At 64.9% G+C, this 55,505-nt stretch carries 59 protein-coding genes (2 of these 59 running past the window's edge); 37 read left to right on the top strand and 22 right to left on the bottom strand.

Annotated features, from left to right (window positions below):
* Positions 1–147, top strand: the 3' end of a protein-coding gene (locus tag ACI766_RS24245; RefSeq protein WP_003112868.1) for a YfaP family protein. It extends 645 nt beyond the left edge of the window; 147 of the gene's 792 nt are visible here — the last part of the coding sequence; its start codon lies beyond the left edge, outside the window; it ends in the stop codon at positions 145–147.
* Positions 148–271: 124 nt separating this feature from the next.
* On the opposite strand, the gene ACI766_RS24240 is transcribed toward ACI766_RS24245, so the two are convergent.
* The 5 genes from ACI766_RS24240 to gatC form a co-directional block, all read right to left on the bottom strand.
* Positions 272–658 carry a carboxymuconolactone decarboxylase family protein gene (locus ACI766_RS24240; RefSeq protein ID WP_003094405.1) on the bottom strand — a complete coding sequence of 129 codons (387 nt, stop codon included), beginning with the start codon at positions 656–658 and terminating at the stop codon, positions 272–274.
* A gap of 31 nt (positions 659–689) precedes the next feature.
* A complete protein-coding gene (locus tag ACI766_RS24235) occupies positions 690–1,067 on the bottom strand; it encodes a septal ring lytic transglycosylase RlpA family protein (protein WP_003116225.1) in 378 nt (125 codons plus the stop codon).
* 59 nt (positions 1,068–1,126) lie between these two features.
* On the bottom strand, positions 1,127–2,572 hold the full coding sequence (gene gatB, locus ACI766_RS24230; protein ID WP_016253876.1) for an Asp-tRNA(Asn)/Glu-tRNA(Gln) amidotransferase subunit GatB: 1,446 nt from the start codon (positions 2,570–2,572) through the stop codon (positions 1,127–1,129).
* 106 nt (positions 2,573–2,678) lie between these two features.
* Positions 2,679–4,133, bottom strand: coding sequence for an Asp-tRNA(Asn)/Glu-tRNA(Gln) amidotransferase subunit GatA (gene gatA / locus ACI766_RS24225; protein WP_003112871.1), 1,455 nt, complete (start codon positions 4,131–4,133; stop codon positions 2,679–2,681).
* 12 nt (positions 4,134–4,145) lie between these two features.
* Entirely contained in the window at positions 4,146–4,436 is a 291-nt protein-coding gene (gene gatC / locus ACI766_RS24220; protein WP_003106543.1) for an Asp-tRNA(Asn)/Glu-tRNA(Gln) amidotransferase subunit GatC, read from the bottom strand.
* A 239-nt stretch (positions 4,437–4,675) separates the two neighbouring features.
* Here gatC and mreB point away from each other — a divergent pair, with 239 nt between their 5' ends.
* The 8 genes from mreB (at position 4,676) to tldD (ending at position 15,651) form a co-directional block, all read left to right on the top strand.
* Positions 4,676–5,713 (top strand): rod shape-determining protein MreB, encoded by a 1,038-nt coding sequence (mreB, locus tag ACI766_RS24215; protein WP_003094393.1) that lies wholly within the window; start codon positions 4,676–4,678, stop codon positions 5,711–5,713.
* A 79-nt stretch (positions 5,714–5,792) separates the two neighbouring features.
* Complete coding sequence (gene mreC / locus ACI766_RS24210; RefSeq protein WP_003123307.1) at positions 5,793–6,785, top strand: rod shape-determining protein MreC; 993 nt, start codon at positions 5,793–5,795, stop codon at positions 6,783–6,785.
* Entirely contained in the window at positions 6,785–7,279 is a 495-nt protein-coding gene (mreD, locus tag ACI766_RS24205) for a rod shape-determining protein MreD (protein WP_003094389.1), read from the top strand. Before mreC ends, mreD begins: the two co-directional genes overlap by 1 nt.
* An 88-nt stretch (positions 7,280–7,367) precedes the next feature.
* Positions 7,368–7,973, top strand: a complete 606-nt coding sequence (locus tag ACI766_RS24200; RefSeq protein ID WP_003162780.1) for a Maf family protein — start codon at positions 7,368–7,370, stop codon at positions 7,971–7,973.
* Positions 7,974–8,006: 33 nt separating this feature from the next.
* Positions 8,007–9,464, top strand: coding sequence for a ribonuclease G (gene rng / locus ACI766_RS24195; protein WP_003094386.1), 1,458 nt, complete (start codon positions 8,007–8,009; stop codon positions 9,462–9,464).
* Between the two features lie 14 nt (positions 9,465–9,478).
* A complete protein-coding gene (locus ACI766_RS24190) occupies positions 9,479–13,309 on the top strand; it encodes a YhdP family protein (protein ID WP_023086634.1) in 3,831 nt (1,276 codons plus the stop codon).
* Positions 13,310–13,357: 48 nt separating this feature from the next.
* Positions 13,358–14,206, top strand: coding sequence for a carbon-nitrogen hydrolase family protein (locus ACI766_RS24185; protein WP_003112739.1), 849 nt, complete (start codon positions 13,358–13,360; stop codon positions 14,204–14,206).
* Between the two features lie 2 nt (positions 14,207–14,208).
* Positions 14,209–15,651 (top strand): metalloprotease TldD, encoded by a 1,443-nt coding sequence (gene tldD, locus ACI766_RS24180; RefSeq protein WP_003098866.1) that lies wholly within the window; start codon positions 14,209–14,211, stop codon positions 15,649–15,651.
* Between the two features lie 30 nt (positions 15,652–15,681).
* Here tldD and yjgA read toward each other — a convergent pair whose 3' ends face one another.
* Complete coding sequence (yjgA, locus tag ACI766_RS24175; RefSeq protein WP_003094378.1) at positions 15,682–16,206, bottom strand: ribosome biogenesis factor YjgA; 525 nt, start codon at positions 16,204–16,206, stop codon at positions 15,682–15,684.
* A gap of 98 nt (positions 16,207–16,304) precedes the next feature.
* Here yjgA and pmbA point away from each other — a divergent pair, with 98 nt between their 5' ends.
* The 6 genes from pmbA (at position 16,305) to ACI766_RS24145 (ending at position 21,618) form a co-directional block, all read left to right on the top strand.
* Positions 16,305–17,654: a metalloprotease PmbA gene (pmbA, locus tag ACI766_RS24170; protein ID WP_003110024.1), complete on the top strand. Its 1,350-nt coding sequence runs from the start codon at positions 16,305–16,307 to the stop codon at positions 17,652–17,654.
* A gap of 147 nt (positions 17,655–17,801) precedes the next feature.
* Positions 17,802–18,197: a hypothetical protein gene (locus ACI766_RS24165; RefSeq protein ID WP_003162782.1), complete on the top strand. Its 396-nt coding sequence runs from the start codon at positions 17,802–17,804 to the stop codon at positions 18,195–18,197.
* The gene (fumC, locus tag ACI766_RS24160; RefSeq protein ID WP_003098863.1) at positions 18,190–19,566 is read left to right on the top strand and encodes a class II fumarate hydratase FumC; all 1,377 of its coding nucleotides are present in this window, start codon (positions 18,190–18,192) and stop codon (positions 19,564–19,566) included. Before ACI766_RS24165 ends, fumC begins: the two co-directional genes overlap by 8 nt.
* Before the next feature lie 27 nt (positions 19,567–19,593).
* Entirely contained in the window at positions 19,594–20,043 is a 450-nt protein-coding gene (locus ACI766_RS24155) for a hypothetical protein (RefSeq protein ID WP_003094369.1), read from the top strand.
* A 12-nt stretch (positions 20,044–20,055) separates the two neighbouring features.
* Positions 20,056–20,667, top strand: a complete 612-nt coding sequence (locus ACI766_RS24150) for a superoxide dismutase (protein ID WP_003098862.1) — start codon at positions 20,056–20,058, stop codon at positions 20,665–20,667.
* A gap of 18 nt (positions 20,668–20,685) precedes the next feature.
* Positions 20,686–21,618, top strand: a complete 933-nt coding sequence (locus ACI766_RS24145; protein WP_079278398.1) for a ZIP family metal transporter — start codon at positions 20,686–20,688, stop codon at positions 21,616–21,618.
* A gap of 96 nt (positions 21,619–21,714) precedes the next feature.
* Here the strand turns inward: ACI766_RS24145 and ACI766_RS24140 are convergent, their stop codons facing one another.
* The 10 genes from ACI766_RS24140 to kdsD all read right to left on the bottom strand — a co-directional run bounded on the left by ACI766_RS24140 (position 21,715) and on the right by kdsD (position 28,801).
* On the bottom strand, positions 21,715–21,987 hold the full coding sequence (locus ACI766_RS24140) for an HPr family phosphocarrier protein (RefSeq protein WP_003094362.1): 273 nt from the start codon (positions 21,985–21,987) through the stop codon (positions 21,715–21,717).
* A gap of 29 nt (positions 21,988–22,016) precedes the next feature.
* Positions 22,017–22,877 (bottom strand): RNase adapter RapZ, encoded by an 861-nt coding sequence (gene rapZ, locus ACI766_RS24135; protein WP_003094361.1) that lies wholly within the window; start codon positions 22,875–22,877, stop codon positions 22,017–22,019.
* 1 nt (position 22,878) lies between these two features.
* Entirely contained in the window at positions 22,879–23,343 is a 465-nt protein-coding gene (ptsN, locus tag ACI766_RS24130) for a PTS IIA-like nitrogen regulatory protein PtsN (RefSeq protein WP_003098853.1), read from the bottom strand.
* A gap of 13 nt (positions 23,344–23,356) precedes the next feature.
* Positions 23,357–23,665, bottom strand: a complete 309-nt coding sequence (gene hpf, locus ACI766_RS24125; protein WP_003094359.1) for a ribosome hibernation-promoting factor, HPF/YfiA family — start codon at positions 23,663–23,665, stop codon at positions 23,357–23,359.
* 77 nt (positions 23,666–23,742) lie between these two features.
* Positions 23,743–25,236: an RNA polymerase factor sigma-54 gene (locus tag ACI766_RS24120; protein WP_003094357.1), complete on the bottom strand. Its 1,494-nt coding sequence runs from the start codon at positions 25,234–25,236 to the stop codon at positions 23,743–23,745.
* 225 nt (positions 25,237–25,461) lie between these two features.
* Positions 25,462–26,187 (bottom strand): LPS export ABC transporter ATP-binding protein, encoded by a 726-nt coding sequence (gene lptB, locus ACI766_RS24115; RefSeq protein ID WP_003094355.1) that lies wholly within the window; start codon positions 26,185–26,187, stop codon positions 25,462–25,464.
* Entirely contained in the window at positions 26,187–26,714 is a 528-nt protein-coding gene (gene lptA / locus ACI766_RS24110; protein WP_003120916.1) for a lipopolysaccharide transport periplasmic protein LptA, read from the bottom strand. The genes lptB and lptA overlap by 1 nt, the downstream gene beginning before the upstream one ends.
* Positions 26,701–27,273: an LPS export ABC transporter periplasmic protein LptC gene (gene lptC / locus ACI766_RS24105; RefSeq protein ID WP_003094353.1), complete on the bottom strand. Its 573-nt coding sequence runs from the start codon at positions 27,271–27,273 to the stop codon at positions 26,701–26,703. Before lptC ends, lptA begins: the two co-directional genes overlap by 14 nt.
* Positions 27,274–27,281: 8 nt before the next feature.
* Positions 27,282–27,821, bottom strand: a complete 540-nt coding sequence (locus ACI766_RS24100; protein ID WP_003094350.1) for a KdsC family phosphatase — start codon at positions 27,819–27,821, stop codon at positions 27,282–27,284.
* Positions 27,821–28,801: an arabinose-5-phosphate isomerase KdsD gene (kdsD, locus tag ACI766_RS24095; protein WP_003134758.1), complete on the bottom strand. Its 981-nt coding sequence runs from the start codon at positions 28,799–28,801 to the stop codon at positions 27,821–27,823. The genes ACI766_RS24100 and kdsD overlap by 1 nt, the downstream gene beginning before the upstream one ends.
* Before the next feature lie 413 nt (positions 28,802–29,214).
* On the opposite strand from kdsD, the gene ACI766_RS24090 reads away from it, so the two are divergent.
* From ACI766_RS24090 to hisC, 10 genes are all read left to right on the top strand, one after another.
* The gene (locus tag ACI766_RS24090; RefSeq protein ID WP_003094343.1) at positions 29,215–30,024 is read left to right on the top strand and encodes an ABC transporter ATP-binding protein; all 810 of its coding nucleotides are present in this window, start codon (positions 29,215–29,217) and stop codon (positions 30,022–30,024) included.
* Entirely contained in the window at positions 30,024–30,821 is a 798-nt protein-coding gene (gene mlaE / locus ACI766_RS24085; RefSeq protein ID WP_003094341.1) for a lipid asymmetry maintenance ABC transporter permease subunit MlaE, read from the top strand. Before ACI766_RS24090 ends, mlaE begins: the two co-directional genes overlap by 1 nt.
* Complete coding sequence (gene mlaD / locus ACI766_RS24080) at positions 30,822–31,295, top strand: outer membrane lipid asymmetry maintenance protein MlaD (RefSeq protein WP_003094339.1); 474 nt, start codon at positions 30,822–30,824, stop codon at positions 31,293–31,295.
* 11 nt (positions 31,296–31,306) lie between these two features.
* A complete protein-coding gene (locus ACI766_RS24075) occupies positions 31,307–31,954 on the top strand; it encodes a phospholipid-binding protein MlaC (protein WP_003094337.1) in 648 nt (215 codons plus the stop codon).
* Positions 31,951–32,259, top strand: coding sequence for a lipid asymmetry maintenance protein MlaB (locus ACI766_RS24070; protein WP_003094335.1), 309 nt, complete (start codon positions 31,951–31,953; stop codon positions 32,257–32,259). Before ACI766_RS24075 ends, ACI766_RS24070 begins: the two co-directional genes overlap by 4 nt.
* Positions 32,260–32,375: 116 nt before the next feature.
* Positions 32,376–32,615, top strand: coding sequence for a BolA family protein (locus ACI766_RS24065; RefSeq protein ID WP_003094334.1), 240 nt, complete (start codon positions 32,376–32,378; stop codon positions 32,613–32,615).
* A 20-nt stretch (positions 32,616–32,635) separates the two neighbouring features.
* Complete coding sequence (gene murA / locus ACI766_RS24060; protein WP_003094332.1) at positions 32,636–33,901, top strand: UDP-N-acetylglucosamine 1-carboxyvinyltransferase; 1,266 nt, start codon at positions 32,636–32,638, stop codon at positions 33,899–33,901.
* A 17-nt stretch (positions 33,902–33,918) separates the two neighbouring features.
* Positions 33,919–34,554: an ATP phosphoribosyltransferase gene (gene hisG / locus ACI766_RS24055; protein WP_003098837.1), complete on the top strand. Its 636-nt coding sequence runs from the start codon at positions 33,919–33,921 to the stop codon at positions 34,552–34,554.
* Positions 34,555–34,679: 125 nt separating this feature from the next.
* A complete protein-coding gene (hisD, locus tag ACI766_RS24050; RefSeq protein ID WP_003094326.1) occupies positions 34,680–36,002 on the top strand; it encodes a histidinol dehydrogenase in 1,323 nt (440 codons plus the stop codon).
* Positions 36,003–36,004: 2 nt separating this feature from the next.
* On the top strand, positions 36,005–37,060 hold the full coding sequence (hisC, locus tag ACI766_RS24045; protein ID WP_003098833.1) for a histidinol-phosphate transaminase: 1,056 nt from the start codon (positions 36,005–36,007) through the stop codon (positions 37,058–37,060).
* Positions 37,061–37,102: 42 nt separating this feature from the next.
* Here the strand turns inward: hisC and algW are convergent, their stop codons facing one another.
* Positions 37,103–38,272, bottom strand: a complete 1,170-nt coding sequence (algW, locus tag ACI766_RS24040; RefSeq protein WP_003098831.1) for a Do family serine endopeptidase AlgW — start codon at positions 38,270–38,272, stop codon at positions 37,103–37,105.
* Positions 38,273–38,388: 116 nt separating this feature from the next.
* On the opposite strand from algW, the gene ACI766_RS24035 reads away from it, so the two are divergent.
* A complete protein-coding gene (locus ACI766_RS24035) occupies positions 38,389–39,147 on the top strand; it encodes a Nif3-like dinuclear metal center hexameric protein (RefSeq protein ID WP_023122355.1) in 759 nt (252 codons plus the stop codon).
* On the opposite strand, the gene mltB is transcribed toward ACI766_RS24035, so the two are convergent.
* Positions 39,134–40,237, bottom strand: coding sequence for a lytic murein transglycosylase B (gene mltB / locus ACI766_RS24030; RefSeq protein WP_087823833.1), 1,104 nt, complete (start codon positions 40,235–40,237; stop codon positions 39,134–39,136). The genes ACI766_RS24035 and mltB overlap by 14 nt on opposite strands.
* Positions 40,238–40,581: 344 nt before the next feature.
* Between mltB and cysD the strand changes: the two genes are divergently transcribed.
* Entirely contained in the window at positions 40,582–41,499 is a 918-nt protein-coding gene (cysD, locus tag ACI766_RS24025; protein ID WP_003094311.1) for a sulfate adenylyltransferase subunit CysD, read from the top strand.
* Between the two features lie 11 nt (positions 41,500–41,510).
* The gene (cysN, locus tag ACI766_RS24020; RefSeq protein ID WP_023122353.1) at positions 41,511–43,412 is read left to right on the top strand and encodes a sulfate adenylyltransferase subunit CysN; all 1,902 of its coding nucleotides are present in this window, start codon (positions 41,511–41,513) and stop codon (positions 43,410–43,412) included.
* 73 nt (positions 43,413–43,485) lie between these two features.
* On the opposite strand, the gene ACI766_RS24015 is transcribed toward cysN, so the two are convergent.
* Positions 43,486–43,932, bottom strand: a complete 447-nt coding sequence (locus tag ACI766_RS24015; RefSeq protein WP_003094304.1) for a YhcB family protein — start codon at positions 43,930–43,932, stop codon at positions 43,486–43,488.
* A gap of 144 nt (positions 43,933–44,076) precedes the next feature.
* Between ACI766_RS24015 and ACI766_RS24010 the strand changes: the two genes are divergently transcribed.
* The 3 genes from ACI766_RS24010 (at position 44,077) to zapE (ending at position 47,309) form a co-directional block, all read left to right on the top strand.
* The gene (locus ACI766_RS24010) at positions 44,077–44,706 is read left to right on the top strand and encodes an alpha/beta hydrolase (protein ID WP_003098823.1); all 630 of its coding nucleotides are present in this window, start codon (positions 44,077–44,079) and stop codon (positions 44,704–44,706) included.
* A 67-nt stretch (positions 44,707–44,773) separates the two neighbouring features.
* Positions 44,774–46,120 carry a tryptophan--tRNA ligase gene (locus ACI766_RS24005; RefSeq protein ID WP_003112748.1) on the top strand — a complete coding sequence of 449 codons (1,347 nt, stop codon included), beginning with the start codon at positions 44,774–44,776 and terminating at the stop codon, positions 46,118–46,120.
* Between the two features lie 94 nt (positions 46,121–46,214).
* A complete protein-coding gene (gene zapE, locus ACI766_RS24000; RefSeq protein ID WP_003094297.1) occupies positions 46,215–47,309 on the top strand; it encodes a cell division protein ZapE in 1,095 nt (364 codons plus the stop codon).
* A 64-nt stretch (positions 47,310–47,373) separates the two neighbouring features.
* On the opposite strand, the gene ACI766_RS23995 is transcribed toward zapE, so the two are convergent.
* A complete protein-coding gene (locus tag ACI766_RS23995; RefSeq protein WP_003112749.1) occupies positions 47,374–48,336 on the bottom strand; it encodes a hypothetical protein in 963 nt (320 codons plus the stop codon).
* A gap of 158 nt (positions 48,337–48,494) precedes the next feature.
* The gene (locus ACI766_RS23990) at positions 48,495–49,394 is read right to left on the bottom strand and encodes a GlxA family transcriptional regulator (RefSeq protein WP_003120906.1); all 900 of its coding nucleotides are present in this window, start codon (positions 49,392–49,394) and stop codon (positions 48,495–48,497) included.
* Between the two features lie 253 nt (positions 49,395–49,647).
* Here ACI766_RS23990 and ACI766_RS23985 point away from each other — a divergent pair, with 253 nt between their 5' ends.
* The gene (locus ACI766_RS23985) at positions 49,648–50,793 is read left to right on the top strand and encodes an acyl-CoA dehydrogenase family protein (RefSeq protein ID WP_003120905.1); all 1,146 of its coding nucleotides are present in this window, start codon (positions 49,648–49,650) and stop codon (positions 50,791–50,793) included.
* 84 nt (positions 50,794–50,877) lie between these two features.
* Here ACI766_RS23985 and ACI766_RS23980 read toward each other — a convergent pair whose 3' ends face one another.
* Entirely contained in the window at positions 50,878–51,915 is a 1,038-nt protein-coding gene (locus tag ACI766_RS23980) for an NADP(H)-dependent aldo-keto reductase (RefSeq protein ID WP_003455499.1), read from the bottom strand.
* Between the two features lie 245 nt (positions 51,916–52,160).
* On the opposite strand from ACI766_RS23980, the gene rplM reads away from it, so the two are divergent.
* The 5 genes from rplM to ACI766_RS23955 all read left to right on the top strand — a co-directional run.
* Complete coding sequence (gene rplM / locus ACI766_RS23975; protein WP_023087800.1) at positions 52,161–52,589, top strand: 50S ribosomal protein L13; 429 nt, start codon at positions 52,161–52,163, stop codon at positions 52,587–52,589.
* A gap of 14 nt (positions 52,590–52,603) precedes the next feature.
* Positions 52,604–52,996: a 30S ribosomal protein S9 gene (rpsI, locus tag ACI766_RS23970; RefSeq protein WP_003098810.1), complete on the top strand. Its 393-nt coding sequence runs from the start codon at positions 52,604–52,606 to the stop codon at positions 52,994–52,996.
* Positions 52,997–53,245: 249 nt separating this feature from the next.
* The gene (gene petA / locus ACI766_RS23965; protein ID WP_003100631.1) at positions 53,246–53,839 is read left to right on the top strand and encodes a ubiquinol-cytochrome c reductase iron-sulfur subunit; all 594 of its coding nucleotides are present in this window, start codon (positions 53,246–53,248) and stop codon (positions 53,837–53,839) included.
* Entirely contained in the window at positions 53,839–55,050 is a 1,212-nt protein-coding gene (locus ACI766_RS23960; protein ID WP_003094159.1) for a cytochrome b, read from the top strand. Before petA ends, ACI766_RS23960 begins: the two co-directional genes overlap by 1 nt.
* Positions 55,050–55,505, top strand: the 5' portion of a protein-coding gene (locus ACI766_RS23955; protein WP_003094157.1) for a cytochrome c1. The gene runs 327 nt beyond the window's last position; the window shows 456 of its 783 coding nt (coding positions 1–456); it begins with the start codon at positions 55,050–55,052; the stop codon falls past the right edge of the window. Before ACI766_RS23960 ends, ACI766_RS23955 begins: the two co-directional genes overlap by 1 nt.

Raw genomic sequence — 55,505 nt, 5'->3', positions numbered from 1 at the left:
GCCGAACAGGCCGCCCAGGACCTGACCACGGCGCGCATCACCCTGGTCACCGAAGAGGGCACGCCGAACGAGAAACAGGAAACCTTCCTGGTGCCGATGCGCAAGCCTGGCGAGCTGACGCTGGTGAAGCGCTTCAGTTATCCGTAGGCGCCTGCGCTCGGTCCCATAGGGCGGATAACGCCCCTGGCGTTATTCGCCGTCGCTCAGGCATCGGTGTTATCAACCCGTGGCCTGACGGCGGCGCTCATGCCGCTGCGAATGGCTCCTGGGCTCAGGCGGGCTGTTCGCCCTGCCAGGTATCGATCGCTTCCTGCGCCGCACGGAACGCATCGATCGCCGCCGGCACCCCGGCATAGACCGCGCAGTGCAGCAGTGCCTCGCGGATTTCCTCCACCGTGCAGCCGTTGTTCAGCGCACCGCGCACGTGCCCCTTGAGTTCCTGCGGGCACTTCAGGGCGGTCAGGGCGGCCAGGGTGATCAGGCTGCGGGTCTTGCGCGGCAGCGCCTCGCGGGCCCAGACCGAGCCCCAGGCATGCTCGTTGACGAAGTCCTGCAATGGCTGGGTGAAGGCGGTGGCGTTGCCCATGGCGCGCTCGACGAAGGCGTCGCCCATGACTTCACGTCGGATCTCCAGGCCGGTCTTGCCTTGTTCGCTCATCGGAAGGTTCCTGTCGTGGGTAGAAGGTGGCTCAATCCAGCGACTCTATCCGAACCGGCGCCACGCCGCTGCGGATCATACCCAGGCCTTCGGCGGCCTTGCGCGATACATCGATGATCCGTCCGCGGCGGAACGGCCCGCGATCGTTGATCCGCACCACCACGCTGCGGCGGTTGTCGAGGTTGGTTACCCGCACGCGGGTACCGAACGGCAACGTGCGGTGGGCAGCGGTCATTGCGTTGGGGTTGTAGCGCTCGCCGCTGGCGGTACGCAGGCCTGCGTGGCGGCTGCCATAGTAGGAGGCTTCGCCGGTATCCGCGGAACCGCTGCCGGCGAGGCTGGAGCAGCCGGCGAGGAACAGGGGCAGGACGGCGAGGGCGAGGCGCGCGGCGGCGGATGGGGTGGGCATGGACAACAGGCTCCTGGCGGACAAGAAGACGCCGGGCGAACCCGGCGTCTGGCTTTGACTCACGCTTCGAGCTTTTTCTTCAGCAACTCGTTCACCTGCTGCGGGTTGGCCTTGCCTTTCGAGGCCTTCATCGCCTGGCCGACGAAGAAGCCGAACATCTTGCCGCGCTTGGCCTCGTCGGCGGCGCGGTACTGCTCGACCTGCTCGGCGTTGGCCGCCAGCACCTCGTCGAGCATCTTCTCGATGGCGCCACTGTCGGTGACCTGCTTCAGGCCCTTGGCCTCGATGATCTGGTCGGCGGAACCCTCGCCGTTGGCCATGGCTTCGAAGACCATCTTGGCGAGCTTGCCGGAGATGGTGTTGTCCTTGATGCGCAGGATCATGCCGCCCAGTTGCTCGGCGGACACCGGAGACTGCTCGATCTCCAGGCCGTCCTTGTTGAGCAGGCTGCCCAGCTCGACCATCACCCAGTTGGCCGCCAGCTTGGCGTCGCCGCAGATGCCCTGGACCTTCTCGAAGTAGTCGGCCATCTCGCGGCTGGCGGACAGCACGCTGGCATCGTAGGCGGACAGGCCGTACTGGCTCTCGAAGCGTTCGCGCTTCTGCACCGGCAGTTCCGGCAGTTGCTCGCGCAGCTTCGCCAGGTACTCGGGCTCGATGACCACCGGCAGCAGGTCGGGACAGGGGAAGTAACGGTAGTCGTTGGCTTCTTCCTTGCCGCGCATGGAGCGGGTCTCGTCCTTGTTCGGGTCGTACAGGCGGGTTTCCTGGACCACCTTGCCGCCGTCCTCGATCAGCTCGATCTGGCGCTGGATCTCATGGTTGATCGCCTTCTCGATGAAGCGGAAGGAGTTGACGTTCTTGATCTCGGCGCGGGTGCCGAATTCGGCCTGGCCCTTCGGTCGTACCGAGACGTTGCAGTCGCAGCGCAGCGAGCCCTCGGCCATGTTGCCGTCGCAGATGCCCAGGTAGCGCACCAGGGCGTGGATCGCCTTGACGTAGGCCACGGCTTCCTTGGCGCTGCGGATGTCCGGCTCGGAAACGATCTCCAGCAACGGCGTGCCGGCGCGGTTCAGGTCGATGCCGCTCATGCCCTGGAAGTCTTCGTGCAGGCTCTTGCCGGCGTCCTCCTCCAGGTGCGCGCGGGTGATGCCGATGCGCTTGCTGGTGCCGTCTTCCAGGGTGATGTCGAGATGGCCCTTGCCGACGATGGGATGGTCCATCTGGCTGGTCTGGTAGCCCTTCGGCAGGTCGGGGTAGAAGTAGTTCTTGCGGGCGAACACGTTCTGCCGGTCGATCCGTGCGTCGATCGCCAGGCCGAACAGGCAGGCCATGCGTACGGCCTCCTCGTTGAGCACCGGCAGGGTGCCCGGCATGGCCAGGTCGACCAGGCTGGCTTGGGTATTCGGCGCGGCGCCGAAGGCGGTCGAGCTGCCGGAGAAGATCTTCGATTGGGTGGCGAGCTGTGCGTGGATTTCCAGCCCGATCACGGTTTCCCATTGCATGTGGTGTTCCTCAATCCTTCTGTGCCTGCGCAGTCCCGCTGCCGACCCTGCGGGTCGCCCTCTCCGCGCCGGGAGAGGGGAGGGGACTGCGTGGCGTTGCCATGGCTTAGAAGCCGGCCGGGGTGCGGGTGTGCCAGTCGCTGACCTGCTGGTACTGGTGCGCGACGTTGAGCAGGCGGCCTTCCTGGAAGTAGGGCGCGAGCAACTGGACACCCACCGGCAGGCCGTCGACGAAGCCGGCGGGCATGGACAGCCCCGGCAGGCCGGCGAGGTTGGCGGTGATGGTGTAGATGTCTTCCAGGTACTGGGAAACCGGGTCGTCGTTCTTCTCGCCGATCTTCCAGGCCGGGTTCGGCGTGGTCGGGCCGAGGATCACGTCCACTTCGGCAAAGGCGCTGACGAAGTCGTTCTTGATCAGCCGGCGAATCTTCTGAGCCTGCAGGTAATAGGCATCGTAGTAGCCGGCCGAGAGTGCGTAGGTGCCGACCATGATGCGGTTCTTCACTTCGCTGCCGAAGCCTTCCGCGCGCGAGCGCTTGTACAGGTCTTCCAGGTTCTGCGGGGCGTCGCAACGATAGCCATAGCGCACGCCGTCGAAGCGCGACAGGTTGGAGGACGCCTCGGCCGGCGCGATCACGTAGTAGGCCGGGATGGCGTGCTGCATGTTCGGCAGGGAAATGTCCTTCACCGTGGCGCCGAGCGTCTTCAGCTCCTCGACCACGGCCAGCACCGCGTCGGCGATGCGGCTGTCGAGGCCGGCGCCGAAGTATTCCCGCGGCAGGCCGATGCGCAGGCCGCTCAGCGGCTTCTGCAGGGCGGCCAGGTAGTCGTCCACCGGCTGTTCGACGCTGGTCGAGTCCTTCGGATCGAATCCGGCCATCACCCCCAGCATCAGCGCGCAGTCCTCGGCGGTGCGCGCCAGCGGGCCGCCCTGGTCGAGGCTGGAGGCGTAGGCGATCATGCCCCAGCGGGAAACCCGGCCGTAGGTTGGCTTGATCCCGGTGAGGTTGGTCAGCGCCGCCGGTTGGCGGATCGAGCCGCCGGTATCGGTGCCGGTGGCGGCCGGCAGCAGGCGCGCGGCGACTGCCGCGGCGGAACCGCCGGAGGAGCCGCCCGGCACGCGGTCGAGGCTCCAGGGGTTCTTCACCGCGCCGTAGTGGCTGGACTGGTTCGACGAGCCCATGGCGAATTCATCCATGTTCAGCTTGCCGAGGGTAACGGCGCCGGCGGCGGTGAGCTTCTCGACCACGGTGGCGTCGTAGGGCGAGACGAAGTTGTCGAGCATCTTCGAACCGCAGCTGGTGCGTACGCCCTGGGTGCAGAACAGGTCCTTGTGGGCGATCGGCGCGCCGAGCAGGGCGCCGTTCTCGCCGTTGGCGCGCCGTTCGTCGGCTGCCTTGGCCTGGGCGATGGCCAGGTCGTCGGTGATGCTGATGAAACTGTTGAGCTGGGGATCCAGCTGCCGGATGCGACCGAGCAGGGTGCGGGTCAGCTCTTCGGCGGAAAATTGCTTGTCGGCGAGGGCGCGGGCGATCTCGGCGAGGGTCAATTGATGCAGCATGTGTCCGCGTCCTTATGACTCGATGACTTTCGGAACCAGGTACAGACCTTCTTCCACGGCGGGGGCGATGGTCTGGTAGGCGTCGCGGTGATCGGTCTCGGTGACCGCGTCCGGGCGCAGGCGCTGGGTGGCTTCCAGCGGATGGGCGAGCGGTTCGACGCCGCTGGTGTCGACCGCCTGCATCTGGTCGATCAGGCCGAGGATGTTGTTCAGGGTCTCGGTGGTGCGCGGAAGATCGGCCTCGCTCAGGCCCAGGCGGGCGAGATGGGCGATTTTTTCCACGTCGGAGCGTTCAAGCGCCATCGGGAGTCTCCAGCAAAAGCGGCCTTGGAAGGGCGGCGGGGCGCCATGCGTTATATAAGGCAGGGAACGGATGCCGCGGTCGGCGGTCTAATTCCGCCTGGACGGGCCTTGTGGGGCCGGGAAAAGCCTGCAATTTAGCATATTGCCCGCCTTGCCCAAAATCCCCGTCGTTGTTAGAGTTTGCCGCACTTTTTTACCCGCGTATTTTTCACCCACGCTTCGCCTAGGGTTTCTTTCCCATGTTCAAAAAATTGCGTGGCATGTTTTCCAGCGATCTGTCGATCGACCTGGGTACTGCCAATACCCTTATTTATGTGCGCGAGCGCGGCATCGTCCTGAACGAACCGTCCGTGGTCGCCATTCGCAGCCATGGCAGCCAGAAGAGCGTCGTCGCCGTGGGCACCGAGGCCAAGCGCATGCTCGGCCGTACCCCGGGCAACATCGCCGCCATCCGTCCGATGAAAGACGGCGTGATCGCGGATTTCAGCGTCTGCGAGAAGATGCTGCAGTACTTCATCAACAAGGTCCACGAGAACAGCTTCCTGCAGCCCAGCCCACGCGTGCTGATCTGCGTGCCGTGCAAGTCCACCCAGGTTGAGCGCCGGGCCATCCGCGAATCCGCCCTGGGCGCCGGCGCCCGCGAGGTGTTCCTGATCGAAGAGCCGATGGCTGCCGCCATCGGCGCCGGCCTGCCGGTCGAGGAGGCCCGCGGCTCGATGGTCGTAGACATCGGCGGCGGCACTACCGAGATCGCCCTGATTTCCCTCAACGGTGTTGTCTACGCCGAATCCGTCCGCGTCGGCGGCGACCGCTTCGACGAAGCCATCGTCACCTACGTGCGCCGCAACTACGGCAGCCTGATCGGCGAATCCACCGCCGAGCGCATCAAGCAGGAGATCGGCACCGCCTTCCCGGGCGGCGACGTTCGCGAAGTCGACGTCCGCGGCCGCAACCTGGCCGAAGGCGTACCGCGCAGCTTCACCCTGAACTCCAACGAGGTCCTCGAGGCCCTGCAGGAGTCCCTGGCGACCATCGTCCAGGCGGTCAAGAGCGCCCTCGAGCAATCGCCGCCGGAGCTGGCCTCGGATATCGCCGAGCGCGGCCTGGTGTTGACCGGCGGTGGCGCGCTGCTGCGCGACCTGGACAAGCTGCTGGCACAGGAAACCGGCCTGCCGGTGATCGTCGCCGAGGAGCCGCTGACCTGCGTGGCTCGCGGCGGTGGCCGTGCGCTGGAGATGATGGACCGCCACTCCATGGACCTGCTCTCCACCGAGTAAGGTGGCGAGCATCGTCGCCTAGGAGCGGATCATCAAACCGCTATTCTCCAAAGGCCCGTCGCTGGGCGTTCGCCTGTTGGTGCTGGCCGTGCTGTCGGTCAGCCTGATGGTGGTGGACGCCCGGTTCGACTATCTGGAGCCCGTCCGTAGCAAGCTGGGGATGGTGCTCACGCCTTTCTACGGCCTGGCGGAAATGCCGGTGCGCGCCTGGGAAGGCGTGCGCGACCAGTTCAGCAGCCGTAGCGAGCTGATCGCCGAGAACGAACGCCTCAAGGCCGAGTCCCTGCTGATGCAGCGCCGGGTGCAGAAACTCGCCGCGCTCACCGAGCAGAACGTGCGCCTGCGCGAGCTGCTCAATTCCGCCGCGCTGGTCGACGACAAGGTACTGGTCAGCGAGCTGATCGGCGTCGATCCGAACCCCTTCACCCAACGCATCATGATCGACAAGGGCGAGAACGACGGCGTCTTCGTCGGCCAGCCGGTGCTCGATGCCAGCGGCCTGATGGGCCAGGTGGTCGAGGTGATGCCCTATACCGCGCGGGTCCTGCTGCTCACCGACACCACCCACAGTATCCCGGTGCAGGTCAATCGCAACGGCCTGCGCGCCATCGCCGTCGGCACCGGCAATCCCGAGCGCCTGGAATTGCGCTACGTCGCCGACACCGCCGACATCAAGGAAGGCGACCTACTGGTCAGCTCCGGCCTGGGGCAACGCTTCCCCGCCGGCTATCCGGTGGCCACGGTCAAGGAAGTGATCCACGATTCCGGCCAGCCGTTCGCCGTGGTGCGCGCGGTGCCGACCGCGAAGATGAACCGTAGCCGCTACGTGCTGCTGGTGTTCAGCGACAGCCGCACCCCGGAACAGCGCGCCAACGACGCCGCCGAGGCCCAGGAAGAGGCGGACAAGAAAGCCGCCGCCGGCGCCCAGGCGCCCCAGCCTGCCGCGCAACCGGCCGCCGCGCCGTCGCCGGCCACCCCGGCAGCCCAGGGCGCTGCGCAGCAGCCCGCCGCCGCGCCCGCGCCAGCTCCCACGCAGCCTGCCGCTCCGGCGGCCAACGGGGGGCGCCGCTGATGGCTCGCGCGACCCAGGGTTCGAACAATGTCTGGGTGATCTGGCTGAGCCTGCTGGTCGGGCTGGTGCTGGCCGTAGCGCCGATGCCTACCTTCACCGAGATCGGCCGCCCGCTGTGGCTGGCGATGCTGCTGACCTACTGGGTGTTGCTGCTGCCCGAGCGCGTCGGGATGGTCACCGCCTGGCTGCTCGGCCTGGCCCAGGATGTGCTCTACGGCAACCTGCTCGGGCAGAACGCGCTGATCCTCGGCCTGATCACCTTCCTCGTGCTGTCCCTGCACCAGCGCCTGCGCATGTTCCCGGCCTGGCAGCAGTGCCTGGTGCTGGTGGTGGTCTACGGCCTGGCGCAGCTGCTCCAGCTCTGGCTCAACGCCCTGACCGGCAATCGCCCGCCGACCCTGACCTTCCTGCTTCCGGCCCTGGTCAGCGCGCTGCTCTGGCCCTGGGTGTACGCCCTGCTGCAGTTCGTCCGTCTGCGTCTCAACGTGAGGTAGGTCCGCTTCGCAGCTATGCTGCGGCGGATACGTCATTCTTCGAAACGGGTGATCGGCGCATCGCCCGACGCGTTTCCCGGGAGCCTCCATGCCGTCGCTGTATCTCGCCTCCGCCTCGCCCCGTCGCCGTGAACTGCTGACCCAGATCGGCGTTCCGCTGTCCGTGCTCGCCACCGCTATCGACGAGTCCCCCTTGCCGAACGAAGCGCCCGCCGCCTACGTCGAGCGCCTGGCGCGCGGCAAGGCGGCCGCCGGGCTGGCTATGCTGGAAGGGCGCGGCGAGGACGGTTATGTCCTGGGCGCGGATACCTCGGTGGTGATCGACGGGCGAATTCTCGGCAAGCCCGTGGACCAGGCCGAGGGGCTGGCCATGCTGGCTGCGCTGTCCGGGCGCGAACACCAGGTTCTCACCGCCGTGGCCCTGGCCGCCGCTGGCGGCGTCGAGGCGCGGGTAGTGGAGTGCCGGGTGCGTTTCCGCCAGATCGCCCCGGAAGAAGCGCTGCGCTACTGGCAGAGCGGCGAGCCGGCGGACAAGGCGGGCGGATATGCGATCCAGGGCCTCGGGGCGATATTCGTCAGCCGCATCGAAGGCAGTTACAGTGCGGTGGTCGGGCTGCCTTTGTGTGAAACTGCGGAACTGTTGAGGGAATTCGGCATCCCTTGCTGGCAGCCCGTGGGTGGCAACCCGCCGTAACGCCTAACGCGCCGAAATAAGGACAGTGGACGCATGAGCGAAGAGATCCTGATCAATATCACGCCGATGGAGTCGCGCGTGGCGGTGGTGGAAAACGGCGTCCTGCAGGAAGTGCATGTCGAACGCACCCAGCGGCGCGGCATCGTCGGCAATATCTACAAGGGGCGGGTGGTACGGGTACTGCCGGGGATGCAGGCGGCGTTCGTCGACATCGGCCTGGAACGTGCGGCGTTCATCCATGCCGCCGAGATATCCAATCGCGAAGGCAGTGCCGTGGAAAGCATCAGTGCCCTGGTCCATGAGGGGCAGGCGCTGGTGGTGCAGGTGACCAAGGATCCGATCGGCACCAAGGGCGCACGGCTGACCACCCACCTGTCGATTCCTTCGCGCTATCTGGTGTACATGCCGCGCACCAGTCATGTCGGGATATCCCTGCGGATCGAGGACGAAGTCGAGCGCGAGCGCCTGAAGAAGGTGGTGGCCGACTGCGTGGCGGCGGAAGGCATCGAGGGGCAGGGCGGCTTCATCCTGCGCACCGCCGCGGAAGGCGCGGGCGAGGACGAGATTCTCGCCGACATCCGCTACCTTCGCCGGCTATGGGACCAGATCGCCGCGCAGATCCAGACCGTCGGCGCGCCTTCGGTGATCTACGAAGACCTGTCCCTGGCGATCCGTACCCTGCGCGACCTGGTGAACCCGCGGATCGAGAAGATCCGCATCGACTCGCGAGAGAACTTCCAGAAGATCACTTCCTTCGTCGAAGAATTGATGCCGGAGATTTCCGATCGCCTCGAACACTACCCGGGCGAGCGACCGATCTTCGATCTCTACGGCGTCGAGGACGAAATCCAGAAAGCCCTGGAGCGCAAGGTACTGCTGAAGTCCGGCGGCTACCTGATCGTCGATCCGACCGAGGCGATGACCACCATCGACGTGAACACCGGCGCCTTCGTCGGCCATCGCAACCTCGAGGAAACCATCTTCAAGACCAACCTCGAGGCGGCCACCGCGATCGCCCGCCAACTGCGCCTGCGCAACCTGGGCGGGATCATCATCATCGACTTCATCGACATGGAGGACGAGGAGCATCGCCGGCAGGTCCTGCGCACCCTGGAGAAGCAACTGGAGCGCGACCACGCGAAGACCAACATCATCGGCATCACCGAGTTGGGCCTGGTGCAGATGACCCGCAAGCGCACCCGCGAAAGCCTGGTGCAGATCCTCTGCGAGCCGTGCCCCTGCTGCCAGGGACGCGGCATGCTGAAGACTGCGGAAACCACCTGCTACGAGATTTTCCGCGAGATTCTCCGCGAGGCACGTGCCTACCAGGCCGACTCCTACCTGGTGCTGGCCAACCAGAAGGTGGTGGACCGGCTGCTCGACGAGGAGTCGGGTAACGTCGCCGATCTCGAAGCGTTCATCGGCCGCACCATCAAGTTCCAGGTCGAGGCGATGTACTCGCAGGAGCAATATGACGTGGTCCTGCTCTGAGGCGTATGGCTGAAATGGCGGATGTGGGAAGCCTCGGAACGCGACTGCTACGGATCGTCCTGGGTCTGTGCGCCCTGGTACTGGTGCTGCTGGCGCTGTACGTCAGCCTTGGCCGGCAACTGGTGCCGCTGGTGGCCGAATACCGCCAGCAGCTGGAGGACGAAGCTGGCAAGCAACTCGGCATACCGGTGCGGATTGCCGAACTGACGGGCTCCTGGCGCGGCTTCGAGCCTCTGGTGGTAGCGCGCGACATTCAGGTCGGCGACGGCGAACAGAGTCTGCGCCTGGCGCGGGTGCGGCTGGCGCCGGACCTGCTCGGCAGCCTGCTGGCGCGCCAGGTGCGGATCGGCAGCCTGGAGCTGGAGGGACTCAAGCTGACCCTGCGCGAAGGCGAGGATGGCCAGTGGAGCCTGGATGGCCTGCCGCACAGCGACAAGCCCAGCGATCCCCGGAAACTCCTGCAATTCCTGCTGCAGACCCAACGCATCTCGCTGCTGGACAGTCAACTGGAGGTGGCGCCGCGGGGAAGCGCAGCGCTGTCGCTCAGCGCGGTCGGCGCGACCCTGCGCAGTTCATCGGTCGGTGGGCAGAGTCTCGATGCCCGCCTGCAACTGCCGGATGGCCAACCCCTGGCGCTGCACGCCGAAGGGCGGATCGACAGCGAGGACTGGCCGCGCAGCAGCGCCAGGTTCTATCTCAGCCTGCCGCAGAGCGACTGGGCGCAATGGTTGCCGGCCGGTCTGACCCAGGAATGGACGATCGTCCGGGCCAAGGCCGGCGGCGACTTCTGGTTCGACTGGCGCGACGGCAAGGCGCAACGGCTGGTGGCACGGCTGCTGGCGCCGCAGTTGAAGGCGTCGTATGCCGCGCGCAAGCCGGTGGAAATCAACGACCTGGGCATGAACCTGTTCTTCGATCGCGAAGCGCAGGGCTGGAAGGTTCGGGTCGGCGACCTGGCGGCGAATTTCGGCGAGCAGCGCTGGGGCGAGGTGGAGTTGCTGTTGCGTCGCGACCAGCAGAACAACGAGCCACACTGGAAGCTGCAGGCCGACCGCGTCGACCTGACGCCCCTGGTGCCGGCGATAGAAGCGCTGGCGCCGCTGCCGGACGCGGCGGCGGAGTGGGTGGCGGGCCTGAAGCCGAAGGGCATCCTGCACAACCTGAACGCCGATTTCTGGCCGCAGCGAGAGGTGCCCGAGCGGGTCAGCTACGCGACCAACCTGGAAAAGGTCGGTATCTCGGCGTTCCATGAGGTTCCGGCAGTGGAAAATGTCAGCGGCACCTTGACCGGCACCCTGGCTGGAGGCCAGCTCGACGCATCGGCGCAGGATTTCATGCTGCACCTGGCCAAGGTGTTTCCCGAGCCGTGGCGCTACCGCGAGGCTCGCACGCGGATGTTCTGGAGCCTGGACGACCGCGCCTTCACCCTCGGCAGCCACCTGATGCGGGTCGAGGGCGAGGAGGGCCGCCTGGCCGGCGACATGCTGATCCGCCTGATGCGCGATCCCGGCGCTGAAGACTACATGGACCTGCAGGTCGGCCTCAGCGACGGCGACGCGCGCTTCACCGCCAAGTACCTGCCGACCCAGTTGCCGGGAATGAACAAAAGCCTGGCGAACTGGTTGAAGACGGCGATCCGCAGTGGCCATGTCGAGCAGGGCTACTTCCAGTGGCAGGGCTCGCTGAACCGCGGCGCGGCGGCCGAAGCCCACGTCATGAACCTCTACTTCAAGGTCCGCGACGGCGAGCTGGCCTACCAGCCCGGCTGGCCCGTCCTGAGCAAAACGGTCGGCGAGGTGTTCGTCGAGGATTCCGGAGTCCGCGTGCTGGCCTCCAGCGGGAATCTGCTGAATTCCCGGGTCAGCGACGTCAAGGTCGACATTCCCCTCGGCCGTCCGGGACAGACGCCGCACCTGTATGTGGATGGGGCCGTCGACAGTAACCTGAAGGACGGCATCAAGCTGCTCCAGGAAGCGCCGATCCCGACCCGCAAGATCTTCGCCGGCTGGGAGGGCGATGGGCCCTTGCAGGGCCACCTGAAGCTGGATATTCCGCTGGACCACGACGAGGCCGGCAAGACCGGGGTGGTCGTGGATTTCTCCACCGTGGGCGCGACCCTGAAGATGCCCAGTCCGAAGCTGGATATGAGCGAAGTGAAGGGCGACTTCCGTTTCGACCTGGCCAAGGGCCTGAGCGCCCCGGCGGTGCAGGCCCGGGTGCTGGGCAGCGAGGTACGCGGGCGGATCGTCGCCGAGGGGCGCGGCGATGCGCGCACGCGCTTGCTGCTCAACGGCCAGGTGGCGGTCAAGTCGCTGAGCGACTGGCTCGGCGCTGGCCAGCGTCCGTTGCCGGTCTCGGGACGCCTGCCGTTCCAGCTCAACCTGCTGCTGGATGGCAAGGACAGCCAATTGCAGATCGATTCGGATCTCAAGGGCGCCGTCGTCGACCTGCCGGCGCCGTTCGGCAAGACGGCCGCCCAGGCGCGGCCGACCCAATGGCGGATGACCCTGGATGGCGCCGAACGACGTTACTGGGCGCGTTACGACGGCCTCGCCAGCCTGGCCTATGCGGCCCCGGCGGACAAGCCGCTGAACGGACGCGGCGCCCTGCGCCTGGGCGGTGACCCGGCGTTGCTGCCCTCGGCACAGGGGCTGCGGGTGCGCGGGCGTCTGGCGGAACTGGACTGGGACGCCTGGCAGGCCACCCTGAAGCGCTACGGCAACGGCGACCAGGCCGCCAGTAGCGCTGCGGGCCTGCTGCGCGGCGCCGACCTGCGCATCGACAGCTTCAAGGGCTTCGGCCAGGAGCTGAAGAACCTGACCGTCGACCTGGCCCGCCAGGAGCGGGCCTGGCAACTGGTGCTGGTCAGCGACCTCGCATCGGGGCGCCTGGTCCTGCCGGATGCCAGGGGCGCGCCGATCGTGGTCGATCTGGACCGCCTGAACCTGCCGAAGTCGACCCTTCCCGACGAGAACAAGGTGGAGGACTCGGACCCGCTGGCCGCCGTCGATCCGCGCAGCCTGCCGGCGGTAGACGTGAAGATCGGCCAGGTCGCCCTCGGCGGCCAGCCGCTGGGCGCCTGGAGCCTGAAGGTACGGCCGGGCAGCAACGGCGTGGCGTTCAACGACCTGGACCTCGACCTGCGTGGCCTGCACGTCAACGGCAGCCTGCGTTGGGACGGCAGTCCGGGCAATACCCGCAGCACCTATCAGGGCCGGATCGAGGGCAAGAACCTGGCGGATGTGCTCAAGGCCTGGAATTTCGCGCCGAGTGCCACCAGCGAACGTTTCCGCATGGATATCAACGGCCAGTGGCCGGGATCGCCGGCCTACATGGCCCTGAAGCGCTTCAGCGGCAGCATGGATGCATCGCTGCGCAAGGGGCAGTTCGTCGAGGTCGAAGGCAGCGCCCAGGCGCTGCGAGTGTTTGGCCTGCTCAATTTCAACGCGATCAACCGCCGGCTGCGCCTGGATTTCTCGGACATCCTCGGCAAGGGACTGAGCTATGACCGGGTGAAGGGGGTTCTCTCCGCCACCGACGGCGTCTACGTCACCCGCGAGCCGCTGAAGCTGGAAGGACCGTCGAGCAACCTGGAGTTGAACGGTACCCTGGACCTGGCTCACGATCGGATCGACGCCAAGCTGCTGGTGACCTTGCCATTGACCAACAACCTGACCCTGGCGGCACTGATAGTCGGCGGTCCGGCGGTCGGCGGCGCGGTCTTCGTCGTCGACAAGTTGCTCGGCGACCGGGTCTCGCGCTTCGCCAGCGTGCAATACAGCGTCAAGGGCCCCTGGCAGGATCCGAAGATCAGCTTCGACAAGCCATTCGAGAAGCCCCGCTGAGCGGCGCCCGGTGCTGCGACGCGGCGCTTTCGTCCGCAAGGAGGAACCATGTCCATTGCCGTGATCCAGATGGTCAGCCAGGACGACGTGACGGCCAACCTGGCCGCCGCCCGTCGCTTGCTGGAACAGGCCGCCGAGGGCGGGGCGCGGCTCGCCGTGCTACCGGAAAACTTCGCCGCCATGGGCCGGCGCGACCTGGCCGAACTGGGGCGCGCCGAGGCGCGGGGGAACGGGCCTATCCTGCCGTGGTTGAATTCCGCCGCTCGCGACCTCAGGTTGTGGATAGTCGCCGGAACGTTGCCGCTGCCGCCGGATGGGCAACCCGAGGCGAAGGCGAATGCCTGTTCGCTGCTGATCGACGAGCACGGAGAGCGGGTCGCCCGCTACGACAAGCTGCACCTGTTCGATGTGGATGTAGCCGATGCGCGGGGCCGCTATCGTGAATCCGACGACTATGCTTTCGGTCAGAAGATCGTGGTGGCGGATACGCCGGTCGGCCGCCTCGGCCTGACGGTCTGCTACGACCTGCGTTTTCCGGAGCTCTATACCGCCCTGCGCGAGGCCGGCGCGGAACTGATCACGGCGCCGTCGGCGTTCACCGCGGTGACCGGCGCGGCGCACTGGCAGGTACTGGTCCGCGCCCGTGCCATCGAGACCCAGTGCTACCTGCTGGCGGCCGGACAGGGTGGCGTTCACCCACGGGGCCGGGAGACGTTCGGCCATTCGGCCATCGTCGATCCCTGGGGCCGGGTCCTGGCCGAGCGGCCGCAGGGCGAAGCGGTGCTGCTGGCGGTGCGCGACGCCGCAGAACAGGCGGATATCCGCCGGCGCATGCCGGTGGTGGCGCACAGACGATTTTTCCCGCCGGCCGAACCGCGGCCGGCGCGTACGGAGTGAATATGAGCGAGTTGTTGTCATCCGTCAGCCAGCAATTGCTGGCCCCCGGTGGTCTGGAACTGGACAGCCTGCCCGGCATTCTTCATGAACTGAACGGCCCGGGCATCGATGCCGCCGACCTATATTTCCAGAGTCAGGTCTCCGAGTCGTGGATGCTCGAGGACGGCATCGTCAAGGAAGGCAGCTTCAATCTCGACCAGGGTGTCGGGGTACGCGCGCAGTCGGGCGAGAAGACCGGCTTCGCCTATAGCAATGCGATCACCGCCGAGGCGTTGAAACAGGCCGCGGTGGCGGCCCGTTCGATTTCCCGTGCGGGACAGAACGGCAGCGTGCAGGCGTTCAAGGCCGTGGTGCCGGCTCGCCTGTACGCCGGCGAGAACCCGCTGGACGTGCTCAGCCGTGCCGAGAAGGTCGAGTTGCTGAAGCAGATCGACGCCGCTACCCGTGCGCTCGATCCCCGCATCCAGCAGGTCACGGTGAGCATGGCCGGCGTCTGGGAGCAGATCCTGGTAGCGGCCAGCGACGGTTCGCTGGCCGCCGACATTCGTCCGCTGGTGCGTTTCAACGTCAGCGTGATCGTCGAACAGAACGGCCGACGCGAACGCGGCGGCCACGGCGGCGGCGGTCGCACCGACTATCGCTATTTCCTCCAGGAGGATCGTGCCATGGGCTACGCCCGCGAGGCCCTGCGTCAGGCACTGGTCAACCTCGAGGCGATTCCCGCGCCGGCCGGCACCCTGCCGGTGGTGATGGGCGCGGGTTGGTCCGGGGTCCTGCTCCACGAAGCGGTCGGCCACGGCCTGGAGGGCGACTTCAACCGCAAGGGCAGCTCCGCCTACAGCGGCCGGGTCGGCGAAAAGGTCGCCTCGAGCCTGTGCACCATCGTCGACGACGGCACCCTGGCCGGGCGTCGCGGCTCGCTGAGCGTGGATGACGAAGGCACGCCGAGCAACTGCAACGTGCTGATCGAGAACGGCGTGCTCAAGGGCTACATGCAGGACAAGCTCAACGCCCGCCTGATGGGTGTGGCGCGCACCGGTAACGGCCGCCGCGAGTCCTACGCGCACCTGCCGATGCCACGCATGACCAACACCTACATGCTGGCCGGCGAGAGCGATCCGCAGGAAATCATCGCCTCGGTGGAGAAGGGTATCTACTGCGCCAACCTCGGCGGTGGCCAGGTCGATATCACCAGCGGCAAGTTCGTGTTCTCCACCAGCGAGGCCTACCTGATCGAGAACGGCAGGATCACCACCCCGGTGAAAGGCGCCACCCTGATCGGCAACGGTCCGGAAGCGATGAGCCGGGTGTCCATGGTCGGCAACGACCTGGCCCTGGACAGTGGCGTGGGAACCTGCGGGAAGGACGGTCAGTCGGTGCCGGTCGGCGTCGGCCAGCCGACCCTGAAGATCGATGCGATCACCGTCGGCGGCACCGGCGCCTGAGGCATGGCCCGGGCGCCGGCGCGGCGAAACCTAGCGCAGGCCGCGCTTGGTTTCGTCCAGTTCGCGGATGTACTTGAACACTTTGCGTGCGGCGGCCGGCGGTTTGTTGTGCGCGGCCTCGTGCTGGGCGTGGCGGACCAGGCCGCGCAGGTGCTGGCGATCGCACTCGGGGAACTCCCCGACGAAGGCGTCGAGCGCTGCGTCGCCGCCGGCGATCAACTGGTCGCGCCAACGTTCGAGGGCATGGAAACGTTCGTTGTACTGGCGGGTGGAGGAGTCCACCTGGTCGATGAGGGCGACGATGGCGTCCACGTCCTGGTCGCGCATCAGTTTGCCGATGTACTGGATATGCCGTTTGCGGGCGATGTGCGCCTTGTGCTTCGGCGCCTCGAGCAGCGCCTTGCGTAGCGGGTCGGTGAGCGGCAGGCGCTCCAGCAACTGCGGTTGCAGGGTGGTCAGGCGCTCGCCGAGGTCCTGCAGGGCATGCAGCTCGCGTTTGATCTGCGACTTGCTCTTCTCTTCGAATTGCGAGTCGTCGTCGTGAAATTCAGCCATGGTGGTGGTCCAGTGGAAAACGCCGCCATGATAACGAGTCAGGGGCCGCTTGTCCGGCCCGGCCGCGTGGGCGGCCACGTCAACAGGAGAGTCAACAGATGAGTCTACATGCCGCGGCAGTCGGTCCCTCCGTGCTTCCGGACCTTCGCGAGCAGGTCGAGCAGATCATCGCCGAGGCCCGCCGCCAGGGCGCCAGTGCCTGCGAAGTGGCGGTGTCGCTGGAGCAGGGCCTGTCCACCAGCGTGCGCCAGGGCGAGGTGGAAACCGTCGAGTTCAACCGTGACCAAGGTTTCGGCATCACCCTCTACGCAGGCCAGCGCAAGGGCTCGGCGAGCACCTCGGCGACCGGCGAGGCGGCCATCCGCGAGACGGTGGCGGCGGCGCTGGCGATCGCCCGCCATACCTCCGAGGACGAATGCGCCGGTCTCGCCGATGCCGCGTTGATGGCCCGCGAGTTGCCCGAGCTGGACCTCTATCATCCATGGAGCCTGAGTCCCGAGCAGGCTGTGGAACGAGCCCTGGCTTGCGAGGCAGCGGCGTTCGCCGCCGACAAGCGGGTGACCAAGGCCGACGGCACTACCCTGAATACCCACCAGGGTTGCCGGGTATACGGTAACAGCCACGGTTTCATCGGTGGTTACGCCAGCACCCGGCACAGCCTCAGCTGCGTGATGATCGCCGAGGGCGAAGGACAGATGCAGCGTGACTATTGGTATGACGTCAACCGCCGTGGCGAGGCCTTGGCCAGCGCCGAGTCGATCGGCCGGCGCGCCGCCGAGCGCGCCGCCAGCCGACTGGGCGCGCGGCCGGTGCAGACCGCCGAAGTGCCGGTGCTGTTCGCTCCGGAAATCGCTGTTGGCCTGTTCGGCCATTTCCTCGGGGCGATCTCAGGCGGCAGCCTGTATCGCAAGTCATCCTTCCTCGAAGGCGCGCTGGGCCAGCGCCTGTTTCCCGAGTGGCTGAGCATCGACGAGCGGCCGCACCTGGTCGGCGCGCTCGGCAGCGCCAGCTTCGATAGCGACGGCCTGGCCACCTACGCCAAGCCATTCGTCGAGAACGGCGAACTGGTGTCCTATGTCCTGGGCACCTATTCCGGGCGCAAGCTCGGCCTGCCGAGCACGGCCAACGCCGGCGGCGTGCATAACCTGTTCGTCAGCCATGGCGACGAGGACCAGGCCGCTCTCATACGCAGGATGGGGCGTGGCCTGCTGGTCACCGAGTTGATGGGGCAGGGCGTCAACCTGGTGACCGGCGATTATTCCCGCGGCGCCGCCGGCTACTGGGTCGAGAACGGCGAGATCCAGTTCCCGGTCCAGGAAGTCACCATCGCCGCCAACCTGCGCGACCTGTTCCGCCGTATCGTCGCGGTCGGCAAGGACATCGAACGGCGCGGCAACCTGCATACCGGTTCTGTACTGGTCGAGTCGATGATGGTGGCCGGGCGCTGAGGCCGGGTTTCCCTCTATAAAACGCCAGCGCTCGTCGCTGGCGTTTTCGTTTCCGCCTGTTCAATTGTCCGCCTCTATGGGGACCATGCTTGTCTTTTGCTAAGAAGAAAACAATAATCAATCTCATTATCGTCTGGTGAGGTTGCCATGTCCTTCGAGGCGCACGACCCGCAAGCATTGGATCACTGGTACTGGCTGGGCACGCAGATCCGCTGCGCGCTCGATCCCGACGAACCGCGCCTGCTCGACCAGTACCTCGGCGAGGCGCGCTATCTCGCCGGTTGGGAAGGTGTGGCCGCCTGGCCGCTGTTCGAGAAAGCCTACAACCTCCTGCTCGATACCGGTCGCGATCCGATATTGCCCTGGCACTGGCGCAGCCTCTGCCTCGACTACGCCTACCGGCCCCTCTGCGAACTTCAGCGACTGACCACCAACGGCAGCCAGCGACGCCGGCTGCGCAAGCTCTCCGTACGAATGGCCAGGCAGGACCTGGCGCCGTCGATGAGCTTCGATCACCCGCAACAAGGAAACCAAGATGACTGACACCCGCATCGAACGCGACAGCATGGGCGAACTGGCGGTCCCGGCGACCGCCCTCTATGGCGCCCAGACCCAGCGCGCGGTGAACAACTTCCCGGTCAGCGGCCAACGCATGCCCCAGGCCTTCGTCCGCGCCCTGCTGCTGGCCAAGGCCGCGGCGGCGCGGGCGAACGTCTCCCTGCAGCAACTGGATGCACCGATGGGCGAGGCGATCGCCGAGACCTGCCTGCAACTGCTGCAGGAGGACTTCATGCAGCATTTCCCGGTGGATGTGTTCCAGACCGGCTCCGGCACCAGTTCCAACATGAACGCCAACGAAGTGGTGGCGACCCTGGCCAGTCGTCGCCTGGGCGGCAAGGTCAATCCGAACGACCATGTGAACTGCGGGCAGAGCAGCAACGACATCATTCCCTCGACCATCCACATCAGTGCCGCCCTCGAGATCAGCGAACGCCTGCTGCCGGCGCTGCGCCACCTGGAGCAGACTATCCAGAGCAAGGCCGGCGAAGTGCATGCCTATGTGAAGACCGGCCGCACCCACCTGATGGATGCGATGCCGGTACGCATGAGCCAGGTGCTCGGTGGCTGGGCGCAGCAGGTGCGACAGGCCGGCGTGCACATCGAGAGCGTACTTCCTGCCTTGCAGCAGTTGGCACAGGGCGGCACCGCGGTGGGCACCGGGATCAACGCCCATCCTCGGTTCGCCGAACGTTTCAGCCAGGAGCTGAACGACCTGACCGGGCTGGCGTTCCGCCCCGGCGACGACTTCTTCGCCCTGATCGGTTCGCAGGACACCGCGGTCGCTGCGTCCGGCCAGTTGAAGACCCTGGCGGTGACCCTGATGAAGCTGGCCAACGACCTGCGCTGGATGAACTCCGGGCCGCTTGCCGGGCTCGGCGAGATCGAGCTGGAAGCGCTGCAACCAGGCTCCTCGATCATGCCCGGCAAGGTCAACCCGGTGATCCCGGAGGCCACCGCGATGGTCGCCGCCCAGGTGATCGGCAATGACGCCGCCATTGCCGTCGCTGGCCAATCGGGCAACTTCGAACTGAACGTGATGCTGCCGCTGGTGGCGGACAACCTGTTGCACAGCATCCAGTTGCTGGCCAACGTCAGCCGGCTGCTGGCGGACAAGGCCATCGCCAGCTTCAAGGTCAACCAGGGCAAGCTCAGCGAGGCGTTGGCGCGCAACCCGATCCTGGTCACTGCGCTGAACCCGATCATCGGCTACCAGAAGGCTGCGGAAATCGCCAAGCAGGCCTATCGCGAGGGACGGCCGATCATCGATGTGGCGCTGGAAAACACCGATCTGGACCGTGCGCGCCTGGAGGTGTTGCTGGATCCGGAAAAACTCACGGCTGGCGGCCTCTGAGGCCGCCCCACCACTGGAGGTACCGCCATGCGTCATTGGCAACGAACGATCGAACAGGGCAACCGCTGTTTCGTCACCGGCGCATTGATCGATGCGCGTGAGCACTACCTCCATGCCCTGGCCCTGGCCCAGGTGCTGCTGGAACGCTGGGGCGACGCCGACGAGGCGGTGATGGCGTTCGTGATTTCCCATCACAACCTGGCCGACTTGCACCTGCAACTGGAGCAACCGGAGGAGACCGCAGAATACCTGTGCGCCTGCCACGAGCGCCTGTTGCGGGTCAGCGCCGACCAGAAGCTGCCGCTGGCCCTGCGCCAGGCGGCCCAGCATCACAGCCGGCGCACCTATGTCGAACTGCTGTCGTTCATCGGCGAACACGGTGCCTATCCGCGCACCGAGCGCCTGCTCAAGGGACCGCCGAACGCGGAGGTCCGACCCGAGTTCCTCGCTCCGCCCCCCTCACTTCGCTATCACTGACGGAGAGTTTCCATGCCCCACGCCTTGCCGCCCTTGCCTTACGCCTACGATGCCCTGGAACCGCACATCGATGCGCTGACCATGGAGATCCACCACAGCAAGCACCACCAGACCTATGTGAACAACCTGAACGCCGCGCTGGAAGGCACGCCCTATGCCGAGCAGCCGGTGGAAAGTCTGCTGCGGCAACTGGCTGGTCTGCCGGAGAAGCTGCGCACCCCGGTTGTCAACAATGGCGGTGGGCATGCCAACCACTCGCTGTTCTGGACCGTGATGTCGCCCCAGGGCGGTGGCCGTCCCGATGGCGACCTGGGGCGGGCCATCGATGAGCAGCTCGGGGGCTTCGAGGCGTTCAAGGATGCGTTCACCAAGGCTGCGCTGACCCGCTTCGGCAGCGGCTGGGCCTGGCTCAGCGTGACTCCCCAGGGCAGCTTGCTGGTGGAGAGCAGCGGCAACCAGGACAGCCCGCTGATGAACGGCAATACGCCGATCCTCGGCCTGGACGTATGGGAGCACGCCTATTACCTGAAGTACCAGAACCGCCGCCCGGAATACATCGGCGCTTTCTACAACGTGATCGACTGGCGGGAGGTCGCGCGTCGCTATGCGCAAGCCCTGGCCTAGTGTTACCCGTGATGCGAGATGGCTGGCCGGCAGCCTGGCGGTGCAGCGATGAAGGCGTTGCTCCATGGCATCGCCGAAGGTAACGGGCGGACGCTGCGCAACCTGCTGGGCCTGCTGATCTTCATCGGCGGCGGCTACCTGCTCGGCCGCCACGCCCTGTTGCTGGCCGAGCTCAACCTGCCGGCGCCCATCGTGCTGGCGTTGAAAGGCGGCCTGCTCTGCGCCTTCGGTACCGCTCTCGGGGCGATGCCGGTGCTGGTGGTGAAGACCATGCCGGCGCGCCTGTCGGATGGGCTGCTGGGCTTCGGTGCCGGCGTGATGCTCTCGGCGACGGCCTTCTCGCTGATCATGCCGGCGCTATCCGCGGCCGGCGACCTCGGCTACTCGAAGTTCGGCGCGGGGTTCCTGGTCAGTTTCGGCCTGGCGGTCGGCGTGATGGGGCTGTTCATCCTCGGCCGGCTGATGCCGGACGTCCATCCCGGTTGCGAGGGCGCGCCACTGTCCGGTGGCATTCCCCCGCGCATCCTGCTGTTCGTCACGGCCATCGTCCTGCACAACATCCCCGAAGGCATGGCGGTTGGCGTGTCGGCCGGTGCCGGCCTGGACGAGGCCAACGGCCTCGCCCTGGGCATCGCTCTGCAGGATGTGCCGGAAGGGCTGGTGGTGGCGCTGGTGCTGGCCGGAGTCGGTATGTCGCGTTTCAAGGCGATGCTGGTCGGTGCCGCGTCGGGCCTGGTCGAGCCGCTGTTCGCGGTGCTCTGCGCCTGGCTGGTCGGCCTCTCCGCGCTGCTCCTGCCCTGGGGGCTGGCCGCCGCGGGGGGAGCGATGCTCTTCGTGGTCACCCACGAGATCATTCCCGAGTCCCACCGCCAGGGACATGCCGCCGAGGCTACGCTGGGCCTGGTGTTCGGCTTCTGCCTGATGATGGTGCTGGATACCGCGCTGGGCTAGGGGACTCATCCGACCCGCGCTGAATTGACGCCGGCCGTAATCGCCGGAAAGGAAAAGCCGCCAGTTGGCGGCTTTTTCGCTGTCGCTGGGAAGAGCCTACTCGCCCTCGTCGAACCTGTTGTTGATCAGTTCGACCAGCGCGTTCAACGCCTCGTCTTCCTGTTCGCCTTCGGTATGCAGGTGCAGGTTGGTGCCCTTGCCGGCAGCCAGCATCATCACGGCCATGATGCTCTTGCCGTCGACGCAGCTTTCAGGATTGCGGCCGACCCGGACCTGGCAAGGGTAGCGCCCCGCGACGCCGACGAACTTGGCGGCCGCGCGGGCGTGCAGACCGAGCTTGTTGATGATGGTGATCTCGAGGGCGGGCATCTTGGGGAGTCTGTCCTTCTTGTTATGGGCTAGCTGCTGAGATCGCGGTGGCGAATCTGCACGTTCTTCAGGGAATCCCTGAGTGCAGCGCCAATCCGCTCGGCGAGGTAGACCGAACGATGGTGCCCGCCGGTACAGCCTATCGCAACTGTTACATATGAGCGGTTACTGGCGGCGAAGCGCGGCAACCATTTGTTCAGGTAGCCGACGATGTCCTGGTACATTTCCTCGACGTCCGGCTGGGCGGCCAGATACTCGCGGACTTCCGGCTCCAGCCCCGAATGATCGCGCAACTCGGGCTTCCAGTAGGGGTTCGGCAGGCAGCGCACATCGAACACCAGGTCGGCGTCGACTGGCATGCCGCGCTTGAAGCCAAAGGATTCGACGAGGAACGCGGTGCCGGGTTCCGGCTTGTTCAACAGGCGCAGTTTGATGGTGTCGCGCAACTGATAGAGGTTGAGGCTGGTGGTGTCCAGCTTCAGGTCGGCGAGGTCGGCGATCGGTCCGAGCAATTGGCTCTCGTCGCCAATCGCCTCCGCCAGCGAACGGGTGTCGGTGGTCAGCGGGTGGCGCCGGCGGGTTTCCGAGAATCGTTTGAGCAGCGTCTCGTCGTCGGCGTCGAGATACAGCACATCGCAGTTGATGTGGTTGTCCCGCACTTCCTGCAACAGTTCGGGGAAGCGCTGCAACTGGCTGGGCAGGTTGCGGGCGTCGATCGACACCGCCACCTGTGGCTGCAGTAGCTCCGTGTGCAACAGGGCGCGCTGCGCCAGGTCGGGAAGCAGGCTGGCGGGAAGGTTGTCGATGCAATAGAAGCCGTTGTCTTCGAGGACGTTCAGGGCGGTGCTCTTGCCCGAGCCCGAGCGGCCACTGACGATGATCAGGCGCATGTCATTGCCCGTTCTGTACGTCTACCACGATCTGATAAAGCGCTTCGGCGGTGGGAGCGCTGCGCAGGCGGTCGCGTACGTCGGCACGGTCGAGCATGGCGGCGATCTGCCGGAGCAGTTCGAGATGTTCTTCGGTCGCGGCCTCCGGTACCAGCAGGACGAAGAGCAGGTCGACCGGCGCGCCGTCCAGCGCGTCGAAGTCCACGGGAGCATCCAGGTGCAGCACGGCGCTGATGGGGCTCTGGCAGCCAGACAGGCGGCAGTGCGGAATGGCGATGCCATTGCCGAAGCCGGTGGAACCGAGTTTTTCCCGGGCCACCAGGTTTTCGAAGATGGTCTGGGCGTCGAACTCCGGCAGCTCCCTGGCTACCAGGTTGGCGATTTGTTCGAGTACGCGTTTCTTGCTGCCGCCCGGCACGTTCACGAGGGAACGGCCGGGGGTCAGGATTTGCTCAAGTCGGATCATAGGGGAGGGGAGATCAGCGGGCGCCTACGCCTTGCTGCCGTTCGAGATACTTCTCTTTGTGTTTGATCAGTTGACGGTCGAGTTTGTCGATCAGCAGGTCGATGGCCGCGTACATGTCCTCATGTTCCGCATTGGCTACGATCTCGCCACCGGCGATGCGCAGGGTGGCTTCGATCTTCTGCTTCAGTTTCTCGACCTCCATGATCACCTGAACATTGGTGATCTTGTCGAAATGGCGCTCCAGACGGCTCAGTTTCTCGCCGACATAGTCGCGCAGGGCGTCGGTCACATCCAGTTGATGGCCACTGATGTTGACTTGCATACCGCGTTCTCCTTGTTGCCCGTGTGTAAGTGGCAGGTTAGCAACCTGCCTCCGGAACACCTTGGCGTGGATCAACGTCACACCAGTCGCTTGCGCTCGCTCGAAGGGGCTATGCCCAGGGATTCGCGGTATTTGGCGACGGTGCGGCGAGCCACTTGAATGCCCTGTGCCTCCAGTAAACCAGCGATCTTGCTGTCGCTCAATGGCTTTTTCGCATTTTCCGCGGCCACCAGTTTCTTGATGATCGCGCGGATCGCGGTGGACGAGCATTCCCCGCCTTCGGCGGTACTGACGTGACTTGAAAAGAAATATTTCAGCTCGAAAATGCCGCGCGGCGTATGCATGTATTTCTGCGTGGTGACCCGCGAAATGGTCGATTCGTGCATGCCCACCGCTTCGGCGATGTCGTGCAGGACCAGCGGCTTCATGGCTTCTTCGCCGTAGTCGAGGAAACCGCGCTGGTGCTCGACGATCTGGGTGGCGACCTTCATCAGCGTTTCGTTGCGGCTCTGCAGGCTCTTGATGAACCAGCGGGCTTCCTGCAACTGGTTGCGCATGAAGGTATTGTCGGCGCTGCTGTCGGCGCGGCGGACCATGCCGGCGTAGGTGGCGTTGACGCGCAGGCGTGGCATCGCCTCCTGGTTCAGCTCGACCAGCCAGCGCTCGTTGTCCTTGCGCACGATGACGTCGGGGACGATGTATTCGGCTTCGCTCGATTCGATCTGCGAACCGGGCCGGGGATGCAGGCACTGGATCAGCTCGATGACCTGGCGCAGTTCGTCTTCCTTGAGCTTCATGCGCCGCATCAATTGGCTGTAGTCGCGGCCGCCGAGCAGGTCGAGGTAGTCGGATACCAGGCGCAGCGCTTCGTTCAGCCAGGGCGTGGTGGACGGCAACTGGCGCAGTTGCAGCAGCAGGCACTCGCGCAGGTTGCGAGCGCCGATGCCGGCGGGTTCCAGTTGCTGGATGCGGCGCAGCACGACTTCCACTTCGTCGAGCTCGACGTCCAGTTCCGGATCGATGGCGGCGAGGATTTCTTCGAGGGACTCTTCGAGGTAGCCATCGTTGTTGATGCTATCGATGATGGTCACCGCGATCATCCGATCGGTGTCCGACATCGGTGCCAGGTTGACCTGCCAGAGCAGGTGGCTGTGCAGGCTCTCGCCGCTGCTGGTGCGCGCGGTGAAGTCCCATTCGTCATCGTCGTTGCTGGGCAGGCTGCTGGCGCTGGTCTGGTAGATGTCTTCCCAGGCGGTATCCACCGGCAACTCGCTGGGTATGCGTTCGCTCCACTGGTCGTCGTCGAGGCTTTCGACGCTGGGCGTGGCGCTTTCCTGGAGAGGGCTCTCCTGGGGCGCGCTGGCCGCCTGTTCGGCGCCATCGGCGAGAGGGTCGCTGTTGTCGAAATCGTCGCCGTCTTCCTGGCGTTCGAGCATGGGATTGGATTCCAGCGCTTCCTGGATTTCCTGCTGGAGGTCCAGGGTGGATAGCTGGAGGAGGCGTATGGCCTGTTGCAGCTGCGGCGTCATCGTCAGCTGCTGGCCCATCTTGAGGACTAGCGATGGTTTCATGGCTGAGGGCTTAGTACCTTATTCGCTGGTACCGGATGGCACCATCCACTACTACGGGTGCCGAGGTGGCGGCACCGCCAGGAAGCAAATTATATGCCTGAATTTTCGTACTTTGCCTAGGGTTGCTCTGAATAAATCATCCGCTCCAGGCGGCACTCGTGGTTGCGAAACCGCGGGCGAGCGGAACCGCTCCGGCGAGGCCGGAGGGCGCGCTAGGAGATTTCTTCAGAGGCGGAACTCGTGCCCCAGGTAGACTTCCTTGACCAGGTCGTTGGCGAGGATGCTCTCGGCATCCCCTTCCGCGATCAACTGCCCATCATTGACGATATACGCCGTTTCACAGATGTCCAGGGTCTCGCGGACGTTGTGGTCGGTGATGAGGATGCCGATACCCTTCGCCTTGAGGTGATGGATGATCTGCTTGATGTCGCCGACCGAGATCGGGTCCACGCCGGCGAAGGGCTCGTCGAGGAGGATGAATTTCGGCGCGCTGGCCAGGGCGCGGGCGATTTCCACCCGGCGTCGTTCGCCGCCGGACAGGCTCATGCCGAGGTTGTCGCGGATGTGGTGGATGTGGAATTCCTGCAGCAGGCCTTCCAGGGCTTCCTTGCGACCGTTGCGATCGAGGTCGCTGCGGGTCTCGAGGATCGCCATGATGTTGTCGGATACCGACAGCTTGCGGAAGATCGAGGCTTCCTGCGGCAGGTAGCCGATGCCGGCCCGGGCGCGCCCGTGCATCGGCAGGTGGGTGACGTTCTGCTCGTCGATGCGGACCACGCCCTGGTCGGCCTGGACCAGGCCGACGATCATGTAGAAGCAGGTGGTCTTGCCGGCACCGTTCGGACCGAGCAGGCCGACGATCTGCCCGCTATCGATGGACATGCTGACGTCGCGGACGACTTGCCGGCCTTTATAGCTTTTGGCCAGGTGCTGGGCTTTGAGCGTTGCCATTACTGGGCCTTTTTCTTCGGCTGGATGACCATGTCGATGCGCGGGCGCGGGCTGGTCACCTGGGAGCCGGTGGCACGACCCGCGTTGACGATCTGGCGCTGGGTGTCGTAGACGATCTTCTCGCCTTCGAAGGTGTTGCCTTCCTGGATCACCTTGGCCTGGTCGATCAGCACGACCCGGTTCTGCGTGACGAAGTACTGGATGGTCAGGCCATAGGCCTTGGTCACGTCCTTGTCCGGAGCGGGTTTCTGCTCGTAGTAGGCAGGCTTGCCGACCGAGGTCACGACCTCGATGTCGCCGTTCTTGTCCTGCTTCAGGGTCACGGTGTTGCCGGTCAGCTTGGTGCTGCCCTGGGTCACCACGACGTCGCCGCGGTAGACCGCGACGCCCTGCTTGTCGTCCAGTTCGGCGCTGTCGGCCTGGACGCGGATCGGTTGTTCGCGGTCCGAAGGCAGGGCCAAGGCCATGGAGCTGCCGAGGGCGGCAGTCAGACCGAAAATAAGGGGGAGGGTATTAACGAACCTCATGCTGACCTCTTACGTTGGACAGCAGGTGCATCCGGCTGTCTTTCAGATACGCTTTCATTCCAACAGCCGTCGTCACTCCATTGGCCGCGTCGATTTTAACGGCTTGCTCGGTCTGTGCATAATTCTTGTCGGGGAATACGGTCAGCCGAGTGGTGGTCAGGATGCTTGGTTGGCCCTTGGCATCGGTACGTGCGACGCGCACGTCGTCGATGAGTTCGACCTCCTTGCCTTTCGGTCCGACTTCGGCGCGGGCGCTCTGGATGTGCCAGGGTTGCACGTTGCCACGGAAGAGCAGCAGGTCGGGGGTGGTGACGAAAGTGATGTCCGTGGCTTTCTGGTGCTCCAGCTTCACCGCGGTCATCTCGTAGTCGAGGCTGCCGTCCTCCTGGTACTGGAGGCTATGGGCATTCTCGGCATAGTAGTCGATGGTGTTGTCCTGGCCGGGGCGGGTCGGCTGTTCGTTGAACAGCTCGAGCCCGACGTTCCAGTAGTAGCCCGCGACGATCAGCAACAGGGCGATCAGGGCGAGCAGCAGTTTCTGGCGTAGTGTCTTCGGCATGGTCGGCTCTACAGATAGGCGCCCTGGGCGGCTTCGAGCGTACCCTGGGCGCGCATGATCAGTTCGCAGAACTCGCGGGCGGCGCCTTCGCCGCCGCGGGCCGCGGTGACGCCATGGGCATGCTGGCGCACGAACGGGTCGGCACTGGCTACCGCCATGCCCAGGCCGACGCGGCGGATCACCGGCAGATCGGGCAGGTCGTCGCCAAGGTAGGCGACTTGCTCATAGCCTAGTCCGAGTTCGCCGAGAAGTTCGTCGAGGACGGCGAGCTTGTCTTCCCGGCCCTGATAGAGGTGCTGGATGCCCAGGTTGCGCGCGCGCCGTTCGACCACCGGAGTGTCGCGGCCGGTGATGATGGCGGTGCGCACGCCGGAGGCGATGAGCATCTTGATGCCATGTCCGTCCAGGGTGTTGAAGGTCTTGAACTCGCTGCCGTCGACGAGGAAATACAGCTTGCCGTCGGTCAGCACGCCGTCGACGTCGAAGATCGCCAGGCGTATCCGGCGGGCCCGGACCGGGAGTTCCGCGGCCGAATGGGTATCGCTCATTACATCACTCCTGCGCGCAACAGGTCGTGCATGTTCAGGGCGCCGACCGGACGGTCGTCCGCGTCGACCACCACCAGTGCGCCGATCTTGTTGTCTTCCATGATCTTCAGGGCTTCCGCGGCGAGGATCTCGGCGCGGACGGTCTTGCCGTGGACGGTCATCACCTGGTCGATGGTGACCTGGCGGACGTCGATGCCCCGATCCAGGGCGCGACGCAGGTCGCCATCGGTGAAAATGCCGGCAAGCTTGCCATGTTCGTCGAGCACTACGGTCATGCCCAGGCCCTTGCGGGTCATTTCCATCAGCGCGCCGGTCAGCGAGGTGCCGAGCAGCACCTGCGGCAGCCCTTCGCCGACGTGCATGACGTCTTCCACCTTCAGCAGCAGTCGGCGGCCCAGCGCACCGCCCGGGTGCGAGAAGGCGAAGTCTTCCGCGGTAAAGCCGCGGGCTTCGAGCAGGGCGATCGCCAGGGCGTCGCCGAGGACCAGGGTTACGGTGGTGGAGGAGGTCGGGGCCAGGTTCAGTGGGCAGGCTTCCTGGCCGACACTGGCGTCCAGGTTCACTTCCGCAGCCTTGGCCAGGGGCGACTCGGGGTTACCGGTCATGCTGATCAGGGTGATGCCCAGGCGCTTGATCAGAGGCAACAGGGTGACGATTTCGGCAGTCGAGCCGGAGTTGGACAGGGCGAGGACCACGTCGTCCTTGGTGATCATGCCCATGTCGCCATGGCTGGCCTCGGCCGGATGCACGAAGAAGGAGGGGGTGCCGGTGCTGGCCAGGGTAGCGGCGATCTTCTTGCCGACGTGGCCGGACTTGCCCATGCCGACGACGACGACCCGGCCCTTGCCGGCCAGCAGCAGTTCGCAGGCCTTGACGAAATCGTCGCCAATCCGCGCCAGCAGGCTGTCTACCGCGTCGCGCTCGAGGCCGATGGTGCGCTGGGCGGAATGGATGAAATCGAGGTTCTGGCTCATGTTCAACGAATGTGGCGCCTGGATTAAAGGCGGGATTATAACGGGAAAGCGTGCCCCGCTTACACCAGCCATGCTGCGAAGTCGGTCCGCATCCCCCGCGGCGCAATGTTGTATGGACTGCAATGCTCTGTTACGCCGCCGTTATCTGCACTCCGCGCTATGACTGCATAAATGTCGATATATTCGACGTCGACGCGATTTTTTTCTGTCCGTAGTGAACCTGAAGTGTGCGATATGTCCTAAAGGGCTGAGAGAACGCTCCGAACAAGCTGAATCCAAGCTGAACGGCACGGTGCCAGGCCTTGGGCCAGAACCCGCCGCAGTGCTATAGTCCGCGCCCATTCGACCCCTCCGGGATGCGTGCCTTTGCAACGGGGCAAGGCGTCCAGCATGGACGGGGCGCATCGCAAGGAGTCCTGATGAGCACCGATAGTGCCTACGCGGTCGAGTTGAAGGGCCTGACCTTCAAGCGCGGATCGCGGGCGATTTTCGACAACATCGATGTGCGTATCCCGCGCGGAAAGGTGACCGGCATCATGGGCCCGTCCGGTTGCGGCAAGACCACGTTGCTGCGGCTGATCGCCTCCCAGTTGCGTCCTTCGAAGGGGGAGGTCTGGGTCAACGGGCAGAACCTGCCGCAGCTTTCGCGCGGCGACCTGTTCGACATGCGCAAGCAGTTCGGCGTGCTGTTCCAGAGCGGGGCGCTGTTCACCGATCTCGACGTCTTCGAGAACGTCGCATTTCCGCTGCGCGTGCATACCCAGCTGCCGGAAGAGATGATCCGCGACATCGTCCTGATGAAGCTTCAGGCCGTCGGCCTGCGCGGCGCCGTGGAACTGATGCCGGACGAGCTTTCCGGCGGCATGAAGCGCCGCGTCGCCCTGGCCCGGGCGATCGCCCTGGACCCGCAGATCCTGCTCTACGACGAGCCGTTCGTGGGGCAGGATCCGATCGCCATGGGCGTCCTGGTGCGCCTGATCCGCCTGCTCAACGATGCCCTCGGCATCACCAGCATCGTGGTTTCCCATGACCTGGCCGAGACCGCCAGTATCGCCGACTACATCTATATCGTCGGCGACGGCCGGGTACTTGGCCACGGGACGCCGGACGTCCTCAAGGAAACCGACGATCCTCGTATCCGCCAGTTCGTCAAGGGAATCCCGGATGGTCCCGTTCCGTTCCATTATCCGGCCCGCGACTACCGGGCCGACCTGCTGGGAGAGCGCTGATGCGTAGAGTCTCTCCCCTCGAACGTATCCGCCTGTTCGGCCGCGCCGGCCTGGACGTGGTCGCCGCGCTCGGCCGCTCGACCCTGTTCCTCGGCCACGCCCTGCTCGGCCGGCGCACGCCAGGCACCGGTTTGCACCTGCTGGTGAAGCAACTCTACTCGGTAGGCGTGCTGTCGCTGGCGATCATCGTCGTCTCGGGCCTGTTCATTGGCATGGTGCTGGCCCTGCAGGGCTACAACATCCTGATTTCCTATGGTTCCGAGCAGGCGGTCGGGCAGATGGTGGCCCTGACCCTGCTGCGCGAACTGGGGCCGGTGGTGACCGGCCTGCTGTTCGCCGGCCGTGCCGGCTCTGCGCTTACCGCGGAAATCGGCAACATGAAGGCCACCGAACAGCTTTCCAGCCTGGAAATGATCGGTGTCGACCCGCTCAAGTACATCGTCGCGCCGCGCCTGTGGGCCGGTTTCATCTCCATGCCGCTGCTCGCCGCGATCTTCAGCGTGGTCGGCATCTGGGGTGGGGCGATGGTCGCGGTCGACTGGCTGGGCGTATACGAGGGGTCGTTCTGGGCGAACATGCAGAACAGCGTGCAGTTCACCGAGGATGTGCTCAACGGCGTGATCAAAAGTATCGTATTCGCCTTCGTGGTGACCTGGATCGCGGTCTACCAAGGCTACGACTGCGAGCCGACCTCGGAAGGAATCAGCCGGGCGACGACCCGGACCGTGGTCTATGCCTCCCTGGCGGTGCTGGGGCTCGACTTCATTCTGACTGCTTTGATGTTTGGAGATTTCTGAATGCAAACCCGCACCCTGGAAATCGGTGTCGGCCTGTTCCTCCTGGCCGGCCTGCTGGCCCTGTTGCTGCTGGCCCTGCGGGTCAGCGGCCTGAGCGTGGGCAACGCCGGCGATACCTACAAGGTCTACGCCTACTTCGACAACATCGCCGGTGTTACCGTGCGCGGCAAGGTCACCCTGGCCGGCGTGACGATCGGCAAGGTGACGGCGGTCGACCTGGATCGCGACAGCTACACTGGTCGCGTGACCATGGAGATCAACCAGAACGTGAACAACCTGCCGGTCGATTCCACGGCGTCGATCCTGACCGCCGGCCTGCTGGGCGAGAAATATATCGGCATCAGCGTCGGCGGCGACGAGGACGTTCTGAAGGACGGCAGCACCATCCACGACACCCAGTCGGCGCTGGTGCTGGAAGACCTGATCGGCAAGTTCCTGCTGAACTCGGTTAACAAAGACGAAGCCAAAAAGTGAGGTTTTCTTCCATGCTGACTCTTCTGCGTCGCGGCCTGCTGGTGTTCCTGGCGGCTTTCCCGCTGCTTTCCATGGCGGCGCCGACCCCGCAACAGGTGGTGCAGGGCACGGTCGACGAACTGCTTTCCGACATCAAGGCCAACAAGGCCGCCTACAAGGCCGATCCGCAAAAGCTCTACGCCACTCTCGACCGTATCCTTGGGCCGGTGGTCGATGCCGAAGGCATCGCCAAGAGCGTGATGACCGTCAAGTACTCGCGCCAGGCCTCACCCGAGCAAATCAAGCGCTTCGAGGAAGTGTTCAAGAACAGCCTGATGCAGTTCTACGGCAACGCGCTGCTCGAATACGACAACCAGGACATCCGCGTGCTGCCTAGTTCGGCCAAGCCGAGCGACGATCGCGCCAGCGTCAACATGGAGATCCGTGACAGCAAGGGCACGGTCTATCCGGTCTCCTACACCATGACCAACCTGGCCGGTGGCTGGAAGGTCCGCAACGTGATCATCAACGGCATCAACATCGGCAAGCTGTTCCGCGACCAGTTCGCCGACACCATGCAGAAGAACCGCAACGACCTCGAGAAGACCATCGCCGGCTGGGGCGAGGTGGTCGCCAAGGCCAAGGAAACCGCGAAAGCGGAAGAGGCCGGGGCGAAATGAGCCAGGCCAGCCTGCGCGAAGGCGCGGCCGGCGAACTGCAGCTCGCCGGCGTGCTCGACTACAGCAGCGGGCCGGCGTTGCGCGAGCAGGGCGGTCGGCTGATCCGCGCCAGCCAGGCGGCGGAACTGGTCGTCGACTGCTCGGCGGTGGAGCGCTCCAGCAGCGTGGGCATTTCCCTGTTGCTGGCCTTCATGCGCGACGCACGCAAGGCCGGCAAGGTCCTGAGCGTCAGGGCGTTGCCGGACGACATGCGGGAGATTGCCAAGGTCAGCAGCCTTCTGGAGATCCTGCCTTTGCAGGAATGACCGGCCGGCGGAACGAGCGGCCCTCCGTCTGCGCGTCCCTTCCTGGGGTTCGCAGGCGGAGGGCTTTTTTGTATGATGGCCGACCGTGCGCGTAGGGCGCCCGATTGAGGTTGAGCATGCAGGCCGAAGACGTTAAGAGCCTTCTCCAGGAAAAACTCCCCGGCACCCAGGTGGAAGTCGAGGGCGAAGGGTGCAATTTCCAACTGAATCTGATCAGCGACGAACTGGCCGGCCAGAGCCCGGTCAAGCGTCAGCAGCAGGTCTACGCCCATTTGAACGCCTGGATCGCCGATGGCAGCATCCATGCCGTCACCATGAAATTCTTCAGCCGCGCCGCCTGGGCCGAGCGTTCCTGAGCCCACGGGGGATCATTGCAATGGATAAACTGATTATTACCGGCGGTAACCGCCTCGATGGCGAAATCCGCATTTCCGGCGCGAAGAACTCGGCGCTGCCGATCCTGGCCGCGACCCTGCTGGCCGATACTCCGGTCACCGTCTGCAACCTGCCGCACCTGCACGACATTACCACCATGATCGAACTGTTCGGCCGCATGGGCGTGCAGCCGATCATCGACGAGAAGCTCAACGTCGAAGTCGATGCCAGCAGCATCAAAACCCTGGTCGCGCCGTATGAACTGGTGAAGACCATGCGTGCCTCGATCCTGGTGCTGGGCCCGATGCTGGCGCGCTTCGGCGAGGCCGAAGTGGCCCTGCCGGGCGGTTGCGCGATCGGTTCGCGTCCGGTCGACCTGCATATCCGCGGTCTCGAGGCCATGGGTGCGCAGATCGAGGTCGAAGGCGGCTACATCAAGGCCAAGGCGCCCGCCGGCGGCCTGCGTGGCGGTCACTTCTTCTTCGATACCGTCAGCGTGACCGGCACCGAGAACCTGATGATGGCCGCCGCGCTGGCCAACGGCCGCACCGTGCTGCAGAACGCCGCTCGCGAGCCGGAGGTGGTCGACCTGGCCAACTGCCTGAACGCCATGGGCGCCAACGTCCAGGGCGCTGGCTCCGATACCATCGTCATCGAAGGCGTGAAGCGCCTCGGCGGTGCTCGCTACGACGTACTGCCCGACCGTATCGAGACCGGCACCTACCTGGTGGCCGCGGCCGCGACCGGCGGCCGGGTGAAGCTGAAGGATACCGACCCGACCATCCTCGAGGCGGTCCTGCAGAAGCTGGAAGAGGCCGGTGCCCACATCAGCACCGGCAGCAACTGGATCGAGCTGGACATGAAGGGCAACCGGCCGAAGGCGGTCAACGTGCGTACCGCGCCGTACCCGGCGTTCCCCACCGACATGCAGGCCCAGTTCATCTCCATGAACGCGGTTGCCGAAGGCACCGGCGCGGTCATCGAGACGGTCTTCGAGAACCGCTTCATGCATGTTTACGAAATGAACCGCATGGGCGCGCAAATCCTCGTCGAAGGCAACACCGCCATCGTCACCGGCGTACCCAAGCTCAAGGGCGCTCCGGTCATGGCGACCGACCTGCGCGCATCCGCGAGCCTGGTGATCGCCGGCCTGGTGGCCGAAGGCGACACCCTGATCGATCGCATCTACCACATCGACCGTGGCTACGAGTGCATCGAAGAGAAACTCCAGCTGCTCGGCGCCAAGATCCGCCGCGTACCGGGCTAGCGGAGGCTGTCGCGCAAATGCTGACCATCGCCTTGTCCAAGGGCCGGATTCTCGACGATACCCTGCCGCTGCTCGCAGCGGCGGGCATCGTACCGTCGGAGAACCCGGACAAGAGCCGCAAGCTGATCATCCCGACGTCCCTGTCCGATGTGCGCCTGCTCATCGTGCGCGCCACCGACGTGCCGACCTATGTCGAGCATGGCGCCGCCGATCTCGGTGTGGCCGGCAAGGACGTGCTGATGGAGTACGGCGGCCAGGGACTCTACGAACCGCTGGACCTGCGTATCGCCAACTGCAAGCTGATGACCGCCGGCGCCATTGGCGCGCCTGAACCCAAGGGACGCCTGCGGGTGGCCACCAAGTTCGTCAATGTCGCCAAGCGCTACTACGCCGAGCAGGGCCGCCAGGTCGACGTGATCAAGCTGTACGGCTCGATGGAGCTGGCGCCGCTGGTCGGTCTCGCCGACAAGATCATCGACGTCGTGGATACCGGCAATACCCTGCGCGCCAACGGCCTGGAGCCCCAGGAACTGATCGCCACGATCAGCTCGCGCCTGGTGGTCAACAAGGCCTCGATGAAGATGCAGCACGGTCGCATCCAGTCGCTGATCGATACCCTGCGCGACGCCGTCGAGGCGCGACACCGTCACTGATACCCGTGCGGCTCCGCGCCGCACCTGCCTATCCGTGTCATAGCCAAATTTTCTCGGGTGCCCGCACGGTGGGCTTGGTAGTCTAGCGGCGCCCGAGACAACGCCATCCATAAAAGAGGCTCGCTATGACCGCTCCCTTCGCTATCCGTCGACTCAATGCCGCTGATCCGGACTTCGGGCGTCATCTGGATCATCTGCTGAGCTGGGAAAGTGTCTCCGACGATTCGGTCAACCAGCGCGTCCTCGACATCATCGCCGCCGTACGCAGCCGTGGCGACGCCGCCGTGGTCGAGTTCACCCAGCGCTTCGACGGTCTCCAGGCCGCCTCGATGGCCGACCTGATCCTGCCGCGCGAGCGCCTGGAGCTGGCTCTCACCCGTATCACCGTAGCCCAGCGCGAAGCCCTGGAAGTCGCCGCCGAGCGCGTGCGCAGCTACCACGAGAAGCAGAAGCAGGGTTCCTGGCGCTACACCGAGGCCGACGGCACGGTGCTCGGCCAGCAGGTCACCCCGCTGGACCGCGCCGGGCTCTATGTGCCGGGCGGCAAGGCGTCCTACCCGTCCTCGGTGCTGATGAATGCGATCCCGGCCAAGGTCGCCGGGGTGTCCGAAGTGGTCATGGTCGTACCGACCCCGCGCGGCGAGATCAACGAGATCGTCCTCGCCGCCGCCTGCATCGCCGGCGTCGACCGTGTCTTCACCATCGGCGGGGCACAGGCCGTGGCCGCGTTGGCCTACGGCACCGAAAGCGTGCCGCGGGTGGACAAGATCGTCGGCCCCGGCAACATCTACGTGGCCACCGCCAAGCGTCACGTGTTCGGCCAGGTCGGCATCGACATGATCGCCGGTCCCTCGGAAATCCTCGTGGTCTGCGACGGCCAGACCGATCCCGACTGGATCGCCATGGACCTGTTCTCCCAGGCCGAACACGACGAAGACGCCCAGTCGATCCTGGTCAGTCCGGACGCGGCGTTCCTGGACCGCGTCGCGGACAGCATCGCTCGCCTGCTGCCGACCATGGAGCGCGCCGAGATCATCCGCACCTCCCTGGAGGGGCGCGGCGCGCTGATCCAGGTCGCCGACCAGGCCCAGGCCTGTGCGGTCGCCAACCGCATCGCCCCGGAACACCTGGAGCTGTCGGTGGCCGATCCGGAAAGCTGGCTGCCGGAGATCCGCCATGCCGGCGCGATCTTCATGGGCCGCTACACTGCCGAGGCCCTGGGCGACTATTGCGCCGGCCCGAACCACGTGCTGCCGACCTCCGGTACCGCGCGTTTCTCTTCGCCGCTGGGGGTATATGACTTCCAGAAGCGTTCGTCGATCATCAACTGCTCGGCCGAGGGCGCTTCGGTCCTCGGTCGTACCGCCTCGGTGCTGGCTCGCGGCGAGTCGTTGACCGCCCACGCGCGTAGTGCCGAATACCGCATCCTCGACGAGAAGGAGGCCTGAGCATGAGCAAATTCTGGAGTCCCTTCGTCAAGGACCTGGTGCCTTATGTGCCGGGCGAGCAGCCGAAGCTGTCGCGGCTGGTCAAGCTGAACACCAACGAGAATCCCTACGGTCCGTCGCCACAGGCGCTCGCCGCGATGCAGGCGGAACTCAACGACGACCTGCGCCTGTATCCCGATCCCAACGGCGAGCGGTTGAAGCAGGCGGTTGCCGCGCACTACGGCGTACAGGCCAACCAGGTGTTCGTCGGCAACGGCTCCGACGAGGTGCTCGCGCACATTTTCCATGGCCTCTTCCAACACGACCTGCCGCTGCTGTTTCCGGACGTGACCTACAGCTTCTATCCGGTCTATTGCGGCCTGTACGGGATCGCGCACGAGAAGATCGCGCTGGATGAAAGGTTCCGCATCCGCGTCGAAGACTACGCGCGGCCCAACGGCGGAATCATCTTCCCCAATCCGAACGCGCCGACCGGCTGCCTGCTGCCGCTGGACGCCATCGAAGCGATGCTGAAGGCGTCGCCGGATTCGGTGGTGGTAGTCGACGAGGCCTATGTCGACTTCGGCGGCGAGAGCGCCATCGCCCTGGTCGATCGCTACCCGAACCTGCTGGTCACCCAGACGCTGTCCAAGTCGCGCTCCCTGGCCGGCCTGCGGGTCGGCCTGGCGGTCGGCCATGCCGATCTGGTCGAGGCCCTGGAGCGGATCAAGAACAGCTTCAATTCCTACCCGCTGGATCGCCTGGCGATCGCCGGCGCGGCGGCGGCTTTCGAGGACGACGCTTATTTCCGTCGGACCTGCCAGGCAGTGATCGATAGCCGCGAGGCGTTGAGCGCCTCTTTGCAGGCGCTGGGCTTCGAGGTACTACCGTCGGCCGCCAACTTCGTCTTCGCCCGTCATCCGCGGCACGATGCCGGGCAGATTGCCTCGACCCTGCGCGAGCAGGGAGTGATCGTCCGCCATTTCAAGCAGGCGCGGATCGACCAGTTCCTGCGTATCACCATCGGCAGTCCGGAGCAGAACCAGGCGCTACTGGACGCCCTGCACTTCCTCAAGTGATACGAAAACGGCGCCCGAGGGCGCCGTTTTCAATGGCGGGGATCACTCGCCGCCGTCCTGTTTCTGCTGTGGAGCCGGTGCCGGCGGCGGACGCAGGCCGACCTCGGCGGTCAGGTTGACCTTCTGTCCGTTGCGCAGCACCACGATGCTGATCTTCTGTCCCGGACGGGTGCGCGCCACCTGGTTCATCGAGCGGCGGCCGTCGCTGGCTTCCTGCTTGTCGATGGTCAGGATCACGTCGCCCGGCAGCAGGCCGCCGCGCGCCGCCGGGCCGTCGCGATAGACGCCGGCGACGACGATCCCGGCGGTTTCGCCGAGGCCCAGCGACTCCGCCAGTTCCGGGGTCAGCGCCTTGACCTCGACGCCGAGCCAGCCGCGGATCACCTGGCCGTGCTCGATGATCGACTGCATGACCTCCAGGGCCAGCTTGGTCGGGATGGCGAAGCCGATACCCTGGGAGCCGCCGGACTTGGAGAAGATCGCCGTGTTGATGCCGATCAGGTTGCCGGCAGCGTCCACCAGCGCGCCGCCGGAGTTGCCGGGGTTGATCGCCGCGTCGGTCTGGATGAAGTCTTCGTAGGTGTTCAGGCCGAGCTGGTTGCGTCCGGTGGCGCTGATGATGCCCATGGTCACGGTCTGGCCGACGCCGAACGGGTTGCCGATGGCGAGGCATACGTCGCCGGTGCGAATGCCGTCGGAGCGGCCGAGGGTCATCGCCGGCAGGTTCTTAAGGTCGATCTTCAGCACGGCCAGGTCGGTTTCCGGGTCGCTGCCGACCAACTGGGCGATGGTTTCGCGGCCGTCGCGCAAGGCCACGATGATCTGGTCGGCGCCAGCGGTCACGTGGTTGTTGGTCAGCAGGTAGCCTTCCGCGCTCATGATCACCGCCGAGCCGAGGCTCGACTCCATGCGCTTCTGTTGCGGCAGGTTGTCGCCGAAGAAGCGGCGGAACATCGGGTCGTCGAACAGGGGGTGGGAGGGCTTGCTGACCATCTTGGTGGTGTACAGGTTGGCCACTGCCGGAGCCGCTCGACTCACCGCGTTGGCATAGGACACCGGGCCTTCCTGCAGGCGGCTGAGCAGAGGCGCCTGCTCGACGTGCACCTCCTGGCGTGGCAGGCCGACCAGCTCGGGGTTGTGCTGGATGATCAGCAGGGCCAGCAGCACGCCGACCAGCACGGGCCAGCCGAGGAAACGCAGGGCCTTGGGCATCGGGAAAATCCTTGGGGTTGCGAGGCCGAAAAGCGGCCGATAAGGTGGCGCCCATTATAGGGGGAAGCCGTCCATTAGAGGAGCGGCGCGCCCTGCCTGAATGAAGAGGAATTTGCATGGCTATCGCCCTGAGCACCCTGGTCGAAGAGGCCGACCGTTATCTGGATGCCGCGCGCATCCAGGACTACTGCCCGAACGGCCTGCAGGTCGAAGGCCGGCCGCAGGTGCGGCGGATCGTCAGCGGGGTCACTGCCAGCCAGGCGCTGCTGGATGCCGCCGTGGAGGCCGACGCCGACGTGGTGCTGGTGCATCACGGTTACTTCTGGAAGGGTGAGAACCCCTGCGTGGTTGGCATGAAGCAACGGCGCCTGAAGACCCTGCTGAACAACGATATCAGTCTGCTCGCTTACCACCTGCCGCTGGATCTGCATCCGGAGGTGGGCAACAACGTGCAGCTCGCCCGGCAGCTCGGCTTCGAAGTGGAAGGGCCGTTGGAGCCGGGCAACCCGCGTTCCATCGTCCTCCTCGGTTCGCTTGCCGAGCCGATGCAGCCTGCCGATTTCGCTCGGCATGTGCGCGATGCGCTAGGGCGTGAGCCGCTGCTGGTCGATGCCGGTCAACCGATCCGGCGCATCGCCTGGTGCACCGGCGGCGCCCAGGGCTATATCGACCAGGCGATCGCCACTGGCGTCGATGCCTACCTGACCGGCGAGGTTTCCGAGCAGACCGTGCACAGCGCGCGGGAGAACGGCATCAGCTTCATCGCCGCCGGACACCATGCCACCGAGCGCTACGGGGTACAGGCGTTGGGCGACTACCTGGGCAAGCGCTTCGCCATCGAGCACTTGTTCATCGACTGTCCTAATCCTGCCTGACGACGGAGCGGTGACGCACCCGGTCGACTTCCTTGCCCAGTTCCCAGACGGCCATCGCGTAGTGGGTGCTGTGGTTGTAGCGGGTGATCACGTAGAAGTTCGGCAGGCCGTACCAGTACTGGTAGTTCCTGCCTATGTCCAGGCGCAGCAGGCTGGCTTGCCGGTGGCCGCCGAGCGGACCCCGCGGGCGTAATCCGGCGGAAGCGAGCACGTCCAGCGGGTACAGCGTCTTGAAGCCATCTTCCAGCGAGGGAGCCCGGCCACTGGCGGGAACCGCCACGCGATCGCCGCTGACCCAGCCGTGCTGCTTGAAATAGTTGGCGACGCTGCCGATGGCGTCACGCGGATTCCACAGGTCGATATGCCCATCGCCATCGAAGTCCACCGCGTACTTGGTGAATGAAGACGGCATGAACTGGCCGTAGCCCATGGCGCCGGCATAGGAACCGCGCAGGGCCAGCGGGTCGGTGCCTTCCTTGCGCGCCTGGAGGAGGAATTGTTCCAGCTCGCCGCTGAAGAACTCCGCGCGGCGAGGGTAGGAGAAGGACAGGGTGGACAGCGCATCGATGATCCGGGTCTTGCCCATCACCCGCCCCCAGCGGGTTTCCACGCCGATGATGCCGACGATGATCTCCGGCGGCACGCCGTAGACGCGCGATGCCCGTTGCAGGTCGGTTTCGTATTGGTCCCAGAACAGCACGCCGTTCTGTACGTTGCCTGGCGTGACGAACTTCTTCCGGTAGCGCAGCCAGGCGCCGTTCGGTCCGCTGGGTGGGGTATAGGTCGGAGCTTGCCGGTCCATCAGGCGGATCACCCAGTCCAGGCGCTGGGTCTGGGCGAACAGGTCGTGCAGTTGCTGGCGGTTGAAGCCGTGCTGGCTGACCATCCTGTCGATGAAGCGCTGTGCCGCCGGATTGTTCGCGTAATCGCCGCGCAGCGGCAGTATCGGTTGCACCGTCTGGCGTACGGGGCGGGGGGAAATGACGGTGCGGGCCTGGGGTTTGGCGGCGGGTTTCGGTGGTGGCGTCGGTTCGCTGCTGCATGCTGAAACCAGAAGGAACAGGGGCAGGGTGAGGGCGGTACGGCGCATCTGGGGTCTTCTTGGCGGAATGACGATGCCCGCTATGCTAGCGCAGTGCCGCTGGCGTACAAGTCGAGCCGCCGAAAGGGGGGCGGACCGTCCGCTCGCGGTTGCGGTGGTGGCTTCGCTCGGTCCAGGGGCGATGCCGTCGCAGGCCTGTCCGTCCGCTCCGCGAAACGCCCAGGAAAGCCTCTCCATGCCAGTGTTTTCGCCGGCTGCAACCCTGAGCGCTGATGGCTATATGAGTATATTTTTTCGGTATAAATGGCGAATCTTTTAGAGCCTTGCGCTGTGATAGAGTGCGCGTTCGTCTACGGCCCGACGGCCGTCCATAAGCAATTCCGTGAGTAGCCATGGTCGACAAACTGACGCACCTGAAACAGCTGGAGGCGGAAAGCATCCACATCATCCGCGAGGTGGCCGCCGAGTTCGATAACCCGGTGATGCTGTACTCGATCGGCAAGGATTCCGCGGTCATGCTGCACCTGGCCCGCAAGGCCTTCTTCCCCGGCAAGCTGCCCTTCCCGGTGATGCACGTGGACACCCGCTGGAAATTCCAGGAGATGTACAGGTTCCGCGATCGGATGGTCGAGGAAATGGGCCTGGACCTGATCACCCACGTCAACCCGGACGGCGTCGCCCAGGGCATCAACCCGTTCACCCACGGCAGCGCCAAGCACACCGACGTGATGAAGACCGAGGGACTCAAGCAGGCCCTGGACAAGTACGGTTTCGACGCTGCCTTCGGTGGCGCGCGCCGCGACGAGGAGAAGTCGCGGGCCAAGGAACGGGTCTATTCGTTCCGCGACAGCAAGCACCGCTGGGACCCGAAGAACCAGCGTCCCGAGTTGTGGAACATCTACAACGGCAAGGTGAAGAAGGGCGAGTCGATCCGCGTCTTCCCGCTGTCCAACTGGACCGAGCTGGACATCTGGCAATACATCTACCTGGAAGGCATCCCGATCGTCCCGCTGTACTTCGCCGCCGAGCGCGAGGTCATCGAGAAGAACGGCACGCTGATCATGATCGACGACGAGCGCATCCTCGAGCATCTCTCTGACGAAGAGAAAGCCCGCATCGAGAAGCGCATGGTGCGCTTCCGTACCCTCGGCTGCTACCCGCTCACCGGCGCGGTCGAGTCCAGCGCCACCACGCTGCCGGAAATCATCCAGGAAATGCTCCTGACGCGTACTTCCGAACGCCAGGGTCGGGTCATCGACCATGACCAGGCCGGTTCGATGGAAGAAAAGAAACGTCAGGGCTATTTCTGAGGATACGCAGCATGTCTCATCAATCCGATCTGATCAGCGAGGACATCCTCGCCTACCTGGGGCAGCACGAACGCAAGGAACTGCTGCGCTTCCTTACCTGCGGCAACGTCGATGACGGCAAGAGCACCCTGATCGGGCGCCTGCTGCACGACTCCAAGATGATCTACGAGGATCACCTGGAGGCCATCACCCGCGACTCGAAGAAAGTCGGCACCACGGGCGACGACGTCGACCTGGCGCTGCTGGTCGATGGCCTGCAGGCCGAGCGCGAGCAGGGCATCACTATCGATGTGGCGTACCGCTACTTCAGCACCGCCAAGCGCAAGTTCATCATCGCCGACACGCCCGGCCATGAGCAGTACACCCGCAACATGGCTACCGGTGCCTCGACCTGCGACCTGGCGATCATCCTGATCGATGCCCGCTACGGTGTGCAGACCCAGACCCGCCGGCACAGTTTCATCGCGTCCCTGCTGGGTATCCGGCATATCGTGGTCGCCATCAACAAGATGGACCTGAAGGACTTCGACCAGGGTGTCTTCGAACAGATCAAGGCCGACTACCTGGCCTTTGCCGAGAAGATCGGTCTGAAGACCAGTTCGCTGCACTTCGTGCCGATGTCGGCGCTCAAGGGCGACAACGTGGTCAACAAGTCCGAGCGTTCGCCCTGGTACGCCGGCCAGTCGCTGATGGAAATCCTCGAAACCGTCGAGATCGCCGCCGACCGCAACCTCGATGACATGCGCTTCCCGGTGCAGTACGTGAACCGGCCGAACCTGAACTTCCGCGGTTTCGCCGGCACCCTGGCCAGCGGCGTGGTGCGCAAGGGCGACGAAGTGGTGGCATTGCCGTCGGGCAAGGGCAGCAAGGTGAAATCCATCGTCACCTTCGAGGGCGAACTGGAGCAGGCCGGTCCCGGCCAGGCCGTCACCCTGACCCTGGAAGACGAGATCGACGTTTCCCGCGGCGACATGCTGGTGCATGCCGACAATCGCCCGCTGGTCACCGACGGCTTCGATGCCATGCTGGTGTGGATGGCCGAGGAGCCGATGCTTCCGGGCAAGAAGTACGATATCAAGCGCGCTACCAGCTATGTGCCGGGTTCGATTCCGAGCATCGTCCACAAGGTGGACGTGAATACCCTGGAGCGGACCCCGGGCAGCGAGCTGAAGCTGAACGAGATCGCCAGGGTCAAGGTCAGCCTGGACGCGCCCATCGCGCTCGATGGCTATGAGCAGAACCGCACCACCGGCGCCTTCATCGTCATCGATCGCATGACCAACGGCACCGTTGGCGCCGGCATGATCATCTCCGCTCCGTCGGCGGCCCATGGCAGCAGCGCTCATCACGGTTCGAATGCCCATGTGACGCGCGAGGAGCGTGCCGGCCGCTTCGGCCAGCAGCCGGCGACCGTACTGTTCAGCGGCCTCTCCGGCGCCGGCAAGAGCACCCTGGCCTACGCCGTGGAGCGCAAGCTGTTCGATATGGGCCGCGCGGTCTACGTGCTGGACGGGCAGAACCTGCGCCACGACCTGAACAAGGGGTTGCCGCAGGACCGCGCCGGACGCACCGAGAACTGGCTGCGCACCGCCCATGTCGCCAAGCAGTTCAACGAGGCCGGGTTGATCAGCCTCTGTGCCTTCGTCGCGCCGAGCGCGGAAGGGCGCGAGCAGGCCAGGGCGCTGATCGGCGCCGAGCGCCTGATCACCGTCTATGTGCAGGCGTCGCCGCAGGTTTGCCGCGAACGCGATCCACAGGGGCTGTATGCGGCGGGCGAGGACAATATCCCCGGCGAGTCCTTCCCCTACGACGTGCCGCTGGATGCCGACCTGGTGATCGATACCCAGGCGCTGAGCGTCGAGGACGGCGTGAAGCAGGTGCTCGACCTGTTGCGCGAGCGCCAGGCGATCTGATCGTCTCGCAGCCATGAAAAAGCCCCGCGGATGCGGGGCTTTTTCATGGGCGTCGGCAGGTTCGCGCAGCGCGTCAGTACTTGCCTTTCAGGCCGTAGGTGGCGTCGAGGGTGCCGGGGCTGTCCGGGCTTTTCGGCGCATAGTCCTTCGGCACTTCGCCGGAGGCCGGCGGAGTCAGGCGCTCGCGGCGCTCGGCCGGATAGGCCTCGTCGGCATGCAGCGCAGCCAGCAGGCGCTGGCGGGTCTGTTCGTCCAGGGCCAGGCGCTGGGCGCCGTCGGAGAGGTGCTCCTGCACGTCCTGGTAGCTCTGGGTCAGCTTCTTCACGAGGCTGGCGGTGGTGTTGAAATGGGTCACGACTTCGCGCTGATAGCTGTCGAAGCGGTCCTGCAGGTCGTCCATCTGGCGTTGCACCTTGTTCGGCGCGGCGTTGGGCAGCAGGCGGGCGATCAGAAAACCGATGGCGACCCCGGCGACCAGGGCGAGGGCCGGCAGCAGCCAGGCGGTGAGCGACTGTTCCACGCGAATCCTTCCTCTATAGACGGCTTTGCTTTACGTTAACGGCTTGAGTCCGAGCTGTATACCACGGCACGCGAGTAAGTGCCTGTGTCGCTTGGAGTAATCTGCTAGACGAGTCGACCCGAGCCGGGGTCACGGAGTTCCTGTTTGTCTACCCGCGAAATCCCTGTATCCATCGATGGCCCCTGCGGGCCGCTGGAAGCCCTGCACCTCGATCTGCCCGATGCCCGCGGCATCGCCCTGGTCTGCCATCCGCACCCGCTGTTCGCCGGCACCATGCAGAACAAGGTGGTCGCCACTCTGCAACGCAGCGCCCGCGATGCCGGCCTGGCGACCCTGCGTTTCAACTTCCGTGGCGTTGGCCAGAGCGCTGGCAGCTATGGCGAGGGGATCGGCGAGATCGACGACGCCGAGGCCGCCGCGCGCTGGTTGCTGGCACGCCATCCGGGGTTGCCGCTGACACTGATGGGCTTTTCCTTCGGCTCCTGCGTCGCCGGCAATCTGGCGGGGCGCCTGGAAGCGCAGGGCGTCGGGCTGGCGCGGCTGTTCATGATCGCGCCGCCGGTGGAACGCTTCGCGGTCAGCCTGCCTGCGCGTTGCCCGCTGACCGTGGTGCAGCCGGAGGACGACGACGTGGTCACGCCGGCCGCGGTATATGCCTGGAGCGAGTCCCTGGCACGACCGCACGAGCTGTTGCGGGTGGCAGAAAGCGGACATTTCTTCCATGGCAAGCTGATCGATCTGAAGGACCTGTTGCTGCCACGCCTGCAGGACTGACGTCGTCGCGCCGGCCCTGCTACCATCCGGCGCGCCATTCTTTTCTTTGCCTGACATCTGGTATCGCATGACTACTCGTATCCTGACCGGCATCACTCCTACCGGCACTCCGCACCTGGGCAACTACGCCGGCGCCATCCGCCCGGCGATCCTCGCCAGCCGTCGGAGCGACGTGGATTCGTTCTACTTCCTGGCGGACTACCACGCCTTGATCAAGTGCGACGATCCCGCTCGTATCCAGCGCTCGCGCCTGGAAATCGCCGCGACCTGGCTGGCCGGCGGCCTGGACGTCGAGCGTGCGACCTTCTACCGGCAGTCGGACATCCCCGAGATTCCCGAGCTGACCTGGTTGCTCACCTGCGTCAGTGCCAAGGGCCTGCTCAACCGCGCGCATGCCTACAAGGCCGCGGTGGACCGCAATGTCGAGGCCGGCGAAGACCCGGACGCCGGCGTGACCATGGGCCTCTACAGCTATCCGGTGCTGATGGCCGCGGACATCCTGATGTTCAACGCGCACAAGATTCCGGTCGGCCGCGACCAGGTGCAGCACGTGGAGATGGCCCGCGACATCGGCCAGCGTTTCAACCACCTGTTCGGCAACGGCCGCGAGTTCTTCGTCCTGCCCGAAGCGGTGATCGAGGAAAACGTCGCCACCCTGCCGGGCCTGGACGGGCGCAAGATGTCCAAGAGCTACGACAACACCATCCCGCTGTTCAGCCCGTCCAGGCAGCTCAAGGACGCCATCGCACGCATCGTCACCGACTCGCGCGCGCCGGGCGAGCCGAAAGACCCGGACAGTTCGCACCTGTTCCTTCTTTACTCGGCCTTCGCCAGCGCCGAACAGGTCGCCGCGTTCCGCCAGGAACTGCTCGAAGGCCTGGCCTGGGGCGAAGCCAAGCAGCGCCTGTTCCAGTTGCTCGACAACGAACTGGGCGAGGCTCGCGAGCGTTACCAGGCGCTGATCGCCAAGCCGGACGATATCGAGGACATTCTCCTCGCAGGTGCCGCCAAGGCGCGCCGCATCGCCACCCCATTCATCGCCGAGTTGCGCGAGGCAGTCGGCCTGCGCTCCCTGCGCGAGCCGCTGAAAAGTGCCGAGAGCGGCAAGAAGAAGGCCGCCAAGGCTGCGCGCCTGGTCAGCTTCCGCGACGACGACGGCAGCTTCCGCTTCCGCCTGCTGGACGCCGCCGGCGAACAGCTACTGCTGTCCCGCGCCTTCGCCGACGGCAAGGCCGCCGGTGCGGTGAGCAAGCGCCTGCTGGCTGGCGAGACTGCCGACCTGCGGGCCGAGGGCAATGCCTTTGGCCTGTGGCTGGATGGCGAGGCGGTGGCGCAGAGCCCGGCCTTCGCCGACGCCGCCGCCCGTGACGCCGCCATCGAGCGCACCCGCGAAGCGCTGGCACCGCAGGAGTAGGCAGCCCCGGTACATCCTCGACGGATGGCCGATTGCCAAGAGACGGGGTCGTCGCTAAAGTGACGGCCCCGTTTTCGTTGCATTGCTACCGATCATGACGCCCCTCGAGCGCTACCAGGCCGATCTCCAACGCCCCGATTTCTTCCACGATGCCGCACAGGCGAATGCCGTGAAGCATCTGCAACGCCTCTACGATGACCTGGTCGCCGCCGACCACGCCAAGCCCGGCCTGTTCGGCAAGCTGCTCGGCAGGAAGTCCGGCGGGCCGGTGAAGGGCCTGTATTTCTGGGGCGGCGTCGGCCGTGGCAAGACCTACCTGGTGGACACTTTCTTCGAGTCGCTGCCGTTCGAGCAGAAGGTGCGCACGCACTTCCACCGCTTCATGAAGCGGGTGCACGAAGAACTGAAGACCCTCAAGGGCGAGAAGAACCCGCTGACCATCATCGGCAAGCGCTTCGCCGACGAGGCGCGGGTGATCTGCTTCGACGAGTTCTTCGTCTCCGACATCACCGACGCGATGATCCTCGCCACCCTGCTGGAAGAGCTGTTCAAGAACGGCGTGAGCCTGGTGGCGACCTCCAACATCGTGCCGGACGGCCTGTACAAGGACGGCCTGCAACGCGCCCGTTTCCTGCCGGCGATCGCCCTGCTCAAGGAACATACCGAGATCGTCAACGTCGATAGCGGCGTCGACTATCGCCTGCGCGCGCTGGAGCAGGCCGAGCTGTTCCACTGGCCGCTCAGCGAACAGGTCGAGGAGGAGATGGCGCGCAGCTTCAAGGCCCTGACCCCGGACTGTGCCAAGGCCCAGCGCGACGAGGCGCTGATGATCGAGAACCGCGAGATCCGCGCGCGCCTGACCTGCGACGACGTGGCCTGGTTCGAATTCCGTGAGCTGTGCGACGGCCCGCGCAGCCAGAACGACTACATCGAACTGGCGAAGATTTTCCACGCCGTGCTGATCTCCAACGTCGAGCAGATGGGCGTCACCAAGGACGACATGGCGCGGCGTTTCATCAACCTGGTGGATGAGTTCTACGACCGCAGCGTCAAGCTGATCATCTCCGCCGAGGTCGAGCTAAAGGATCTCTACAGCGGCGGCCGGCTGGAGTTCGAATTCCAGCGCACCCTCAGTCGTCTGCTGGAAATGCAGTCCCACGAATACCTGACGCGTCCGCACCGGCCCTGATCCGGGGCAGAAACGAGAAAGGGGTTGCCGATGGCCACCCCTTTTTTCATGGGCGCGCGGCGTTTCAGCGCTGCGCGGTGTTCTGCTCGAAGCCGGCGAGGAGCTTCTTCGCATGGGCCACTTCGAGGGCTTCCATGGCGTTGATCGGCTTGATCGCCACGGCCTGCTTCAGTTGGGCGATGGCCTTCTCCCGCTCGTCGTCGCCGTATACGTAGGTCAGCGCGTTGGCGTACTCGTAGTGGCCGATCGGCAGGTCGTTGGCCTGGCGGAAGGAGCGGGCGAAGTACTGTTCCATCTTGTCGGCGCTGACCCCGTAGGTCATCTTGCCGACCAGCTTGCCGACCTTGCGGATCACTCCCGCCTCGTAGCCGCCGTAGAGCGCCAGGGCGAACGGCTGGTTGGGTTGCCTGGCCAGGAGGGCGTCCAGTTCCTTGGGTATCTCGCTGGTATAGCCGCGCTTGAGCACTACCGGTACCGATAGCTCCTCGGCCAGGCGCGCCTTGGCGTAGACGCTGCCGAACTGGGCGACGATATCGGCCTTGACCAGCGGGCCGGCCTGTTCGGTGTAGTCGATGACCTCTTCGAGCAGGCGCTGTTTCTCCGCCTGGCCGGGAGCCAGGAACATGGCGTAGAGCACCTGGGCGAACATCGCCGGTACCTGGCCGCCGACTCCCAGGGCCAGTCCCTGCTCCTTGGCCTTCGCGTAGTCGCCGCGGAACAGCAGGCGCCAGACATCCTGCAGGCGCGCCGCATATTGCGCGGCCTCTTCCGGCTTGCCGGTGAAGCCGGTGCCGGCCTTCACGGTCTTTTCCAGGGCATCCGGATGGGCGGTCGCCATGTTCACCACCCAGTCGGCGTCCGGATAGGGATAGTCGCCGAAGCCGCGGGTCAGGCGCGGCCAGGCTTCCTTCAACTTGTCGCCTGGATAGTCATAGGCGCTCTGGTCGTAGGGGAAGGCTTTCCAGTTGTCGGCGGCCATAGCATTCATACCGAAGAGGGCCAGGAAGGCGAGCAGATAAAGGCGCATGGCAAAGGTCCGTTCTTGTCGTTGTTCGGAACGCCCGCGTCTGCGGCGGGCCTGCGGATTCATGAGAACCCGCGAAGGCCGACCTGGCTACCTATCCTAGGTTCTGTAGGGAAAGCGCCGGCGCCGATGCCGTTCGGGCAGGCCCGGCGATGTCCGGCTCAGCTTTCCTTCTGCATGAACTGGCGACGGTAATGGTGGGGAGAGAGTTCGGTGTGCTGGCGGAACAGGCGGGCGAAGAAGCTGGCGTCGTCGTAGCCGACCTCGTAGCTGATCGTCTTGATGCTCTTGCGCGTGCTCGAGAGCATGCCCTTGGCGGTCTCGATCCGCAGTCGCTGCAGGTAGTGCAGCGGCTTGTCGCCGGTAGCGGCCTGGAAGCGCCGCATGAAGTTGCGGATGCTCATGCCGTGGTCGCGGGCGACGTCCTCGAAACGGAACTTGTCGGCGAAGTGGTCTTCCAGCCATTGCTGGATCTGCAGGATCGTCGGGTCATGGTGCAGCTTCTGTCCGCCGAAGCCGATACGCCCTGGGGTGTAGCTGCGCTGTACTTCGTAGAGGGTATCCCGGGCCACCGCCTGGGCCACCGATCCGCCGCAGAAACGCTCGATCAGATAGATGTAGAGGTCGCAGGCGGAGGTGACGCCGCTGGCGCAGAACAGGTCGTCGGCATCAGTCAGGTGCTTCTCCTGGTTGAGCAGCACGTTCGGGAAGCGTTCGGCGAATTCCCGATAGAAGCGCCAGTAGGTGGTCGCTTCCTTGCCATCCAGCAGGCCTGCCTGGGCCAGCCAGAAAACCCCGGTCGCCTCGCCGCAGAGGGCGGTTCCCTCGGCATGGCTGCGGCGCAACCAGGGAACGATTTGCGGATAGCGCCGTTCGAGCGCGTCGAAGTCGCCCCAGAAGGCGGGCAGGACCACGATATCGCAGGCGGCGAGGGGACCGTCGACGGCGATGCTGTCGCCGCTGAAGCTGCGTACCGGCTGGCCGTCGGGGCTGAGGATGCGGGTGCGGAAGGCCGGCTGGAGACCGAGGCCCTGCTGCTTGCCGTGGCGCAGGCTGGCCATGTGGAAGAAGTCCTTGGCCTGCATCAGGGTCGAGGCGAAGACGCCGTCGATGGCGACGATGCCGACATGTTTCAGCACCGGAGCGGATTGAGCGCGCATGGATTTTTATCGTTGTTGTGAGTAAGGGAAAGCGGTCAAAAGGCGGCTGGATCGTCTTATTTTTTGGCGCAACTGTCCAGTGCGTCGGTCGGGGCATTTCCCTACAGTCGAAGACCTGCCGCGTGCAGCCAACCCGATCCCAGACCGTTTCCAGGTGACCACGATGATACCGAGAACCCTGTTCAGCTCCGACCACGAACTGTTTCGCGACAGCGTGCGCAAGTTCCTCGAACAGGAAGCCGTGCCTTTCCATCACCAATGGGAAAAGGATGGGCATGTCGACCGCGCGCTCTGGAACAAGGCCGGCGAGGCCGGAATGCTCTGTTCGCACCTGCCGGAAGAGTATGGCGGGATGGGCGCGGACTTCCTCTACAGCGCCGTGGTCATCGAAGAGATCGGTCGGGCCGGCCTGACCGGGATCGGTTTCTCCCTGCATTCGGACATCGCTGCACCCTACATCCTCCACTACGGCAGCGAGGCGCTGAAGCGCAAGTACCTGCCGAAGCTGGTATCCGGCGAGATGGTCGCGGCCATCGCCATGACCGAGCCGGGGGCCGGTTCCGACCTGCAAGGGGTGAAGACCACTGCGGTACTGGATGGCGACGAGTACGTCATCAATGGCTCGAAGACCTTCATCACCAACGGCTTCCTCGCCGACCTGGTGATCGTGGTGGCGAAGACCGATCCGAAGGCTGGCGCCAAGGGCATAAGCCTGTTCGTGGTCGAGGCGGGTACGCCGGGCTTCAGCAAGGGCAAGCGCCTGGAGAAGGTCGGGATGAAGGCCCAGGACACCTCCGAGCTGTTCTTCCAGGATGTGCGGATTCCCCGGGAGAACCTGCTCGGCAAGGACGGCCAGGGATTCATCTACCTGATGCAGGAGCTGCCGCAGGAGCGCCTGACCGTCGGTATCGGCGCGCTGGCGTCGGCCGAGGCGGCCCTGCAATGGACGCTCGACTACACTCGCGAGCGCAAGGCGTTCGGCAAGTCGGTGGCGGACTTCCAGAATACCCGCTTCAAGCTTGCCGAGATGGCTACCGAGATCCAGGTCGGCCGGGTCTTCGTCGATCGCTGTATGGAGCAGCATCTCCAGGGCAAGCTGGACGTACCCACCGCCGCCATGTGCAAGTACTGGACGACGGACCTGCAATGCAAGGTGCTCGACGAATGCGTGCAGTTGCACGGCGGCTACGGCTTCATGTGGGAATATCCGGTGGCGCGGGCCTGGGCCGATGCCCGGGTGCAGCGGATCTACGCCGGTACCAACGAGATCATGAAGGAGATCATCGCGCGGGCCCTGTGAGGCGCGCCTGGTCACCGGGAGGGGCGGACGACCGCATCGCGCGGTTGTCCGCCGAACCCGCGGCAGCGCCAGGCCCCTGGAGCCTCAGGGAGCCGGGTTCGGTTGCTCCCGGTGGATCGCATCGATACCGGCGAGCACCTCCTCGTCCAGCCTCAGGTCGATGCTGCCGAGATTGGTTTCCAGCTGTTCCAGCGAGGTGGCGCCGATGATGTTGCTGGTCACGAACGGCCGCGAGGTGACGTAGGCCAGTGCCATCTGCGCCGGTTCCATTCCATGTTCGCGGGCCAGCGCTACGTAGCGCGCGCAGGCCGCTTCCGCCTGCGGGTTAGTGTAGCGGGTGAAGCGGCTGTACAGACTGATGCGCGCGTTGGCCGGGCGGGCGCCGTCCGCGTACTTGCCGGAAAGCATGCCGAAGGCCATCGGCGAGTAGGCCAGCAGGCCGCACTGCTCGCGGATGGCGATTTCCGCCAGGCCCACCTCGAAGCTGCGGTTGAGCAGGTTGTAGGGGTTCTGGATCGATACCGCGCGCGGCCAGCCGCGCTCCTCGGCGAGCCTGAGGAAGGTCATGGTGCCCCAGGGCGTCTCGTTGGACAGGCCGATGTGGCGGATCTTGCCGGCGCGCACCTGCTCGTCGAGCACTTCCAGGGTTTCCTCCAGCGGTGTGAAGCTCTCTTCCTGGTGCTGGTAGCCGAGCTGGCCGAAGAAGTTGGTCCGTCGCTCCGGCCAGTGCAACTGGTAGAGGTCCAGCCAGTCTGTCTGCAGGCGCTCCAGGCTGGCATCGAGGGCGGCGACGATGTGCTGGCGGTTGAACTTGAGGTTGCCGTCGCGCACATGGCTGATGCCGTTGCCGGGGCCGGCGATCTTGCTGGCGAGGATCCAGTCGGCGCGGTCGCTGCTGCGGCGGAACCAGTTGCCGATGATGCGCTCGGTGCTGGCGTAGGTCTCGGCGCGGGGCGGCACCGGATACATTTCGGCGGTATCCATGAAATTGATCCCGGCGGCCTTGGCCCTGGCGATCTGGGCGAAGGCGTCCTGCTCGCTGTTCTGCTCGCCCCAGGTCATGGTGCCGAGGCAGAGGGCGCTGACTTTCAGATCGGTGCGGCCGAGCGGGCGATACTCCATGCGGGTGTCCTCGTGAAATTAAGTGGTTAATGCGGTTGTAAATTCTGGCGAAATCTGCATAATTCCGCAGCCTTTCATCGGTGGGGGATGCCAAGCCTGCCGATCGATGTATCTAGTCGTTACGGACGCACACCGACCCGAGCCCCAATTCGTGTCTGTTTTCGGCTGTCCTTGACTTGTCAAGGCAACCACTGTCCAGTAAGATTCGCCGTCTTATTTTCAGGCGGCCCCTGAGGCTATAACGAATGAAAACCTATACCGCGAAACCGGAAACTGTACAGCGCGACTGGTTCGTCGTCGACGCTGCCGGCCAGACCCTGGGTCGTCTGGCGACCGAAATTGCCCGCCGCCTGCGTGGCAAGCACAAGCCTGAGTACACTCCGCACGTTGACACCGGCGACTACATCGTCGTCATCAACGCCGAGCAGGTGCGTGTGACCGGTGCCAAGGCCACCGACAAGATGTACTACCACCACTCCGGCTTCCCGGGCGGCATCAAGTCGATCAACTTCGAGAAGCTGATCGCCAAGGCCCCTGAGCGCGTCATCGAGACCGCTGTGAAAGGCATGCTGCCGAAGAACCCTCTGGGTCGCGATATGTATCGCAAGCTGAAGGTGTACAAGGGTGCCAGCCACCCGCACACCGCTCAGCAGCCCCAAGAACTGAAGATTTAACGGGATAGCTCATTATGTCGGCGACTCAAAATTACGGCACTGGCCGTCGTAAGACCGCTACCGCTCGCGTCTTCCTGCGTCCGGGTACTGGCAAGATTTCCATCAACAACCGTGGTCTCGATCAGTTCTTCGGTCGTGAAACCGCTCGCATGGTCGTGCGTCAGCCGCTCGAGCTGACCGAGACCGTCGAGAAGTTCGACATCTTCGTTACCGTCGTTGGCGGTGGCGTAAGCGGTCAGGCCGGTGCGATCCGTCACGGCATCACCCGTGCCCTGATCGAGTACGACGAAACCCTGCGTAGCTCGCTGCGCAAGGCCGGCTACGTGACTCGCGATGCCCGTGAAGTCGAGCGTAAGAAAGTCGGTCTGCGTAAAGCGCGTAAGCGTCCGCAGTACTCCAAGCGTTAATTCGACGCTTGCTGAAAAACGCCCACCTCTTCGGAGCTGGGCGTTTTTTTATGTCTACGCTTTAACTCTGCGGCAAGGTGTCGCATGGCCGAAGGGCGCGCCCTACAAGGGTTTCGGGCGTTTTGTGTCAGGCTATTACCTTGTCATCAAAGGGGGTTTTCTTTACCATTTGGCGAATTTTTTGCGCGGCTCGAATTTTTACTTAAAGGCCTGATTAGAACAGGTCTGAAGCTGATGGGAGACGACTGAATGAGTAATGACGGCGTGAATGCAGGCCGGCGTCGCTTCCTCGTCGCGGCCACCTCTGTGGTTGGCGCGGCGGGAGCGGTGGGTGCTGCGGTCCCGTTCGTAGGGTCATGGTTCCCCAGTGCCAAAGCCAAGGCTGCTGGCGCGCCGGTGCAGGTGAACGTGGGCAAGATCGATCCAGGTCAGCAGATCATCGCTGAATGGCGCGGCAAGCCTGTATTCATCGTGCACCGCACGAAGGAGATGCTGGACGCCCTGCCGAGCCTCGAAGGACAACTGGCCGACCCGGACTCCAAGGCCTCGGAGCAGCCGGAGTACGTCGATCCCAAGCTTCGCTCGATCAAGCCGGAACTGGCGGTGATCGTCGGCATCTGCACCCACCTGGGCTGCTCGCCGACCTTCCGTCCCGAAGTCGCCCCCGCCGACCTCGGTCCGGACTGGAAGGGTGGCTACTTCTGCCCTTGCCACGGCTCCCACTACGACCTCGCCGGTCGTGTCTACAAAGGCCAGCCAGCGCCGCTGAACCTGCCGATTCCGCCTTATACGTTCGATGCTGACGACGTCATCACCATCGGCGTGGACCAGGAGAAAGCCTGATGAACAAGTTCATGGCTTGGGTCGATGCGCGTTTTCCCGCGACCAAGATGTGGGAAGACCATCTGAGCAAGTACTACGCACCGAAGAACTTCAACTTCTGGTATTTCTTCGGTTCCCTGGCGCTGCTGGTGCTGGTCAACCAGATCCTCACCGGCATCTGGCTGACCATGAGCTTCACGCCGTCGGCCGAAGAGGCGTTCGCTTCCGTCGAATACATCATGCGCGATGTCGACTACGGCTGGATCATTCGCTACATGCACTCCACCGGTGCATCGGCGTTCTTCATCGTGGTCTACCTGCACATGTTCCGCGGCCTGCTCTACGGCTCCTATCAGAAGCCGCGCGAGCTGGTGTGGATCTTCGGCATGCTGATCTACCTGGCGCTGATGGCCGAGGCCTTCATGGGCTACCTGCTGCCTTGGGGTCAGATGTCCTACTGGGGCGCCCAGGTGATCATTTCCCTGTTCGGCGCGATTCCGGTGGTCGGCGAAGACCTGGCCCAGTGGATCCGCGGTGACTTCCTGATCTCCGGCATCACCCTGAACCGCTTCTTCGCCCTGCATGTGATCGCCCTGCCGATCGTCCTGCTCGGCCTGGTCGTGCTGCACATCCTGGCGCTGCACGAAGTCGGTTCGAACAACCCGGACGGCGTTGACATCAAGAAGAAGAAGGACGAGAACGGCGTACCGCTGGACGGCATCGCGTTCCATCCGTACTACACCGTGAAGGATATCGTCGGTGTGGTGGTGTTCCTGTTCATCTTCTGCACCGTGATCTTCTTCTTCCCGGAAATGGGCGGCTACTTCCTCGAGAAGCCCAACTTCGAGATGGCCAACCAGTTCAAGACCCCCGAGCACATCGCTCCGGTCTGGTACTTCACCCCGTTCTACGCGATCCTCCGCGCGGTTCCGGACAAGCTGATGGGCGTGGTGGCGATGGGTGCGGCGATCGCCGTGCTGTTCGTCCTGCCGTGGCTGGATCGCAGCCCGGTTCGCTCGATCCGCTACAAGGGCTGGCTGAGCAAGCTGTGGCTGGTGATCTTCGCGGTGTCCTTCGTGATCCTCGGCTACTACGGCGCCCAGGCTCCGAGCCCGCTGGGTACTACCCTGTCGCGCGTTTGCACCGTCCTGTATTTCGCCTTCTTCATCCTGATGCCGTTCTACACCCGGATGGAGAAGACCAAACCGGTTCCGGAAAGGGTGACTGGCTGATGAAAAAGCAATTCGCTGCACTGATTCTGGCGGTACTGCCAGTCCTGGGTTTCGCCGCTGGCGGCCATGGGCCGCAACTGGATCATGTCGATATCGACCTGACCGACAAGGCGGCCATGCAGGATGGCGCGCGTACCTTCGCCAACTACTGCATGGGCTGCCATAGCGCCAAGTTCCAGCGTTACGAGCGTGTCGCCACCGACCTGGGCATTCCTGCCGATCTGATGATGGAGAAGCTGGTGTTCACCGGCGCCAAGATCGGCGACCACATGGACATCGGCATGAAGCCGGCCGACGCCAAGACCTGGTTCGGCGCCGCTCCGCCGGATCTGACCCTGGTTGCCCGCGTACGCGGCACCGACTGGCTGTACAGCTACCTGCGCTCGTTCTACGAGGATCCCAAGCGTCCGTGGGGCGTGAACAACGTGATCTTCCCCAACGTCGGTATGCCGAAC

This window comes from Pseudomonas sp. DL, from assembly GCF_047199225.1.
Lineage (GTDB): Bacteria > Pseudomonadota > Gammaproteobacteria > Pseudomonadales > Pseudomonadaceae > Pseudomonas > Pseudomonas aeruginosa.
This window is presented reverse-complemented; position numbering and strand designations above follow the sequence as displayed.

Bases quoted from the DNA above. Each gene is read 5' to 3' on its own strand.
- cysN (WP_023122353.1), top strand. From the start codon at position 41,511: ATGTCTCATCAATCCGATCTGATCAGCGAGGACATCCTCGCCTACCTG.
- ACI766_RS24150 (WP_003098862.1), top strand. From the start codon at position 20,056: ATGCCCCACGCCTTGCCGCCCTTGCCTTACGCCTACGATGCCCTGGAA.
- algW (WP_003098831.1), bottom strand. From the start codon at position 38,272: ATGCCCAAGGCCCTGCGTTTCCTCGGCTGGCCCGTGCTGGTCGGCGTG.
- gatB (WP_016253876.1), bottom strand. From the start codon at position 2,572: ATGCAATGGGAAACCGTGATCGGGCTGGAAATCCACGCACAGCTCGCC.
- hpf (WP_003094359.1), bottom strand. From the start codon at position 23,665: ATGCAAGTCAACATCAGTGGCCATCAACTGGATGTGACCGACGCCCTG.
- pmbA (WP_003110024.1), top strand. From the start codon at position 16,305: ATGAGTCTACATGCCGCGGCAGTCGGTCCCTCCGTGCTTCCGGACCTT.
- hisD (WP_003094326.1), top strand. From the start codon at position 34,680: ATGACCGCTCCCTTCGCTATCCGTCGACTCAATGCCGCTGATCCGGAC.
- murA (WP_003094332.1), top strand. From the start codon at position 32,636: ATGGATAAACTGATTATTACCGGCGGTAACCGCCTCGATGGCGAAATC.
- ACI766_RS24235 (WP_003116225.1), bottom strand. From the start codon at position 1,067: ATGCCCACCCCATCCGCCGCCGCGCGCCTCGCCCTCGCCGTCCTGCCC.
- rplM (WP_023087800.1), top strand. From the start codon at position 52,161: ATGAAAACCTATACCGCGAAACCGGAAACTGTACAGCGCGACTGGTTC.
- ACI766_RS24035 (WP_023122355.1), top strand. From the start codon at position 38,389: ATGGCTATCGCCCTGAGCACCCTGGTCGAAGAGGCCGACCGTTATCTG.
- ACI766_RS24070 (WP_003094335.1), top strand. From the start codon at position 31,951: ATGAGCCAGGCCAGCCTGCGCGAAGGCGCGGCCGGCGAACTGCAGCTC.
- ACI766_RS24200 (WP_003162780.1), top strand. From the start codon at position 7,368: ATGCCGTCGCTGTATCTCGCCTCCGCCTCGCCCCGTCGCCGTGAACTG.
- ACI766_RS24090 (WP_003094343.1), top strand. From the start codon at position 29,215: ATGAGCACCGATAGTGCCTACGCGGTCGAGTTGAAGGGCCTGACCTTC.
- ACI766_RS24155 (WP_003094369.1), top strand. From the start codon at position 19,594: ATGCGTCATTGGCAACGAACGATCGAACAGGGCAACCGCTGTTTCGTC.
- ACI766_RS24145 (WP_079278398.1), top strand. From the start codon at position 20,686: ATGGCTGGCCGGCAGCCTGGCGGTGCAGCGATGAAGGCGTTGCTCCAT.
- lptC (WP_003094353.1), bottom strand. From the start codon at position 27,273: ATGCCGAAGACACTACGCCAGAAACTGCTGCTCGCCCTGATCGCCCTG.
- ACI766_RS24140 (WP_003094362.1), bottom strand. From the start codon at position 21,987: ATGCCCGCCCTCGAGATCACCATCATCAACAAGCTCGGTCTGCACGCC.
- mlaD (WP_003094339.1), top strand. From the start codon at position 30,822: ATGCAAACCCGCACCCTGGAAATCGGTGTCGGCCTGTTCCTCCTGGCC.
- ACI766_RS24240 (WP_003094405.1), bottom strand. From the start codon at position 658: ATGAGCGAACAAGGCAAGACCGGCCTGGAGATCCGACGTGAAGTCATG.
- gatC (WP_003106543.1), bottom strand. From the start codon at position 4,436: ATGGCGCTTGAACGCTCCGACGTGGAAAAAATCGCCCATCTCGCCCGC.
- rpsI (WP_003098810.1), top strand. From the start codon at position 52,604: ATGTCGGCGACTCAAAATTACGGCACTGGCCGTCGTAAGACCGCTACC.
- lptB (WP_003094355.1), bottom strand. From the start codon at position 26,187: ATGGCAACGCTCAAAGCCCAGCACCTGGCCAAAAGCTATAAAGGCCGG.
- tldD (WP_003098866.1), top strand. From the start codon at position 14,209: ATGAGCGAGTTGTTGTCATCCGTCAGCCAGCAATTGCTGGCCCCCGGT.
- mlaE (WP_003094341.1), top strand. From the start codon at position 30,024: ATGCGTAGAGTCTCTCCCCTCGAACGTATCCGCCTGTTCGGCCGCGCC.
- fumC (WP_003098863.1), top strand. From the start codon at position 18,190: ATGACTGACACCCGCATCGAACGCGACAGCATGGGCGAACTGGCGGTC.
- ACI766_RS24075 (WP_003094337.1), top strand. From the start codon at position 31,307: ATGCTGACTCTTCTGCGTCGCGGCCTGCTGGTGTTCCTGGCGGCTTTC.
- mltB (WP_087823833.1), bottom strand. From the start codon at position 40,237: ATGCGCCGTACCGCCCTCACCCTGCCCCTGTTCCTTCTGGTTTCAGCA.
- hisG (WP_003098837.1), top strand. From the start codon at position 33,919: ATGCTGACCATCGCCTTGTCCAAGGGCCGGATTCTCGACGATACCCTG.
- ACI766_RS24165 (WP_003162782.1), top strand. From the start codon at position 17,802: ATGTCCTTCGAGGCGCACGACCCGCAAGCATTGGATCACTGGTACTGG.
- ptsN (WP_003098853.1), bottom strand. From the start codon at position 23,343: ATGATCCGACTTGAGCAAATCCTGACCCCCGGCCGTTCCCTCGTGAAC.
- ACI766_RS23960 (WP_003094159.1), top strand. From the start codon at position 53,839: ATGAACAAGTTCATGGCTTGGGTCGATGCGCGTTTTCCCGCGACCAAG.
- ACI766_RS24190 (WP_023086634.1), top strand. From the start codon at position 9,479: ATGGCGGATGTGGGAAGCCTCGGAACGCGACTGCTACGGATCGTCCTG.
- ACI766_RS24065 (WP_003094334.1), top strand. From the start codon at position 32,376: ATGCAGGCCGAAGACGTTAAGAGCCTTCTCCAGGAAAAACTCCCCGGC.
- hisC (WP_003098833.1), top strand. From the start codon at position 36,005: ATGAGCAAATTCTGGAGTCCCTTCGTCAAGGACCTGGTGCCTTATGTG.
- ACI766_RS24185 (WP_003112739.1), top strand. From the start codon at position 13,358: ATGTCCATTGCCGTGATCCAGATGGTCAGCCAGGACGACGTGACGGCC.
- lptA (WP_003120916.1), bottom strand. From the start codon at position 26,714: ATGAGGTTCGTTAATACCCTCCCCCTTATTTTCGGTCTGACTGCCGCC.
- cysD (WP_003094311.1), top strand. From the start codon at position 40,582: ATGGTCGACAAACTGACGCACCTGAAACAGCTGGAGGCGGAAAGCATC.
- ACI766_RS24120 (WP_003094357.1), bottom strand. From the start codon at position 25,236: ATGAAACCATCGCTAGTCCTCAAGATGGGCCAGCAGCTGACGATGACG.
- ACI766_RS24005 (WP_003112748.1), top strand. From the start codon at position 44,774: ATGACTACTCGTATCCTGACCGGCATCACTCCTACCGGCACTCCGCAC.
- zapE (WP_003094297.1), top strand. From the start codon at position 46,215: ATGACGCCCCTCGAGCGCTACCAGGCCGATCTCCAACGCCCCGATTTC.
- ACI766_RS23995 (WP_003112749.1), bottom strand. From the start codon at position 48,336: ATGCGCCTTTATCTGCTCGCCTTCCTGGCCCTCTTCGGTATGAATGCT.
- ACI766_RS24100 (WP_003094350.1), bottom strand. From the start codon at position 27,821: ATGAGCGATACCCATTCGGCCGCGGAACTCCCGGTCCGGGCCCGCCGG.
- rapZ (WP_003094361.1), bottom strand. From the start codon at position 22,877: ATGCGCCTGATCATCGTCAGTGGCCGCTCGGGCTCGGGCAAGAGCACC.
- mreD (WP_003094389.1), top strand. From the start codon at position 6,785: ATGGCTCGCGCGACCCAGGGTTCGAACAATGTCTGGGTGATCTGGCTG.
- yjgA (WP_003094378.1), bottom strand. From the start codon at position 16,206: ATGGCTGAATTTCACGACGACGACTCGCAATTCGAAGAGAAGAGCAAG.
- ACI766_RS23990 (WP_003120906.1), bottom strand. From the start codon at position 49,394: ATGGCCAGCCTGCGCCACGGCAAGCAGCAGGGCCTCGGTCTCCAGCCG.
- gatA (WP_003112871.1), bottom strand. From the start codon at position 4,133: ATGCTGCATCAATTGACCCTCGCCGAGATCGCCCGCGCCCTCGCCGAC.
- mreB (WP_003094393.1), top strand. From the start codon at position 4,676: ATGTTCAAAAAATTGCGTGGCATGTTTTCCAGCGATCTGTCGATCGAC.
- petA (WP_003100631.1), top strand. From the start codon at position 53,246: ATGAGTAATGACGGCGTGAATGCAGGCCGGCGTCGCTTCCTCGTCGCG.
- ACI766_RS23980 (WP_003455499.1), bottom strand. From the start codon at position 51,915: ATGGAGTATCGCCCGCTCGGCCGCACCGATCTGAAAGTCAGCGCCCTC.
- rng (WP_003094386.1), top strand. From the start codon at position 8,007: ATGAGCGAAGAGATCCTGATCAATATCACGCCGATGGAGTCGCGCGTG.